This window comes from Phenylobacterium sp., from assembly GCF_030654915.1.
GTDB lineage: Bacteria > Pseudomonadota > Alphaproteobacteria > Caulobacterales > Caulobacteraceae > Phenylobacterium.
The window spans coordinates 1-47,658 of record NZ_JAURWM010000251.1 but is presented as its reverse complement, the minus strand read 5'-3'; the positions used below and the strand labels follow the sequence as shown (position 1 = coordinate 47,658).

Below are 47,658 nucleotides of genomic sequence, written 5' to 3'. Positions count from 1 at the left end.
CTATGCGGCGCTGGAGCGGATGGACCATACGCTGCTGGAGGCGGCCGCCGACCTCGGCTCGCCGCCGTGGAAGAGCTTCTGGCAGGTCACCTGGCCGCTCTCGATCCCGGGCGTGGTGGCCGGCTGCCTGTTGTGCTTCATCCCGATGGTCGGCGAGTTCGTGATCCCCGACCTGCTCGGCGGGTCCTCGACCCTGATGCTCGGCAAAACCATCTGGACTGAGTTCTTCGCCAACCGCGACTGGCCGGCCGCCTCGGCCGTGGCCATCGTCCTGCTCGTAACCCTGGTCGTGCCGATCGTCCTCTACCAGCGCCAACAGGCCAAGCTGATGGAGGCTGGCCGATGAAGCGGGGCCTGACGACCTTCAACATCGCCAGCCTGGTGATCGGCTTCGGCTTCCTCTACCTGCCGATCATCCTGCTGGTGATCTACTCGTTCAACGCCAGCCGGCTGGTGACGGTCTGGGGCGGTTTCTCCACGAAGTGGTACGTCTCGCTGTTCCGCAACGAACAGCTTCTGGACGCCATCTGGGTCACCTTCCGGATTGGCTTTATCTCGGCGACCATAGCCACGGTGCTCGGGACCTTCGCGGCCGTCGCCTTGGTGCGGGCCGGCCGTTTCAGAGGCCGCACGCTCTTTTCCGGGATGATCTTCGCGCCGCTGGTGATGCCTGAGGTGATCCTTGGCCTGTCGCTGCTGTTGCTGTTCGTCTCGCTGGGCTTGCCGCGCGGGTTCTGGACCGTGACGGTCAGCCACGCCACGGTCACCATGTGCTACGCCGCCGTGGTCATCCAGGCACGGCTCTCGGCCTTTGACCGCCAATTGGAGGAAGCCGCCCAAGACCTGGGCTGCCCGCCGATCAAGGCGTTCTTCGCGATCACCCTGCCCAATATCGCGCCGGCCGTGGCCGCCGCCTGGATGCTCGCCTTCACCCTGTCGCTGGACGACCTGGTGATCGCCAGCTTCACCTCGGGGCCGGGCTCAACCACCTTGCCGATGCGCATCTACAGCCAAGTGCGCCTGGGGGTCAGCCCGGAGATCAACGCCGTCTCGACCCTGCTGATCGGCCTGGTCGCCACCGGCGTGATCGCCGTCTACCTGTTCCAGATGCGCAAGCGGCGCGAGGCCTAGAGCCCCGCCACGCGATCGAACCAGGGCCGCGCCTTCTCCAGTTGGCCGGCCAGGCGGAAGAGGCCCGCCTCCGCGCCCATTCGCCCGACGAACTGCAGGCCGATCGGCAGGCCGCCCTGGCTCCAGGCCAAAGGCACGCTCATCGCCGGCTGCCCCGTGTTGTTGAAGGCCTGGGTATTGGGCATGAAGGCGAACAGCCGCTGCGTGTACTCGCGGACGTCCTCGGTCAGGTGGCCGACCGGGATCGCCGGGCTGCCCAGGGTCGACATCAACACCACATCATAGCGCTCGAACAGGCCAGCCACCGCCCGACCATAAGCGTGGATCGCCGCCAGCCCGCGCACATAGGTCGAGCCGGAAACCTGCTTGCCGCGCTGATACATGAGCCAGGTCAGCAGTTCGACATCGCCCTCCCCCACCGGGCGGCCCCGGCGCTCACCCTCGAAGTCCAGGGTCGCGGCGATGCTCGCACCGATCACATCGCCGGCGCCCTGCTGCATGGCCGCCAGATCGCCAGGAATGACCACCTCCTCAACGCTGTGGCCCAGTCCCTCGCACAGCCTGGCCGCGTCCAGCACAGCGGCGACACATTCGGGATCCAAGCCCGGCGAGGCCAGGGCGGCGGTCGTGTAGCCGATGCTCAGCTTGCCCGGGTCACGATCGACCTCGCTGAAGAACGGCTGATCGGGCTTGGCGATGAAATAGGGATCGCCAGGCTGCGGGGTGCAGACAATGTCCAGCAGGACAGCGCTGTCGCGGACAGAACGGGTGACGGCGTGTTGGATCGAAGCCCCGCCCCACCCCTCGCCGGTCGGGGCGAACGAGACGCGGCCGCGCGAAGGCTTCATCCCAAACAGCCCGCAGGCCGAGGCTGGGGTGCGGATCGAACCGCCGCCGTCGCTGGCGTGTGCGGCGGGCACGATGCCTGCCGCGACCGCGGCCGCCGCCCCGCCCGATGAGCCGCCCGGCGTGCGCGTGATATCCCAAGGATTGCGGCACGGCCCGAGCAGGGTCGATTCCGTCACCGGCATCAAGCCGAACTCCGGCGTATTGGTCTTGCCGAAGATCACCAGCCCGGCCTCCTTGTAGGCGGTGGTGATGGCGCTGTCGGCGGGCGCCAGCTGGTCGCGAAACACCGCCGACCCGGATGTCGTCGGGGTCCCGGCCAGTTGAGCGCCAAGGTCCTTGAGCAGGAAGGGCACCCCAGCCAACGGCCCGCCCCAGATGTGACGGTCTGCTGTCTTGCGGCCCATTTCGGTCAGATCGAGGGTCACGGCGTTGATCTGAGGATCAACCTGCGCCATCCGGGCAACCGCCGCCTCGAGCAGTTCCGGAGGCGTCACTTCGCCCTTGGACACCAGCCCGGCCAGGCCCACGGCGTCGTGCTTGCGATAATCCTCGAAATCCATGGCGCGTCCCTCCTGCTATTTGATCCCACGTGACCACAGGTGGGCGCGCCGTCCAACCGTCGAAGGCAAACGCGATGGCCCACGTCGTCGACAACGTGGGCCAAAGGCCGGACCTGGTCGCGCCGAGCATCGACCAGATTTCGGAATCCGCTACGCCATGCCAGCGTGTTCGACAGCCGCGCCGGTCATGGTGTGAGTCCGCTGGATCGGCAGGCCATCGGCCTTGAACTCCTTGGTGAGCTCTTCCTTCCGAGCCCGCATCTCGGCGCCCAGCGCCTCCATGTCCAGACCGGCTTCCCGCGCCTGGGCGAACATGCCCTCCGAGCGCATTTCCTCTTCCTTGACGTGGTGCTTGATCTCCTCGGACAGCACCTTGACCTTGGCGTCGTAGAACGCATCGTCCGGCGCCCCGTCCATCAGTTCAGCGATCAGCATCTTGGCCCCGTCGTGCTCGACATAGGCCTCGTCCAGCGTGTCGTCCTCGATCTTCCCGCGGCATGCGGGGTAGAAGATCTCTTCTTCGATCTTGGTGTGAACCGTCAGTTCAGTACAGATTTGCCGGACCAACGCGGCCTTCTTGGTCGAGTTGGTGGCCTTCTCGTAGTCTTCGAACAGGCCCTCCACCTTGCGGTGATCGGCCTTGAGCAGGGCGATAGCGTCGGGCGCGGAACTAGCCATTGAAATCTATCCTCGCGAAGGGGGCGCAGCATCGCGCCAGGGAAGAACACGCCGTTCAACCCATTCCGCCAGGTCCGGTTCCTAAGTCGGACGGCCGACCTCCGCCGGCTCAGTCCTCGATGATTTTGCTGTGCGCCCGCGTGTCGCGCATCCGCAGGTAGGTGATCAGCGAGACACCGATCATGGCCGTGACGTACCAGTAGAAGCCGCTCTCCATCCCCTGCGTCTTGAACCACAGCGCCACGTACTCGGCGGTGCCGCCGAAGATCGTATTGGCCAGCGCATAGGGCAGAGCCACGCCCAGCGCGCGGATGTGGGTGGGGAACAGCTCGGCCTTCACCACAGCATTAATCGAGGTGTAGCCAGTGACGATCACCAACGCTCCCAGCACGATCGCGAAGGCGACGTAGGGATCGTCGGTCTTCGCCAGGGTGGTGAAGATCAGATAGGTGAAGGCCACGCCGAGAACGCCGAACCCGATCATCAGCGGCTTGCGGCCGATCTTGTCCGACAGCGCCCCAGCCGCTGGTTGCAGCAGCATGTAGAAGAACAGCGCCGCCGCGGTGATCCAGGTGGCCGTCTCGCGGCTGAAGCCCGAGGTGTTGACCAGGAATTTCTGCATGTAGGTCGAGTAGGCGTAGAAGGCGAGCGTGCCGCCGGCCGTCAGGGCGATGACCACCAGCGCCTCGCGCGGGTGGTTACGGAACAGCTCCATCCCGCTCGACTTGGGGGCCTTGGCCTCCTGCGCGTTCTTGAACGACTCCGTCTCCGCCAGGCCGCGCCGCAGGTAAAAGACCACGATGGCCAGCGCCCCGCCGATCACGAACGGGATGCGCCAGCCCCAGGCTTCAAGCTCAGGCTCGGGCATCACCGCCTGCAGAATCAGCAGCACGGTTAGAGCCAGGAGTTGGCCGGAAATCAGCGTCACGTACTGGAAGCTGGAGAAGAAGCCCCGCCGATCCTTGCCGGCCATCTCGCTAAGATAGGTGGCGCTGGCGCCGTACTCCCCGCCCACGCTCAGCCCCTGCATCAGGCGTGCGAACACCAGGAGGGCCGGCGCGACCCAGCCGATGGTCGCATAGCCCGGCGTCACCGCGATCAGCAACGAGCCGGCGCACATCAGGGCCACCGACAGCGTCAGCCCCGCCTTGCGCCCCTTGCGGTCGGCATAGACGCCCATCAACCAGGCGCCGATGGGGCGCATCAGGAACCCAACCGCGAAGACCGCCGCGGCGTTTAGGAGTTGCGCGGTCGAGTCGCCCTTCGGGAAGAAGATCGGCGCGAAATAGAGGGTGAAGGCTGAATAGACGTACCAGTCGTACCATTCGACCAGATTGCCGGTGGAGCCCCCGATGATGGAGCGAAGGCGCTGCCGACGCTCTGCTGTGGTGTCGGCCATGGTCTTGTCTCCCCCTGTTCGCGGCGAAGGTGGTGACCTGCGCCGGGTCCGGAGTCAAAGGCTCAGACCGGCAAGACCGTGTGGAAGGACGTGCTGTGGGCCGGCGGCCAGGCCATGCCGATGACCTATGGGGTGAACAGTCGCCAGTACGCCGCGATCATGGCCCGCGGCCACCACTTCATGGAGACCCCAATCGGCGACGCGGTGATCGCCTACGCCCTGCCAGCGCGATCGTGGCGGTGGTGGCGGGGAGTGGTGCCGGCTACAGGAATCGAACCCGTGACCTTCGGTTTACAAAACCGCTGCTCTACCAGCTGAGCTAAGCCGGCCCATTGGAATACATAGGCTTTTCGCCGTCTGGTGGGCGGCAAATCACGGGCCGGCCGATCTTCTGCGAACGACGGCCCGATTTGCTCTTCCTTAGCCGCTCCCGCATGCCCGCTGCAACCGCTTCGGCGACGCCGAACATCCCGGAGAGTCGAAAGCTCGGCCTGAGGCGGCTCTCGCTTTACGGCGATCTGGCCTAAAGAGATCATGTTGGGTCCCTCTGCCGGGTGGCGCGTGACTCCTTCTGTTTGCCGAGGCGAGATTGAACCACAAGCCGATCGAGATCTTCATCGACGCCGACGCCTGCCCGGTGAAGGACGAAACCTACAAGGTCGCCCAGCGCTACGGCCTGAAGACCTGGGTGGTGTCCAACGCCTTCATGCAGATCCCGCCATCGCCGATGATCGCTCGGGTGATTGTCGACGCCGGTCCTGACGTCGCCGACGACTGGATCGCCGAGCATGTCGCCCCCGGCGACGTGACCGTCACTAACGACATTCCGCTGGCCGAACGGGTCCTGCAGGCCGGAGGCCACGCGCTCACACCCACCGGCAAGCCGTTCACCGAGAACTCAATCGGCGCCGCCATCGCCCAGCGAGCCCTGATGGAACAACTCCGCTCCACCGGCGACATCCTGGGCGGTCCAAAGCCGTTCGATCGCAACGACCGCTCGCGCTACCTCCAGGCCCTCGACGAAATTATCCAGAAGGAACGCCGCAGGCGCGCCTTGCAACGCGGCTGAGCAAGACTAGCTTGCGGTCAAGTTTGTCGAAGGGATTATAAGATGCGCCACGCAGTGATGTTGTCCGTCGTCGGGGCCTGCGCCTTGCTGGCTGGTTGCGGCCAGGGCGGCGAGAAGACCGCCCAGGCGCCGGCTGCTCCGGCCGTCCCTGAGCCCACCGACGCCGAGAAGCAGGCATTGCTGGCCGCCCTGCCCGCCCCGTACAACACCGCCGACCTGGCCAACGGGAAGCAGAAGTTCGGCATGTGCCGCTCCTGCCACACGATCGTTCCGGGCGGCGCCAACATGACCGGCCCGAACCTGCACGGGGTCTTCGGCCGCAAGGCTGGCGAGGTCGCGAGCTACAAGTATTCCGACGCCGTCACAAACGCCGGCTTCGTCTGGGACGCCGCGCACCTCGACAAGTGGCTGGCCGAGCCGCGGACCTTCCTGCCCGGCACCAAGATGTCCTTCGCGGGCCTGAAGGATCCCAAGGACCGCATCGACCTGATCGCCTTCTTGAAGGTCGAGACCGGCTACAAGGCGCCCTAAGCGAAATCTCGCAACGAGCAACCTTGACGAGAATATAGTTCGGCCGCACCATCAGCGCGTCGAAGCTGCTTTTTGCATCTGTCAGCCGAGATCCCGCGCCAGCCCGCGACACCCCCTTGTCGACGGCGGCGCCACCCCGACAACTCGCCTCCCCCTCGGGGGAGGCATTTTCGTTTTGGAGGCTAGGTGCGGCGCGCGGCCGAACGGCCATGCCCAGTCTCGTGGGGCATGGCCGGCCGGCGCGGCTATTCGGCGGCGTTGGCCGCGCGGGTCTGTTCGGTTTCTTCGAAGGCCTCGATGCGGCGAGCCGTAGCCTGCGGCGACTTCGTGAAACGGGCCAGCAGATTGTAGAACACCGGCACGATGAACAGCGTCAGGACGGTCGAGAAAATCGCCCCGAAGAAGATCACCACGCCGATGGTCTTGCGGCTCTCGCCGCCCGCCCCGCCCCACATGATCAGCGGAACGGCGCCGGCGGCGGCGGCGATCGAGGTCATGATGATCGGACGCAGCCGCAGGGTCGCGCTCTCGATCACCGCCTCACGGACGGTGAGGCCTTCATCGCGCAGCTGATTGGCGAACTCAACGATCAGGATGCCGTTCTTGGCCGCGATCCCGACCAGGATGATCAGCCCGATCTGACTGTAGGTGTTGATCGTCGAGCCTGAAATCAGCAGCCCGAACAGCCCGCCGAGCGCGGCGACCGGCACGGTCAGCATGATCACCGCCGGGTGGATCCAGCTTTCGAACTGAGCCGCCAGCACCAGGAACACCAGCAGCAGCGCCATGCCGAACGCCAGGCCCACGGCGCCGCCGGCCTCGAGATAGTCACGGGCGACGCCGCCCCACTTTGTCTGGGTGCCGGAAGGGAGCTTCGCGATCTCGGCCTCAAAGAACTTCACCGCATCGCCCACGGCATAGCCTGGGTTCAGTTGGGCCGAGAGGGTTACCGACCGCAGTCGGTCGACGCGCGCGCGGTCGGGCGTGTCGCCCCGAACCTCGGTTGTCACCACGGTCGATAGCGGGATGAGCTGGCCCGACTGAGCGCGAACATACAGATTGCCGATATCCTGCTCGGACTGGCGCTGCTCACGGTCGGTCTGGAGCAGCACGTCGTATTCTTGGCCGCTCTTGATGTAGGTCGTGACCCGCCGGGTGCCGAAGTTGCTCTCCAGCGCGCGGCCGACAGCTTGCGCTGAAACCCCGAGCGAAGCCGCCTTTTCCCGATCGATGCTCACCAGCACCCTGGGACTGGTGGGCTCATAGTCCAGACGCGCCCTGGCCAGACCAGGATTAGCTTCTGCAGCGGCCAGCAACGGCGCGATCCAAGCCGCTACCTGATCGTAATCGTCGCCCATCGCGATCACTTCAACGCCGCCGCCACCGCCGCCGCCGCGCGAGAAGGCCGGCCGCACCGAGGCGATCGCCCGGACCGAAGTGATCGATGACAGCTCGCGATTGAGTTGCGCAGCGAGTTCGTTTGACGTTACGCCGGCGTCGGGCGCCAGGTTCGCGTTACCGAAGCCGCCATTGAACTGGGTGCCGTTGAATCTGGGAACGCCCAGGATGTAACGGGTGATCACCCCGTCCTTCAAAAGGCTTTGCAGGCGCGCCTCGATCTGGTCCGCCGCCTTTCTGGTGTAATCGTACCCCGCGCCTTCCGGTCCGGAGATGTTCAGGTCGATCCGGCCACGGTCTTCCTCGGGCACCAGTTCGCGTGGAAGCACGCTGAACAGGCCGACCGCGCCGAGCGCAAGCACCGCGACCAAGACGGCAGTGGCGATAGAAGCCGAGCGCCGCCCCAAGAGGCTATCAAGAGAGGCGTGATAGGAAGCCTTCAGCTTATCCATCGCGCCATCGACATAGCGAGCCAGGAAGCCCTGCCCGTGGGCCGGTCGCAGCAGTTTCGACGCCAACATGGGCGCCAAGCTGAGCGCCAGCAGCGCCGAGAAGGCCACGGCCGCGGCGATGGCCACCGCCAGTTCGACGAACAGCCGCCCGATATAGCCTGGCAGGAACATCAGCGGCGCGAACACCGAGATCAGCACGATGGTGGTGGCGACCACCGCGAAGAACACCTGCCGCGCCCCGCGTTGGGCGGCGACGATCGGCGGTTCACCGTCGTCGATCCGACGCTGGATATTCTCGACCACCACAATCGCGTCGTCGACGACCAGCCCGATGGCCAGCACCAAGGCGAGCAGAGTCAGCAGGTTCAGCGAGAAGCCCAGCGGGGCTAGCACGATGAAAGTCGAGAGGATGCAGATCGGCGCGACGATCGACGGGATCAGGGCCGCCCGCCAGGTGCCCAGAAAGATGAAGTTCACCAGCGCCACGAGGCACAGCGAGATCCCCATGGTAATCCAGACTTCCTGGAGCGCGTGGGCGGTGAAGATCGTGTAGTCGACCGCCACTTCCAGGGTCGTGCCCTTGGGCAGGGACTTGTTCAGTTCCGGCAGCAGATCGTTGACGCCCTTGGAGATATCCAGGTCGTTAGCCTGCGACTGGCGGGTGATGCCGATACCAACCTGATCGCGGCCATTGGAGCGGAAGCTGCGGCGATGCTCGTCCGGCCCCTCCTCGACTCTGGCGATATCCCCAAGGCGGGTGACGTGCGCCTGGGAAGAGTTGCCGGTCGCAGCCGTCGCCTGTCCGCCGGAGGCGACCACAGGAAGCTGGGCGAACTGTTCAGGCGTCGAGTAGCCGCGCGCAACCCGGATCGTGAAATCCTTGGACGGGGCCTCAAGCGAACCAGCGGGCAGTTCGAGATTCTGGCTGTTCAGCGCGTTCTCGACATCATCGACCGTCACGCCTCGGGCCGCCATGGCGTCCGGATCTAGCCAGATACGCATGGAGTAGAGCTGGCTGCCGCCCACAAACACCTGAGCAACGCCGTCGATGGTCGAGAACCGCTCCACCAGGTAGCGCTGGGCGTAGTCGGAAAGCTGCAGCCGGTTCAGCGTCGTCGAGGCGAACGAGATGAACATGATAGGCGAGCCGTCGGCCGTCGCCTTGGCGATCTGCGGCGGGTCGGCCTGCAGCGGCAGGTTGGCCGACACCCGGCTCACGGCGTCGCGAACGTCGTTGGCCGCGTTGTCGAGGTTCCGGTCGAGCCGGAACGAGATGTTGATGTTCGAACGCCCGTCGCGCGAGGACGAATTGACCCGGTCGATCCCCTGAATGCCGGAGATCTGCCGCTCGATCACCTCGGTGATCCGCTCCTCCACGACCTCGGCCGAGGCGCCGCGATAGGTTGTCGAAATCGAGACCACAGGCGGATCGACGCTGGGCAGTTCGCGAACCGTCAGCGAGGCGAAGGCGGCCAGGCCGACCACGCACAGAATGATCGCGGCGACGGCGGCGAATACCGGCCGGCGGACCGAAAGATCAGAGAGCATCATGCGCCGGGCCGCGGGCTGCGCGCTCCTGGCTGCGGGTCAGCCGCCGCCTCGCGAGCGACGGCCGGAGCCTGCACGCGAACCGGTTGCCCCGGTTGAATCTTGTTCAGTCCATCGGCCACGATCTGCTCGCCAGCTTGCAGGCCTTCGCGGATCTCAACCAAGCCGTCCTGACGCACCCCGGTCAAGACCGGACGACGCTCGGCCACGCTTTGCTCGCCGTCCTTCTTCACCACATAGACGAACGCGGTGTCGCCCTGGACGGACACCGCGGCCTCCGGCGCCGCCACGACTTGGCGCTGGCCACGGGCGATCCCGATGCGCATCATCATGCCGGGCTTCAGCTTGCCGCCAGGGTTGGGGAACTCGGCTCGCGCGGTGAAGGCGCGGGTGCGTTCATCGATCCGGGTGTCCAGCTTCTGGATGCGGCCCTGGATCGACAAGCCCGGATAGGCGTCGATTTGGGCGACCAACGGCTGGCCCTCGCGGACCGAGGCGAGATAGCGATCTGGCACCTCGAAATCGACTCGCACGGCGCTGATGTCGTCCAGCGTGACGATCGCCACCCCGGGATTGATCAGCATGCCAGGCGCGATGTCCGAAAGACCCATGACGCCGGCGAACGGGGCGCGGACCATGCGGTCACTCTCCCGAGCGCGCGCGGCGTCAACGTCGGCCTTGGCGGCGAGATAGGTCGCTTCGCGCTGGTCGAGCGCGGTTTTCGAGGCGTAACCCTGAGCGGCGAGTTGCTTCCAGCGGTCGTAGTCACGCTGCGCTTGAACCAGCCGCGCCTGAGCCTGGGCGCTCCCCGCGCTCTGCTCGGTGGACTTCAATTCGACCAACACCTGACCCTTGGCCACCGACTGGCCGTCGGTGAATCGCACGCGCTCGACAAGTTGAGTGGTCGCCGCCGTCAAGGTCACCGACTGGCGTCCCTTGGCCACGCCGATCACGTCGATCACGTCGGTAAAGGTCTTGGCCTGCGCCGCGACGAGATTGACCGGAGCCGGGCCGCCCATGCCGCCGCCGCCGCCCCCGCCTTTCGGAGCTCCACCGCCCTTTTGCGCGGCCATGGCCGCGGGCGGTCCGCCCGGTCCCTGCTTCTTGCCGAAGGTCAGCTTCCATCCGCCCGCGACCACCATGAGGACGAGGATCAGAATAGCGGCGGTGAGGAAGAAGTGACGTCGTATCAAGCTACGGAAACTCCGCGGGACTCTAAATGGAAATTGGCTGAGTATGAATCAAAGCGGGTCTTATGGCCGCCACATAGGCGCCGTCCAGTGACAGAACGATGGCTTTGCGTGTCTGCCTTGAAATAGACCGCGATCGCTTTCCGCCTAGACACATGCTGGGCGCCCATAGTGGGTATTGCTTCGTAAGCGCAAAGAAAACGGGCGCCGAAGAACCGGCGCCCGCCCTGATAAATCCTCAGTTAAGTCTCTAGGCGTCGTAACCAGGCAGGGCCCGGTCCAACTGGCGCAGAGCGCCGGCCCAGGCGAGCTTTCCGCCCAGTCCACGCGCCAACTGCATCTTCACCTCATCTTGCGCGGCCTGGGGCGCCATCAGCACATTTTCTCGCCCCGCCGACAAAGCCATCACCTGCTGCTTGCAAGCCCGCTCCAGATAGAACATCCGGATCCAGCAGTCGGCGGCGCTTTCGCCCACCGCCAGCGTGCCGTGATTGCGGAGCAACATCACGTGCTTGTCACCGATGTCGGCCACCAGACGCTCACGCTCGTCCAGGTTCAGGGCGATGCCCTCATAGTCGTGATAGGCCAGCATCGTTCCGATGATCAGCGCATGCTGCGACAGCGGCAGCAGTCCGTCCTTCTGGGCGGCCACGGCCACCCCCTGGTCGGTGTGCAGGTGCATGACGTAGTGCGCGTCTTCCCGCGCGGCGTGGATCGCCGAATGGATCGTGAAGCCCGCCGGATTGATGAAGTAAGGCGTCTCCTGGAGGATGTTGCCGTCCAGGTCGATCTTGACCAGGGCCGAGGCGGTCATCTCTCCGAAGTACATGCCGTAGGGGTTGATCAGGAACTGATGTTCCGGCCCTGGAATGCGCGCGGAGATGTGGGTGTAAATGGCGTCATCCCAGCCATAGAGCGCCACCAGTCGATAGAGGGCGGCGAGATCGACCCGCGCCTGCCACTCCTCAGCGCTGACCTTGCCCTTGAGCGAGCTCACGCCTGCGAGCGAACCATCGGCCATATCGGCCTCCCTAGTCTTCTGCCTGATCGTTGTTCACCAGCGTCGCGCCGCTGGACGCCAGCGTCAAGCACGGGTTCCAGCGCAGGCTCGCCCTGCCAAGGCGTTCCCGGCGGCATTGACTTCAAGTCGATCGTCAGCAGAACTTAAATAACAATGTTATCAAAGCCGCTTTTGTGTGACGCTCACTGATACGCGCACTCGCCGAAGGGGGCTCAGCGAACCTTGATTTAAGACCCGTCGTCGCACGTCCCATCACGGAGGTCGAAATGCCCCACACCGCCATCAAGATGCTGGCTGTAGCGGCCTGCCTTTCCATCGCCAGCGGCGCGCACGCCGCGACCGTCTACAAGACCACCCTGGCGGGGGCGAACGAGAACCCGGCGAACGCCAGCCCCGGAACCGGCCAGGCGACCCTGACTTTCGACACCGCGGCCCACACCATGACCCTTTCGGTCACCTTTCAGGGCCTTACCGCGCCGACCACGGCGGCGCACATCCACTGCTGCGCCGCGCCGCCGAACAATGTCGGGGTGGCGACCATGATCCCCAGCTTCGTCGGGTTCCCCGCCGGGGTCGTCAGCGGCAGCTATATGAACGTCTTCGATCTGACCCAGCTCAGCAGCTACAACGCGCCGTTCGTCGCTGGCAGCGGCGGGACGGCCGCCAGCGCCGAAGCGGCCCTGCTGGCCGGGCTGAACGCAGGCCAAGCCTATTTCAACCTGCACACCACCGCGTTTCCCGGCGGTGAGATACGCGGCCATTTCGCCGTGGTGCCTGAACCGGGAACCTGGGCGCTGATGATCACCGGCTTCGGTTTCGTCGGCGCGGCGGCTCGCCGACGGCGAGCGTCCTTGCTCGGAAGGGCGGCCGTCTAGGTCTCGGTCCGCACCCGGGCCACGGCGTCCAGCCAGCGCGCATAGGCCGCCTCGCGGCTATGTGTGCTCGGCGAGGGCTCGAACCGCTCCGTCGTGGGCCGCGCGCGGACCGCCTCCTCGGCGTTGGCGTAGAGCCCCGCGCCAATCCCGGCGAACAGGGCCGCGCCGAGCGCCGTCGTCTCCAGATAGGTGGCCCGGCCCACCGCCACGCCGGTCAGATCGGCCAGTCGCTGGCTGAACCAGACGCTGCGCGACATGCCCCCATCGATCCGCAGTTCCACGCCGCGACCAAAAGCGCCGGGCGCATCGGCGCGCATCGCCTCAATCAGATCGCGCGTCTGCAAGGCGCAGGCGTCGAATGCGGCATGGGCGATCTCGGCCAGGCCGGTGTCGCGCGTCATGCCGAAGATCGCGCCGCGCGCATTGGCGTCCCACCAGGGCGCGCCCAGGCCGGTGAAGGCCGGCACCAGCACCACCCCGTGATCGTCCTTGGCGCTCTGGGCCAGTTTCTCGACGCCCGCGCCGCCGCCCTCGACGTTGAGCCCCTCGTTCACCCACTGCAGCGCCGCCCCGGCGATGAAGATCGAGCCCTCCAACGCATAGGTCGCGCGGCCATTCAGGCGCGCGGCGACTGTCGTCAGCAACCTCGAGCGTGACGGCGCCAGGTGCTCGCCAGTGTTGACCAGTAGGAAGCAGCCCGTGCCATACGTCGCCTTCATTTCGCCGGCCCGAATGCAGCCCTGCCCCATCAACGCGGCCTGCTGGTCCCCGGCGACACCGCAGATCGGGATCCCCCGGCCCAGCAGATCAGGCTCGGTCACGCCAAACGCATCAGCGCAGTCCAGAACCCGGGGCATCAGCACGCCGGGGACGTTCAACATCTCCAGCATCTCCGCCGACCAGGCCTGGGCCGTCAGGTCGAACAGCAGGGTCCGCGAGGCGTTGGTGGCGTCGGTGACATGCGAGGCGCCGCCGGTCAGTTTCCAGATCACCCAACAGTCCATGGTGCCGACCAGCAATTCGCCGGCCTCGGCCCGCGCCCTGGCGCCCGGCACATTGTCGAGGATCCATGCGATCTTGGTGCCGGAGAAATACGGATCGAGCAGCAAGCCGGTGATGTCGGTGACCCTGCCCTCCTTGCCCGCCGCCCGCAGGCGCTCGCAAGTGGCGGCCGTGCGGCGATCCTGCCAGACGATGGCCCGGTAGATCGGCTCGCCGCTCGCCTTGTCCCAGATCACCACCGTCTCGCGCTGGTTGGTGATGCCGATGGTGACGATGTCCTCGATCGAGCGGCCCGACTTGGCGATCGCCTCGCGCATCACCGCGACCGAGGTTTCGAAGATCTGCTCGGCGTCGTGCTCGACCCACCCGTCCTGTGGATAGAACTGTTCCAGCGGGCGTCCGGCGTCGGCCAGCGGCGCGCCTTTGGCGTCGAACAGGATCGCCCGGGTCGAGGTCGTGCCCTGATCCAGAGCTAAAATCAGCGGTTCAGACATCTCGCGCCCTTTATCCCGCAAGCGTTCGCGATGGTTTGCGCCGCGTGCTCAACAGCTAGTAACCATGTTTTCATCCGACAGGCGTAGATTCGAAGCTAGGCGTCTGACCGCCGGGACCCTGCTTTAAGCGTGACCGCCAAGACCGATGCACTGCTGAATCTGGCGCGGAGCCGTGCGCCAGCCGATCGTGAGCGCCTTTTGCTCGCCGTCGTCGATCTGTGCGGCGCCGACGACAACGCCCAGATGGCCTCCGCGTCGATCCAGGCGCAGTTGCATTCTATCTTCATGAACCTGGTGGTCGAGGCCGAGTGGGACATCCGCCGCCGCCTCTCTGAAAAGCTCTCGGCCGCCGTATGGGCCCCCTCGGCCCTGATCAACGTCCTGGCCCTCGACGACATCGAGATCGCCCGCCCGATCATCGCCAGCAGCCCGGTGTTGAAGGATCAAGACCTTGTCCGTCTGGTGCTGGAAGCCACCATCGAGCACCAGATCGAGGTGGCGCGCCGCCCCATGATCGGCAAGCCTGTGGTCGCCGCCATCCTTCAGCAGAACGAACCGGCGGTCCTGACCGCCCTGGCCGGCAACGACACCGCCGAGGTCGGCCCCGAGGAACTCACGGTTCTGGTCCGGGCTTCGGAGCGCATCGCGGCGCTGCGGTCCGTGCTGGCCCGCCATCCCGACCTCTCGGACGGCCTGGCCCGCGAACTCTATGTCTGGGTCGGCCAGGCCCTGCGGCAATCGCTGATAGGCAGGTTCAATCTGGACGCCGAAGCACTCGACGCCGCGCTGGGCCTGTCGGTGCAGGAGGCGCTCGGCGGCGTTCCTGTCGATGCTGAAGGCCGCCCTCCCGCGGCCCGGGCCGGCGAACGCGATGAAATGGAGCAGCGGCTGGTCGCCAAGCTCAACATGTCGGGCCAACTCAGCCCCGGTTACCTGCTGCGCGCCTTGAAGGACCGCAACCTCTCGCTGTTCATCATGGGGCTGGCGACGCTGGGCCGTTTCGAGCCTGAACAGGTGGAGCGCGCCGTGAACTCCGATCATCCAGAATTGCTGGCGCTCGCCTGCGCCTCGGTCGGCATCGACCGCAGCGTGTTCCCAACGCTGCTGGCGCTGGTGCGCGATCTGAACGCCGGAAAGCCCGGCGGCGGTTCCGAAGGCGCCCGCCGCGCGCACGGCGCTTTTGGTCCTTTCGACCCCGACGTCGCCGGCGCGGCCTTCCGCTATGCGCTGATCGGTTGACGGAACGCGCGTTTCACGGACTTCTCCCGGCCTATGTTCAAGCCTGAGCCATTTGTGACCCGACTCGCCTTCGTGGCCAGCGACCGCCCGGAAGCCCTGGAGGCCAAGGACGCGCTGATCGCTCGCTATGGCCAAGCCAGCCTGGATACAGCCCAGGTCATCGTCGCCCTGGGCGGCGACGGCTTCATGCTCGAGACGCTGCACGAAAACCTGGGCGGCGAGCGGCCAATCTACGGCATGAACCGCGGCTCGGTCGGCTTCCTGATGAACGAGTACTGCGAGGACGGGCTGCTGGAGCGGATCAACGCCGCCGAGCGCGCCGTGATTCATCCGCTGTCGATGTTCGCCATCGACGTCCATGGCCAGGAACATCGGGCGATCGCGATGAACGAGGTCTCGCTACTGCGCCAGACCCGGCAAACAGCCAAGCTGCGCATCTCTATCGACGGCAAGGTCCGGCTTGGCGAGTTATCCTGCGACGGCGCCCTGGTCGCGACGCCGGCCGGCTCGACCGCCTACAACCTGTCGGCCCACGGTCCGATCATCCCGCTGGACGCCAAGGTGCTGGCCCTGACCCCGATCAGCGCCTTCCGCCCCCGTCGTTGGCGCGGCGCCCTGCTCGCTCACACCGCCCGCGTGACCTTCGAGATTCTGGAGGCTGACAAGCGGCCGGTCAGCGCCGTCGCCGACAATTTCGAGGTACGCGACGTGGTGGAGGTCCACATCGCCGAAAATCGCGATGTAGCCCTGCACATGCTGTTCGACGCCGGCCGCAGCCTTGAGGAACGCGTGCTAGCGGAGCAATTTTCCGTTTAAATACAGCAAATTATGGGCTCCATTCGTTGTTAACGGATGGGTTCTAGTCTGATCTACGACTGTTCCAGGAGAGCGTTGTGAGCCAGCAGAACCCGGTCACCCAGCCGCCCGGCCTCCGTTTGAAGCTCGGCGGTCGGTTTGGCGCCATTGACCCAAGCGCGATCGCCAAGGCCGAAGCCGCGCTCAAGAGCCTGTCCGGCAACTTCGCCCAGTGGTTGAACGACGAAGTCGTCAAGCTGGACGCCGCCCGCCAGCGCGTCCGCGACGAAGGGGTCACCGCCGAGACCATGGAAACGCTCTATCTGCGCGCTCACGACCTGAAGGGACTCGGAACCACCTACGAGTTTCCGCTGATCACCCGGATCGGCGCCTCGCTGTGTCGGCTGATCGACGACAAGGACAAGCGTCTGAGCGTCTCCATGCCGCTGGTCGACGCCCACATCGACGGCATCAAGGCCGCCGTGCGCGACGACATCAAGACCGACGAGCACCCCGTCGGCCGCGTGCTGATCGAAGAGCTGGAACGCAAGGTCGCCGCGGCGGCCTGAGTAACTACATCACCCGCTCGAGCGGCTCCTCGACCACGCCATAGCCGGCGTCGGACGGCAGCACGAGCACCTTGCCCCCCTCCCGGTCGCGGATCTGCGGCTCGACGGTGACGAGCGGTCGGGCGTTCGCCTGATCGATGCAATCCTGGGCGCTGGACGCTTCCGCTAGAAGTTGAACGTTCATGCGGGTGGGGAAGATCACCTTGCGCTCGCCAGCCTCGGCCAGCCGCAACACCTCCTTGGGCTCGATCCACTCGGCGTCGACCGTCTCGCGCCCATCGCAGGCGGCGAGTTGATCGTCCGGCGCATCGGCCACGTAGAACCAGGTGTCGAACCGCTTGGGCGTCAACGGCGGGGTGATCCACCGGGCGAAGACCGTCAGGGCGTTGAGGTCGATGCGCACGCCAAGGTCGCGCAACACGTCGAGGAACGCCACGGTTCCGGCGTCCACCGCCTTGCGAACATCAAGCGGGCAAGCCTCTCCGCCGATCGCCGACCCGTCCAGGCGCTGACCAAGCAGAATGCCGGCCTCCTCGAAGACCTCGCGGATCGCGGCGATCCGCAGTCCCCGCTGATCGGCGTCGAACCCCGACCAGCCCAGCGCGTGCTCGGCCCAGGCAGGATCGTGATCGCCCGCATGGCTCTTGCCACCCGGAAACACCAGCGCGCCCGACGCAAAGTCGATCTGGTGATGACGCTTGACCATCAGCACCTCGAACGCCGGGGCGTCTCGCAGCAGCAGGATGGTGGCGGCGGGCTTGATGTCTTGCGAAGGGCTCATGTCGCCAGCTTGCGAGCGTCGGCCAGGCGGCGCAAGCATGACGCAAGGACACCCTAGGCGCGCGCGCTGGCCCGCACCGACGTCCGCGCGGCCTCGGAGATCTTGTCCATCTTGTCGAGGAGGTAGTCGATGTCCTCGCGGCCGGGCACGATCGGCTGAGTCAGGAACCGTTGCAGCATCCGCTCCTGGAACCGCTCCCGGTCTCGGGTCCCGCCGTCGAACTCCATCGAATGGTAGGTATCCACCCCAGCGCGGAACGCGCCGTAGAGCCGGGCTGGCAAGCCGGCCCGGTCATAGATCGCCTTCAGACCCAGCGGCCCGGCGTCGTGGATCATCAGCCAGGTGCGGTGGTGCGGGACGCTGGCCAACTCCGACAGCCCCCACTCCAGGAACGTCATATGGCCGTGGGCGAGAACGCGTAGGAGCAGCGAGGCGGTCAGCCGGTCATGGGCTTGTAGGTGCTGGACGAAGGTCTTCACATCGGCGGTGCGGCCGGCTTGATCCACTAGGTCGACGGTCGCGCGTTCACGGGCGCCGATAGTCACGGCCAGCGCCAGTTCGGCTGAGATCTCGTGGTGATTTAGCAGGTGATGGCGCACCTCATCTCCAACCAGGCTCACGAGCTTCTCGGTCACCGAGAGCGGGAGGGCGTTGCGATAGGCCACCGCGGCCAGCACGCGCTCCGAGTTTTCGAACCGCGCCACGATGGCCTGCAGGGTCTGCTCGGCGAAGTCGGCGTTGTCATTGGCGCAGACCGCCTCGACCCCAGGCTCGCCGCCATGGTCGGCGAACGCCTTGGTCAAGGTCTGGGACACCCGCGGCCGCTTGGCGATCGCCATCTGCTGCACCGGCCCGCCTATCCGCAGGATCTCGGCGAGGTCGGCGTCGGTAAAGGCCGGCGAGGCCTCCAGCATTGGCAGGGCGATGCTGTCGATGTCCTTCGCCAAGCGCAGGGCCACATCGCGTGGGACCAGCGGAGAACTCTTCAGCGTCACGGCCAGCGCCCGGCGAACCAGCTCGGCGGCGTCCCGCGCCATCACCCGCAGGATATCCTGCGCGCTCGAGCGCTCCTCGTCGGTCAGCGTTGTGGTCTCGAAAGCGCGGCAGATCTTGTGGGCGGCGGCGGCGCGTTCGTCGGGCGTCGCACCCTTGACCAAGGTACGGATATCCTCGTCGGTCAGCGCCGAGCGCGTGATCGCCATTCCAGACTAGCCCCCAATCGGAACCGAGGGTCCCGAGCCTATATCCTCCACGGTTAAGCTTAATGAACGATTGCCGCCAAACCTGTGGATTTCGCAGCGGACGTAACCACTCGCCAACCCTACCGCGATAGAGTCCCCGTCTGCCGCCGAGGGACCTGTTCATGTTGGTTGAGACCCGTAAAGCCGAGACCCGTGGCGGGATGTCGGTCGGCCAGCAAGCCCTTGATACGCAAACAGCTTTACTGCCCTACGCCCTGGCCGTGTTCACGGTCACCCTGCCGGCCTATGTCTGGGCCGGCTCGCATGCCCCCAACGCCGGCTGGATGACCGCCACCTTCGCGATCTTCGCGCTCGCCTGGGGTTTCTTCTACGCGGTCGTCAACTGGCTCAAGCGCCCTGACGTGAGGGCCGACATCGCCAAGCGCGGTCAGGCTCACCTGGCCGGCGGGCTTGTCTGGGCCGCGGCGGTGGCGCAGATCGCGGCCTTCGCCGATGGCGCGGGGCCGGCGCGCGATCCGCTGATGATGGTCGCGGTGGCCGGCGCCATTCTGATCATCTTCTTCGCCTCCCCCTGGCTGCCCAGCCTGTTGATCGTCGGCAGCGCCGCGGCCGCCGGGCCCCTTTTCTTCCTCTTCCGCCACCCCGACAGCGCGGCGAGCGCCAATCTGGCCTGGGGGGCGATCGCCCTGGCCCTGGCGCTAGCCCTGATCGTCAACCGTATTCTGCGTCGGCAGTTCACCCTGGCCGCCGAGCGCGAGACCCTGATCGCCGAACGCGCCGGCCAGATGGAGGAGGCGCGCCGCCTGGCCCAATCCAAGTCCGACCTGGTGGCCACGCTGAGCCACGAGATCCGCAACGGCCTCACCGGAGTCGCCCACGTCCTGGCCGCCGCTGTCGGCGCCAATGGCCGCTCGGCGCCTTCACGCGAACAGTTGTCAGCCGCTCTCGACGCCGCCAACGACCTGATCGCTGTCCTCAACACCACGCTAGATTCGGAAACCGCGGAAGCTGGGCGGCTCGAGGTCGACACTCACCCCTTCGACGCCGTCGCCCTGATGCGCGATCTGCTTCTGCTGAACCGGCCGAACGCGGGGGCGAAGGGCCTTGAGCTCACCCTGCACATCGCGCCAGACCTCAACGCCCAGGACGTCGGGGCCACGGTCGCCGACGCCCATCGGGTGCGCCAGATTCTCGCCAACCTGCTTGGCAACGCCCTGAAGTTCACGGTTCGCGGCCGGGTCGAAGCGCGCCTCGAACTCAGCCCCTCGGGCCGGCTAGCCATCGAGATCGCCGACACCGGCCCTGGCCTCACGGCTGATGAACTGGAAAGCGCTTTCGAACCCTTCAACCGCATCGCCCGCACCAGCGCCGGCACCTCGGGCGCGGGCCTTGGTCTGTCGCTGTCGCGCCAGCTCGCCCGGTTGATGGGCGGCGAACTATTGGCCCACAGCGCGCTCGGCGTCGGGTCCTGCTTCCGGCTGGAACTCCCCTATGACCCCGCCGCCCAGCCGCGGCGTGAACAGGAACTCTCGGTCGATCCGGCCGCCGCCACGCCAGAAATGCATCGCCGCCTGCGGGTGCTGATCGCCGAGGACGACGCCCTGAACGCCGCCATGCTGCGCGCCGTGGTCGAGCAACTCGGCCACCAGGTCGTCCACGCCGTCGATGGCCGCCGCGCGGTCGAGCTGGCCAAGGTCTGCGAATTCGATCTGCTGATGATCGATGGCCGCATGCCGAACATGGACGGCCCCGCCGCCATCGCGGCCATCCGCGCCCTCGACATCGACATCGCCCGGGTCCCGATCATCTGCGTCATCGGCGGAGACGCGGCCGAAGCCAAGGAATGCGTGGACGCCGGGGCTGATGCGGTGCTGCGCAAACCGGTCAGCGTCGCGGCCGTCGCCCGCGCCGTGGCCGACGCCATCGCGGTCGAGCGCGGCGAGCAGCCCGTCCGCTCCGTCGCCTGAGCAGCCTTGAGGCCTTAGCCCGCGACCTGCAAGGTGGCTCCCAACCATAAGGGAGGACGTCGCGTGTTGCTGCAGGGTCTGAAAGTCGTCGAGTTCGCCTCCTACATCGCCGCGCCCGGCGCGGCCGGCATAATGGCCGACTGGGGCGCCGAGGTGATCAAGGTCGAGCGCCCAGAGGGCGACCCGATGCGGCACGTGTTCGGCGACGCCAAAAGCGCGCTCTCCGGCAACCCCACATTCGGCCTGGACAATCGCGGCAAGCGGGCCGTGGTGCTGGACACCTCCAAACCCGAGGGACGCGAGGCGCTCACCCGGCTGGCCAACGACGCTGATATCTTCCTCACCAATGTCCGCCCCGCCTCGTTGAAGCGCGCGGGCCTGGATGACGAGACCCTGAGGGCGGCCAATCCCCGGCTGATCTACGCGGTGGTGACCGGCTATGGCCTGGAAGGTCCCGACGCCGCCAAGCCCGGTTTCGACGTCACCGCCTTCTGGTCCCGGGCCGGGGTCGCCCACATGCACGCGCCCAAGGGAACCGACCCATTCATCCTGCGCACCGGGGTTGGCGACCACACGACTTCGCTGGCCACCGTCGCCGCGATCCTGGCGGCGGTCTATGAGCGGGAGAAGACCGGCGTCGGGCGGCTGGTGCAGACCTCGCTGCTGGCGACCGGAGTCTACACCGTGGGCTCCGACATGGCTGTGCAGCTCGCGTTCGGCAAGCTCGCCTCCAACCGGCCGCGCAGCGCGCCGTTCGACCCGGTGGCCAACTTCTACAAAAGCCGAGACGGCCATTGGTTCGTGATCAACCCACGCGGGGCCAGCAAGGACTGGCAGCTCCTCTCGGCCGCCTGCGGCCGCCCGGACCTTCCCGAGGACGAGCGTTTCCTGACCAGCCGGCTGCGCAAGGACAACAGCCCGACACTGGTCGCCGAGTTCGACAAGGCCTTCGGAGACTTGGACTTCGACGAGATCGCGCGGCGGCTCGATGAGGTCGATCTGGTTTGGGCGCCGGTGCAGACCCCCGCCCAGGTCGCCGCCGACCCGCAGGTGGCGGCGGCCGGCGCTCTGATCGAGGTCGAGGACGGACAGGGCGGCACCTATCGCTCCCCCGCCGCTCCGGCCCGCTTCCCAGGCGCCGACGCCACGGTCCGCCCCGCCGCGCCAAGCCTTGGCCAACACACGCGCGAGATCCTGGCCGAGGTCGGCTACTCCACCGCCGAGATCGAGGCGATGCTTGCGGCCGGATCGGCCGCCTAGTTCGACTTCTCGCGGGCTTCGGCCAGCACGCGCAACATCTCGCTGGTGAACATCGAGCCGGTCATCCGAACGCCCGAACTGGAGTCGTCGTCGGACTGCGAGCCACGCAAGATGATGTCGACCATGGCGTCCTGCCCCTGCTGCAGCGTCCGCTGGCGGGCCGAGGCGTACTGGATGAAGCCATCTATCGGACGGCTGCGCTCAGCGGTCGTCGCATGGCCGGCCCCACCCGTCTTGGTCAGATTCGCATAGACCTCGGCCACGGTGGCCGCCCGGCCATCGCGATAGAAAATGGACCGGTTGGCGCCGGCGGCGTCGGGAAAAATGCTGGCCGCGCTGGCGCCCGGCCGGGTGCGCATCGCCTCTATCAGCTTGGCCGAACCCTGCGGCCCCAGGAAGTGCGCGGCGTAGAGTTCGCCTGCCGTCGGCGCGCGCCCTACCCGGCCCTTCAGGTAGGAGGCATGGTCGGAGGTCAGTTCGCCGGCCATCAACGATGCCGCATGCGGGTCGAGCCGCAGATCCATGACCGCCTTGCGGGCCTCGGCGCCGCTAACCCGGTAGCGGCCGTCCGCGCCCTTGGTGATCAGGTCGGAGTAGCGAGCGTAGCCGTACTTCGCCCCATGCTGCTTCAGGGTCGAGAGCCAAGTCTGCTCCACGAACTGGAAGAGCCCAGCGGCCGACGAAGTCGGGGCCTTGGCCTTGGGATTATATCCGCTCTCGCGGGCCGCCGTACCCATGAGAAAACTGAAGTCCACGCCAGTGGCGTTGGACGCGCGCTGGATCGCGGCTTCGACAACACCTCTGATTCCATGCACGGCCATGGGCAAGGTGTGCCCGCACATGGTTAACGCGACGCTAACCATGCTCCGCGAGAGGCTGGACTGTATCCACATGACAAGCTTGGCGGCCGCTCGCGCCGACGCCCCAAGGCTGGCGCCGAGGCGGCGCCGCCATGTGCGGACCGCACCTGCTCGGCTTCAACAGCATTAGATTTTGACCAATAAGTCAAAATAGCGACACATATACCCGCCCTGGTGGCCGCTTGAGCCAAGAATGGTGTGCTCGCAACCACAACCAGCGAGAATTATCGGGTTGGTCAATTTTCACCGCTTGCAGGTCTCAAAAACTCGGCTCAACACTTGCGCAACAAGAAAAGCCTTGGGGATTTTTTTATCGTGTCCGTCAAAAATATTCTGGCTGGTTCCAGCGCGCTTGCCTTGATCTTCATAGCCGTGGGTGCGCAAGCGCAGTCCACGACCCCAGACGCCCCCCGAACGATCGACGAAATTGTCGTCACCGCTCAAAAACGAACCCAGAGTCTGCAGGACGTCCCCATCGTGGTGACGGCCGTCAACGCCCAGCAATTGCAGGACGCCGGCGTGCGGGACATCAAGGACCTGACCGTGGTCACCCCCGGCCTGACCGTCACCACGACGGGCAGCAACACCTCGACGACGGCGCGGATCCGCGGCATCGGCACGGTCGGTGACAACGTCGGTCTGGAATCCTCGGTCGGCGTGGTCATCGACGGCGTCTACCGCCCCCGCAACGGCGTGGCGTTCGGCGATCTCGGCGATCTCGAGCGCATCGAGGTCCTGAAGGGCCCGCAAGGCACGCTGTTCGGCAAGAACACCTCGGCCGGCGTCATCAACATCCTGACCAAGCGTCCGGAGTTCCAGGTCGGCGCCAATAGCGAAGTGACGCTCGGCAACTACGGCGCCGTCGGCGCGGCCCTGTCGCTCACCGGCCCGATCATGGGCGAGAAACTGGCGGGACGGCTGTTCCTGGCCGGACGCAAACGTGACGGCTACTACGACGTGGTCGGCGGCGTCCCGACCAACACCCAGAACTTCTACACCGCGCGCGGCCAGATCCTGTACCGGCTGACCGACGACGCCGAGGTCAACTTCATCGCCGACTATACCGATCGCAATGAGCGCTGCTGCGGCGCCGTGCAGATCAAAAACGCGACCGGCCCGACGGCGGTCCTGAACTCCATTGTCCCCGGCGCGATCATGAACCCGCCGAACCCCGAGGCCTTCACCGCCTTCGGCACGCACGACGACCTCAAGCACGTTGTGGACAAGGGCGTCTCGGCGACCCTCGATTGGACCACCCCGTGGTTGGGCGGCGCTCGCTTCACCTCGATCACCGCCCTGCGCGACTGGAGGAGCCAAGGCGGCGGCGACACCGACGGCACCCTGGTCGACGTGCTCTACGGCCCGCCCGTGGACAGCAGCAATCCAGCCTACGTCCAGTTCCGCCAGTTCAGCCAAGAATTCCGTTTGGCTGGCGACACCGACCGCCTCAACTGGTTGGTCGGCGCCTTCTTCACCAACGAGAAGCTGACCCAGCACGTGCGCCTGGTCTACGGGACCCAGTTCGAGCAGTACGCCAACGGCCTGTTCGGCGGCGCTCTACCGCTGTTCACCGGCCGGCCAGCCAACGGCTCGACCTTCGTCGCGGGCCAAGGCCAGAACGACACCTACAAGCAGGAGGAAAAAGGCGCGGCGATCTTCACCAACAACAGCTTCAAGATCACCGACAAGCTGACCCTGACCGGCGGCGCGCGCTACACCTGGGAGAAGAAGGACCTCGACACCGTCTGGAACAACACCGACGGCGGCATCGGTTGCCTAACGGCCCTGTCGCGGGTTCCGACGCTCGGCGCGCCTGGCGCCCTGATCTGCGGCACCTTCCAGAACCCAGCCTTCTCGCAACTGGGCTCCAACGACCAGCGCCTGCGGGAAGAGAAGCTCACCGGCACGGTGAAGATCGACTACCGCTTCACTCCGCAGATCCTCGCCTATGCGTCCTACGCGCGGGGCTACAAGGCCGGCGGCTTCAACCTCGACCGGATCGCCCAACCGACCCAATCGGGCGGCAGGCCAGCCGCGCCGATCCTCGACACCAGCTTCAAGCCCGAGATCGTGGATTCCTACGAGATCGGCATGAAGAACACGCTGTTTGACCGCACAGTCCTGCTGAACGGCACTATTTTCTATCAGGAATTCACGGACTTCCAGCTCAACAGCTTCAACGGCCTGGTCTTCAACGTCACCTCGGTTCCGACCGTTATCTCCAAGGGCGTCGACGCCGACTTCGTGTGGTTCACGCCGATCGAGGGCCTCAGCCTCAACAGCGGCGTCACCTACGCCGAGACCTACTATCCGAAGAGCACGGCCAGCGTCCTGGGCAGCCCGCCCCCGCCGCCAGCCGTTCCGACCGGTAACCAACGCCTGCCCGGTTCGCGCCTCTCGCTGGCGCCGCTCTGGTCGGCGTCGCTCGCGGCGACCTACGAGCATGAGATCACTGACAACTTGGTCGGCCGGATCGCGGTCAACGCCAAGTATCAGTCGTCCTACAACACCGGCTCGAACCTCGACCCGGTGAAGAACCAGCCTGGCTTCACCCTGGTCAACGCCCGGGTGGGCATCGGTCCGGACGACAAGAGCTGGCAGGTCGAGGCTTGGGCACAGAATATCTTCGACGAGTACTATACCCAGGTCGGCTTCGACGCCGTCGCTCAGACCGGCTCCTACAACGCCTTCCTCGGCATGCCGCGCACCTACGGCATGACCCTGCGGCTCGCCTACTAGGCATCGACAACGGCCATCGCTCCGGCGATGGCCGCCCTCGGCTCAACGCCCTCGATCCACGCGGATCGAGGGCGTTTTCGTTTCCGCGCGACCATCGCAACCTCACCACCGGATGGTCACCGCTCGGACATGGTTCGGCTCTTCCACGGTCAAGCTTCAGCCACGATCCCGGCGCGACCCTTTGTTTCGGTGACGAAAAAAGAAAGGGAGGTCGCCATGGTCATTCGCCAATTCCTGCCTGTTTTCGAGGGCGCGCAACGTCGCCCACGTTCGCCGGCCGTCAAGACCGCCATCATCCTGTCGATCGCGGTCCACGGCGGACTAGCCGCCTACCTCGCGGTGCAGACCTGGGCGCCGCCGGAGCCGGTCGTCGTCCCTGAAGGTCCCATCATCAACGTGCAGACCTTCACGCCGCGCCTGGAGATCGAGCCGCTGCCGACCTCCAAGCCAAGGGTGTCGCCCAGAGTGACGGCCCCCATCGACCGCACCATTCCGATGCCGACGCCGATTCCGATCGCGCCATCTCCGGTTCCCGCTCCACCGCCCGCAGGACCGGTCGAGGGCGTCGGCACGGCGCAGCCGGCCCCGCCGGTCGCCGTCCCGGTGATCCGCGCGCCCAACTGGCTGGCCAGGCCCGGCGCGCGAGAATACGCCCGGTTCTACCCGGACAGCGCTCTACGCCGCGAGGTAGGCGGTCAGGCCACCCTGGCCTGCACGGTCAGCGCGGCGGGCACGCTCAACGGCTGCAGCGTGGTCGGCGAGACGCCGGAGGGCGAAGGCTTCGGCAAGGCGGCCCTGCGGCTCGCGCCCTACTTCAAGATGAGCCCGCAGACCCAGGACGGCCAACCCGTAGATGGGGGCAACGTCCGCATCCCGATCCGCTTCAACGTGGGCGGTTAGGCGGCAGGGGCCTGCTCAGTAGCTCTTGGGCAGGCCCAGCACGCGCTCGGCGATGTAATTCATCACCATCTCACGGCTGATCGGCGCGATCCGGGCGATCATCGCCTCGCGGAAGTAGCGCTCGACATCGAATTCCTTGGCGTAGCCCATGCCGCCATGCGCCAGCACCGAGGCCTCGCAGGCGTTGAACCCGGCCTCTCCGCCCAGATACTTGGCGGCGTTGGCCTCGGCCCCGCACTCGCGGCCTGCGTCGTAGAGGGCCGCGGCCTTGAACGCCATCAGGTTCGCCGCCTCAAGTTCGGCCCAGGCCTTGGCCAGCGGATGGGCGACGCCTTGATTCTGGCCGATCGGCCGCCCGAACACCACGCGCTCCTTGGCGTAGGTCGTGGCCCTGGCGAGCGCCGCGCGGCCCAGCCCCACGGCCTCGGCCCCGAACAGCACCCGCTCGGGGTTCAGCCCCTCAAGAAGATAGTAGAAGCCACGCCCCTCCTCGCCGATCAGGTCGCCCTCAGGGATCTCCAGATTGTCGATGAACACCGCGTTCGACTCGACGGCCTTGCGGCCCATCTTCGGGATCACCGTCGCCGAGATCCGGCTCCGGTCGAAGTCGGTGTAGAACAGGCTGAGGCCCTCGGTGGACTTCTTGACCTGATCCTTGGGCGTGGTGCGGGCGATGATCAGCATCTTGGTCGCCCGCTGGGCCATGGTCGTCCACACCTTGCGGCCGGAGATCACATAGCCATCCTTGGTGCGCACCGCCTTGGTCGTCAGGCTGGTGGTGTCGAGCCCGGAGTCCGGCTCGGTGATGCCGATGCAGATCTTGTCTTCGCCGGAGATCAACCGGGGGATCGCCCGCTGCTTCAAGGCTTCAGACCCGAACTTGGCGATCGGCATGGGACCGAAGATGTTCAGGTGGACGGCGCTGGCGCCGGAGAAGCCCGCCCCCGACTGCGCCACGGCCTGCATCACCAGGGCCGCCTCGGTCAGGCCAAGTCCCGCGCCGCCGAGGCTGGTCGGCATCGCCGCGCCAAGCCAACCGCCGGCCGCCATGGCCGCGACGAAGGCTTCGGGAAACTCGCCGGTCTCATCGGTCCTGCGCCAGTACTCGGCGTCAAAACCGGCGCAAAGGCGGGTGACGCTCTCGACGATCGCCTGTTGTTCGTCGCTCAGCCAGAAGCCGCTCATGACGCCTATCCCTTACTTTCCGGCAGCGTTGAACCTCGCCGGGTTCAGCCGCTCGGCATAGGGGCCAGCCTCCCCCTCCGTCACGCAAGCTACGATCAGCTTGGCGACCAGGGGCGCGAGCAGCCAACCGTTGCGCCTAGCCCCGACCGCCAGCAGCACCCCATGGTGCCGCCCGCGCCCGACCATCGGCAGGCCGTCGGGCGTCGCCGCGCGGATCCCGGTCTCAGCCATGAATTCCGTCTCGGCCAATGCGGGGAACAGTCGCGCCCCCGCCGTCTGCAGGGGCGCGACCTGCGCAGGATCAACCGAGCGGTCTTCCACGCCGGCCTGCATGGTCGCGCCGATGGTCAGGTCGCCGGGCGCGCCGGTCACATAGGCCCCCTGCCCCCGCACGACCACGCCGTTATAGGCCCGGCCTCGCGCTCGCAAGATGTGCCCCTTGATCGGCGATAGATTGTCCAGTTCCGGCGCGACGACGGCCAAGTCGCGGCCATTGCCGGTGGCGATCACCAGCCGCTCGCCATCCTCGAAACCCGTGGCGGCGGCTTGGCGAAAGACCACCCCGGCGCTCTCGGCGGCGCGGCGCAGGGCGACCAGGGTTTGCGCGGCCTCGATTCGCCAGTCCTCACGGACCAGCAAGCCCCGCGTCCAGCGCGGCGCCAGGCCCGGCGCCAGGCCGTCCAGGGCGCGGCGTTCCAGTTCAGTGGGATGCAGCCCCAGGCCCTTCAGACCCGCTTCCATCGCGCCAAGATAGTCGGCCTCGCCCACCGCCACGGCGCCGGACCGATCCACGCTGACACCGATCCGCGCCTCCAGCGCCGGCCAGAGGTTCCGCGCGGCGCTCAGCAGATCGAAATGCGGGCCGGCGCCCGCATCAAGCACCGCCTCGAAGGCCGGCGCCAGCATGCCGGCGGCCACGCCTGAAGCATTGTCGGCGACAGGCGCCGGATCGAAGAGCGTGACCTGTGCGCCAGCGTCGGCCAGGGCCAGCGCTGTCGTCAACCCAAGCGCGCCGGCTCCGGCCACGGTGATCTTAGCGCCTCTGCTCATGGGCCTAACGACCGGTCTTCGCGCCCAAAATCAAGCTCGGAACCGCAAAACACGTGAAGGGTTTGATCCTCGTCGAACTCAAGCGGCGGGATGGAGGAACCGCGTGGCCGAAGCCCTGGACCCGGTCATCCCGCCCAGCCTGGACAATCTCACCCAGTTCGTATTGCGAGAAGCTTGTGAGCGCGGCCTGACCTTGGTGACCGCCGAAAGCTGCACCGGCGGCCTGTTGGCGTCACTATTGACCGATATTCCCGGTCGCTCGCACGCGTTCGAACGCGGCTTTGTCACCTACACCGACCGGGCCAAACGAGAATTGCTGGCGGTCCCGGCGGAGATCTTGGCGACGGATGGCGCGGTCTCGGCGCGATCTGCCTGTGCAATGGCCGAGGGTGCGCTGGAGAACTCGCGAGGGGACGTCGCCGTGGCGATCACCGGCTTTACCGACGCGGGCCCCAATGGCGAGCCCGCCGGCCTCGTCCATTTCGCAAGCCACCGTCGCGGCAGCGAGGTTCGCCACCAGGTCCGCCGCTTTGGCGATGTGGGCCGTGGAGGTGTCAGGCTGGCCTGCCTGCGCGTCGCGCTGGAAATGTTGCGAGACGAAATCCTCGTCCCACCTCCAGCCCCCCTCAGGTCACCGCGGCCCCGGAGCGATAGCGCTTAAGGCCCAGGTGGAAGAGTATCGCCGCAAGGGCGGCATAGGCGCCCGCCGCCGCCAGCACGATCGCGATGCTGCGAAGGCTCGGCTCGCGCAGCATCTCCACCGGGGCCATCACCACGAACCCGGCCGGCAGAATGCTGTAGGCGATAACCTTGACCGCGCCTTGATAGATCGACCCCGGATAGCTGGAGAACAATAGGGTGAAGTCGGTCAGATCGCGGGCGAAGCTGCGCGCGCCAGACGCCCAGAAGGCCAGGCACGCGAACGAGATAGCCGCCGACAGATAGACGGTCAGGCCCGCGAAAAGCGCCAGGATGAGCAAAGGCAGGGCCGAAAGGCTCACCTGCGCGAACAGGCTCAGCACCACGACTCCGCCGGCCAGGTCGCCCCAGGCGGTGGCCAGGCTCTCGCGCGCCAGCAACCGCCAGATCAGCCCCTTGGGCTGAGTCAGCAGCGCGTCCAGTTCACCCCGCAGGATCGAGATCGCCATGTCACGATAACCGCCGAACACCACGCCGCAAACGCCGACTATGGTCATCGTCAGGCCCAACAGCAGCGCCATGTCGGCGAAACCCCAGCCGCCGACGCTCTTGAATCCGGCGAAGAATAACACCCACAGCGTCAGGAACACGGCGTTGTTGATGGCCATGCCGGCCACCTGCAGCGCGAAGTTGGCGCGATCGGCGAAGCTCATGCGCACCGCCGCGCCGGCCTGCAGGGCATAGAGCCGCAAAAAGGCGATCATACCCCGCCCTCCCGTAACACCTTGGCCAGCCCCGCGCGCCACAGCCGCAGGCAGGCGAGCGCCAGCACGGCGATCCACAAGGCCTGCCACGCCAGCCCCATCAGGAACCCGTCTCGCGACGTGGCGATCGCCTGGATGCTGGGCCAGTAGAGGTGGGCGGCGAAGGGCGAGGCCTTGGCAACCGCCTCCAGCACGGGCGGATAGAGCGTCACCGGCGCATAGAGGCCGCCCAGCAAGAACATCAGCTTCTGGATCACAAGTTGGAACGGCAGGGTCCGCCGCGCCCAGAACGCCATCAGTCCAGCCAGGGCGTAGAGCAGTATGCCAACGATCACCCCGAGCACGCCCAGCGGGACGATGTAGGCGAACGCCTCAAGAGGCGGCGGCTCGCGGCCCGAGATCGCCAGCAAGGCGAGCGCCGTCAGCCCGAGCGCGCCTAGCCGCACCATGGCCGCGCCCAGGCTCTGGCTGAAGGTCTGGGCGAGATAGGACTTGGGCCGTAGCAGGTGGGGCTCCAGTCCGCCCGAGCGGATGTCATCCTCCAGCTTCAGATGCACAGCGGGCAAGGCGAGCGTGATCCACTCGGTGACACCGATATAGAGCGCCAGGCCGCCGGGCGGCAGTTCGCCAGCCAGGGTGCCGGGCAGGCGTTCGGCGACCACCTTGTCCCACAGCGCCGAGAGCACGATCAGCAGGATCACATAGAAGATGCAGCGCCCGACCAGCACCGGCCAGGCGGCCAGGGTCTGACCGGCGCCCAGCCGGAAAGCCGACCACAGCGCGCTAGCCGCGCGCCGCGCCTCAACGGGCCGCGAGAGCAGAAGCGTAGATGTCATGGATCACCTCCTCCATGGGAGGATCTTCAATGGTGATGTCCTCGACCCCGCCCTTCGCCAAGGCCGCGGCGATGACCTGTTCGACCCGCACCAGCCGAGTGTCGACGTCCAGGACGACCGCGTGCGCATCCGACGCCCGACGGGTGACGCCCGGCAGATCGACAAGGATCTGCGGACCGCTGGACAGCAGGGTGACGACCTTGCGCCCCAGGAACCGCTTGCGCAGTTGATCGGTCGGCTGGTCCACCACCACCCGGCCGGCATTGACGACGATCACCCGGTCACAGACCAGCTCGATGTCGCGCGTGTCGTGCGAGGTCAGCAGCACCGTCTGGCCATGGTCGCGCGCGTGGTCGCGGATGAAGTCGCGGATCGCGGCCTTTGCGGTGACGTCCAGCCCGATCGTCGGCTCGTCCAGGAACAGCAGGCCCGGCCCGTGCAGCAGGCTGGCGGTGATCTCACAGCGCATCCGCTGGCCCAGCGACATCCGGTGCACCGGCTGATCGAGCAGTTCGGCCAGGGCGAAACGCTCGACCATCTCGCCCAGACGCTTCTCGAACACCGGCTTGTCCTGGTCGTAGATGTGGCGAAGCTGGTTGAAGCTGTCTCGCGCCGGCAGTTCTCCCCAGAGCTGGGAGCGTTGGCCGAAGACCACGCCGATCCTGTAGGCTAGGGCCTTGCGTTCGCGCCAAGGCGTCAGCCCCAGGACGCTGGCCTGCCCCGATGTCGGTTCGAGGATGCCGGACAGGATCTTCAGGGTCGTGGACTTGCCCGCGCCATTGGGGCCGATGACCGCCACGCGCTCGCCGCGTTCGACCTGGAACGACACGCCGTCGACCGCGTCGATGCTCACCTGTTGGGGAGAAAAGCCGCCAAGCAGGCCGCGCCCACGCTTAGCGTAGCTGTAGCGTTTCCGAAGGTTCGCGATGGTGATGACGGCTGACATGGGAGGCTTCGATCTTCGAGAGGACGCGGACGGCGGCGGGCAGGCATGCAAACGGGTAAAGGCACGGGAGGCCGTGCCCATTAGCGTTGCGCATCTGTCCGGACAGTCCGGTCATCGAGATCAAATCCAATTCAGCCACGAAACCAGTTCGCGGAACGGCGGTAGCTGTAACCGAGACGCCTGAGCCACACAACCACCGGACGAACAAAAGCTGCTAGATGTCGGCGGCGCGCCGACTTCACAGGAGTGACCATGGCCGTTCCCACCACCAAGGCCGAGTTGCTCGCGGCGATCGAAACCACCTACGCCAAGCTGATCAAAGAGCTTCAAACGATCCCTGCCCCCCTCACCGCGGCGCCGACGCTAGAGGGCCATTCAAAGGGGGAGCAGATGAGTGTTCGAGATCTGGTCGCCTACCTCATCGGTTGGAACGAACTGGTGCTGAAGTGGCATGAGCGTTCGGCTGCGGGCGAGCTTCTGGAATTTCCCGAGGCCGGATACGGCTGGAATGAACTGGGTCGGCTGGCGCGAAAATTCTACGAAGACTACGCTTCGCTTTCCTATGCCGAACTGCTGGAGAGACTGGCGCTGGCCAAGCTCAGGATCGTCCGGCTGATCGAGGACCATAGCGATCATGATCTCTACGGCGCCCCCTGGTATCGGAGCTACACCATGGGTCGAATGATCCAGTTCAACACGTCATCGCCCTACGCCAACGCCCAGGGTCGTCTCCGGAAGTGGGTGAAGGCCCAAGAGGCTGCGAACCGCTAAGCCCCCCTCAGCGGCGGCCGAACAGCGCCTCCAACCCCTGGATCACATCCTCCATCAGGGTGGAATCGGCCGCTACGCTGTCGGCCAAGGTCAGCGAGGCCGCGCCATGACCGCAGGCCCAGACGGCCAGCGCCACCTTGTGGACGGTGTCGGCGTCACGATGCTGCTGGCTGCGAGCCTGGCCGATGGCCGCCTCCAGCACCGCGAAGGCGCTTTCACGCGCGGCGATCACCTCGCGATCGGCCATCATGACGGAATCGAACATCAGGTCGTAGAGCGCCGGCTGCGAGCGCGCGAATTCGAAATAGGCCAGGGCGCAGGTCCGGATCGGCGTGTCCTCTGGAGCCGTGGCGGCCGCATCCTTGAGGATGGCCTCGAGATCGCGGAACCCGACGGCGGCCAACCCGGCCATCAAGGCGGCTTTGGACGCATAGTGGTGATAGACCGATCCCGCCGCGATACCGGCGCGCGCGGCCAGTCCGCGCAGGTTCAGCTCAGAGCGGCCGCCGCTTTCCAGCAGGGCGCGGGCCTCGTCGAGCAACTGGGCGCGCAGGTTGCCCACGTGATAGGGACGGCGACTCCGCGCGGAATCTGTCTCGGCCCAGGACATCAGCACCTCCCTTTTCGGCGGCCGCGGCATCAAGGCTGCGACTCATGGCGGGCTCTATTCACGTGACCCAACGGAATGTTCCCAATCTTGGCGGGACTTGTCGAGGCCGCGCGGGCCCTTTGGCGCCTCAAACTGACCATTGATCACTTACGGGTCGCCCGCTAGCCTTTACGCAACGAGAAGCGGTCGAGGGAACTAGGGCATGGGCGCGGACTATAAGGTCGCCATTCTGGGCGCGGGTTTCGCCGGCCTCTGCATGGGATTGCGCCTGCAGGCGCAAGGGCAGACTTCCTTCGTGATCCTGGAGAAGGCCGACCGGGTCGGCGGCACCTGGCGCGAGAACGTCTATCCCGGCTCCGGCTGCGACATCCCCAGCCACCTCTACTCCTACTCCTTCGAGCCCAATCCAGACTGGCCGGAGATCTATTCGGCGCAGCCCGACATCCTCGCCTACATCGAAGGCGTGGTCGAAAAGCATCAGCTTTCCAGTCACATCCGCTTCAATGCTGAAGTCGTCGGCGCGGCCTGGGACGAGGCAGGCGGCTTCTGGCGCATCGCCACGGCTAGCGGCGGCTACGTGACCGCCGAGACCTTCGTCACCGCCTGGGGCCAGCTCAACCGGCCCAAGCTGCCGCCCATCGAAGGCCGGGACGATTTCGCCGGTCAGGCCTTCCACTCCGCCCATTGGGACACCTCCGTCGACCTCGCCGGCAAGCGGGTCGCGGTGATCGGCAACGGCGCCAGCGCCATCCAGTTCGTACCGGCCGTAGCCAAGACCGCCGCAACCCTCACCCTCTTCCAGCGCTCGCCCAACTGGCTCGTGCCGCGCATGAACCGACCCTACACCGAGGCCGAAAAGGCGCAGTTCAAGGCCCAGCCCGCGGCCATGGAAAAGGTCCGCGGCGAAATCTTCGAGATGGCCGAGGCCAGATTGGCCGCCAAGCGGGCCGGAACCCTGCCGGTCGAAGAAGTGCCCATCCCGCTGGCCCACCTGCACGCCCAGGTCGCCGATCCGGCGCTGCGCGCCAAGCTGACCCCGGACTACGAGATCGGCTGCAAGCGGGTGCTGATCTCCAACGACTTCTACCCCGCCCTCACCCGCCCGAACGTCGAGTTGGTCACCGAGGCGATCGCCCGGATGACGCCTCAAGGCGTGGTGGACGCCACCGGCCGCCTGCACGAGGTCGATGTAGTGATCTACGCCACCGGGTTCGAAACCAAATCGTTCGCTGGCGAGACCGCGATCACCGGCCTGGGCGGCGTCAGCCTGGCGCAGGCCTGGCAGGACGGCCCGGAGGCCTATCTGGGCCTGGCGGTCAGCGGCTTCCCCAACCTCTTCATGCTGTATGGTCCCAACACCAATCTCGGCCACAACTCGATCATCTACATGATCGAGGCCCAGGTGGAGTACGTGCTGCAGGCCCTGGCCGCCGGTCGGCCGCTGTCGGTCAAGGCCGAGGTCATGGCCCGCTACAACGAAGAGATCCAGCAGCGGCTTGCCCACACGCCCTGGGCTGGAACCTGCACCAGCTGGTACAAGACCGCCGACGGCAAGATCCTCAACAACTGGCCTGACACGGCGCGTGCCTACGCCGAGGCCGTGGCGGTGTTCGACCCCGCCGCCTACGACGTAGTGAAGGTCCCCGAGCCGGCGGAGTAGCGGGACCTGGGGCCTGGACCTAGGCCACGCGCATCGAAGGCTGGTTCTCCAGCACCTGCTGGAGGGCTTCGAACAGGCGCCCGACCTCGATGGGCTTGGGCACAAACCCGTCCATGCCGGCGTCGAGGTACTCGGCCACCTGGTGGGCCATGGCGTTGGCGGTCAGGGCGATGATCGGGGTGCGGGCTCGCCCCTCGGCGGCCTCACGGGTGCGAATGATCCCCGTCGCTGTGGGGCCGTCCATTTCCGGCATCTGCACGTCCATCAAGATCACGTCCCAGGGCTCGCGCGCCCAGGCCTCCACGGCCTGGACCCCGTTCTCCACGACGACCGGATCAATCCCGATCTGGTGCAGAAGGGTCTTCAGCACCAGTTGGTTGACAGTGTTGTCCTCGGCCGCCAGCACCCGCAGCGGCGGCCCCTCGGCGATCTCGGCAGGACTACTGGCGTCGATGGCCGGCGGGGTCGGAAGCACGATGCTCGCACCGATCCATGGCAGAGGCAGGGTTACGACAAAAGTGGATCCGCGGTTCAATTCGCTCACCGCCGTGATGGTTCCTCCCATCAGGCTGGCCAGTTCACGGCAGATCGCCAGTCCCAAACCAGTCCCGCCATAGCGCCGGGTGGTCGAGGCGTCGGCCTGTTCGAACTTCTGGAACAGACTGGTCAGCCGCGCCGGCGGAATGCCGATCCCGGTGTCGGAGACGCTCAGCCGCAGCCCGGCGTCGTTGCGCGCCACGCTCACGCGAACCTCGCCCTGCTCGGTGAATTTCAGAGCGTTGGACACCAGGTTATAGAGGATCTGCCGAACGCGGGTTGAATCCCCGCGGTAGACCCCCTGGGCCCCGGGCTCGATCAGCAGATCGAAGGACAGCCCCTTCTTGTTGGCTATGGCGGTGAAGGCCGCGTGCGCGCCCCGCGCTAGTCCGGCCACGTCGAACTGGGTTTCCTCCAGCTCCAGTTTCCCCGCCTCGATTTTCGACAGGTCCAACACATCGTTGAGGATCGCTAGCAGCGTTTCGCCAGACTGGCGGATCACATCGAGCCGGTCGCGCTGAATCTCCGACAACCCATTGTCGACGGTCATGGCCTGGGCCATGCCCAGCACTCCATTCAGCGGCGTGCGAATCTCGTGGCTCATCGTCGCCAAGAAGGTCGATTTGGCGCGGTTGGCGGTCTCGGCGTCTTCCTTGGCCTGCAGCAGCGCGCGCTCGGCGGCCTTGCGTTCCGTTACGTTCTGCAAGGCGCCGATCAAACGGGTTGGGCGGCCTTGTTCATCGGTGATCAGCCGGCAAGTGCCCGAGGTCCAAATCTCGCGGTCGTCGCTCCGCAGCACGCGGTACTCAGGATGATAGGGCGCACCTTCCTCCACATGTCGCCGCCATGCCTCGATCACCCCCGGCCGGTCGCGAGGATCGGCGGTCGAGTAGATATCGCGATAGAGCTCCTCATAGGTCTTGGGCTCGGTGAAGAACGTGTCTTCGGCTCCAACCTTGATCAGCTCCCGCCGCACATAGTCGATCTCGTAGACATGTATGTCGGCGATCTCCAAGGCCAGCGTCAGGCGTTGTTCCGAACGCTCCGTGGCTTCCAGCGCCTCGACCATCTCGGTGATGTCGTAGCTGGCCATGATCAGGCCCCCGACCTGCCCATCGGCATTATTCCAGGGCGCGACCTCGACGTCGTACCAGCGCCGAGCCTCTTCATCCTGCGGACCTGCGACCCTATCGACCTTGATCGTCTCCCCGTTCAGCACCCGCTGATAGGCCGGCCGCCACGGCTCGAACATCTTCGGGGCCAAATCATAAAGCGTGCGGCCGTAGACCTCCTTGTTCTCCAGTTCCAGCGAACGGATCCAGCGCGGGCTGGCGCCCAGCACCCGCATCTCCCGGTCGGTGAGCACCACGGCCACGGGCATTGAGCTGATGATCGAGCCCAGGGTCCCCTGGATGGCGTCGCGTTCGCGCAGGCTTTGCTCGCGCGCCTTGGCGGTCTGGGCGCGATCCCAATCGTCGGCGATGATGTCGGCCAGGTCTTGCAGGCGGGTGGCCAGGCCAGCGTCGTAGGGCCGCGGCTCGCGACCAGCCACCGCCAGGATCCCCGGGCTGGAACCGTCGGCGAGCTTGATCGGCGCGGCCACATAGAAACGCAGATGGGGCGGGCCGGTCACCGAAGGATTGTTTCGGAACTCAGGGTCGGCCGGCGCGTCCTCCACCCAGAGGACCTCGCCCTTGGCGCAAACCTGGACCGCGACGGGCGCTACGTCCTGGACAACGCGGCGGCCAGGATCGCGGCTCCGCCACACCTGCTGGCCGCTGATGAGCACGACCTGGGCGTCAAGGGCGTCAAACAGCGTCTTGGCGATCCGCGTGGCGCGGTCGCAGACAGCGGGGGAAATGCCCAAGTCAAACGGACAAGACTCGTCCGTGCCTCCCGTCATGCTTGATCCCCCCTTGTTATCTTATCGGTATCAGCCCGGAGAGGTTGGGCGACTTTAGGTTAAGGCCCCATGTAGAGGGTTGTGGGCTTTGAAGCCTCAACCCCGCGCGGTCGCCGCGGGCCACGACCAGTCGGCGAACTCGCGCGGATGGACGAATTCCGGGCGGAACCAGGGCCGTTCACGGGCGTCGAAGATCCCGGTCAGCCATTCAACCACGCGCGCCACGCGCGCCGACTTCATCGCTTCGCGGTGGTGGCAGAGCCAAAGCGTCGCCGAGGCCAATGGCGGAATGTCCAGCATCACCAGATGTGGCGCGAAGGCGACGATGGCGGTCGGGATGGCCCCGATACCGGCTCCGCGCTCAACAGCGTGCAGCATGGCGGTCGAAGAGTTCACCACCATCGAGGGGGCCGAAAGCTCCAGGAAGGCCGAGGTCTTCTTCGCCCAACTGCCGCGATCATTGACCTGAGCGGAGTGATAAACGAACCGATGGCCCACCGCTTCCTCGATCCGCGTGGGGGTCCCATACGTGTCGAGGTAGTCCCGTGATGCGAACAGGGCGTAGTGGAGCGTGGCCAGCGGCGTAGCGGCCAGCTCGAGCGCCCCGCCGGCGTCGGTGAGTTGAACCGACAGGTCCACATGAGGATCGACTGGGTTCTCGGGATAGAAGCCGCAATCCAGGCCCAGCCGAATCCCAGGGTTTTCCCGGATGAAGTCGGCGACCTCCAACCCCAGAAGATAACCGCCGATGCCCTCGGGCACGGCGATGGTGACCTCGCCGGTATCGGGGGCGGCGCTGTCGAAGGCCAGGCGCTCGATATCGACGGAGGCCCTCTGCATGGTCAGCGCCCGATCGTAGACCAGATCACCGGCCCGGGTCAGCGTCACCCCGCGCAGTCCCCTGTCGAAGAGCCGCGCGCCCAACCTGGCTTCCAGGTCGTCAATCCGACGGGTGATCGTCGGCTGTGTGGTGCGCAGCCGCCGAGCCGCGGCGCCAAAGCTGCCCGTCTGGGCCGCCGCCACGAAGGTCTTCAGATCATCCCAGTCGGCTAGGCCGCCGTCCCGATTGTCCATCTGACACCCAGAAGAGCGTGGCGCCCCCATACGGAGTTAGCGGCTGCACGCTCGAACCCTAACGCTCTACCAATTCTCACCTTCGCACAAGGAAGCGGTGGGATGACCGTAATTTGCGACTTCGCCGAACGTTGCCGCCAGGGATGGGGCGAGCTTGGCATGACGCTGGCCAGCCGCGACGAGCTGGTCGAGGGTCGAGCCTTGGCCGCCCGGACCGTCAGCCCCCATATCGCCACCGTCCAGACCCTGGCCCGCGTCCAGGACCTGACACGCGCATCCTGCTTCACCACTCTGGCGCCGGACGGCTCGATCGCCGGTGTCATCGCGATCATCCCCCTATCGCCCGCCGCCCAGCCATGCCTGGCCGCGGGCGTGTTCGACGGGGTCAACCCACCCGACGATCTCGTCGCGCGGCCCGGCGAGCCCGTCATCGCCCTCTATGGCTGGGGGATGGCCGGGGCCACCTGGCGCGGCCGCGCCACGGTGATGGCCGGAGCGGTCAAGCTGCATCGTGAGATGTTTCCGACCCTCCCGCTTTACGGCCGCGCCGCCACCCCCGGCGGAGAACGGACATTGCTCCGGCGGATCGGCGCCTGTCCGGTTCCCGGACCCGGCGGCCTCGTCGTCGCCCAGCCTTGGGCTTTGGCCCAGAGGGCCGCCTGACATGAACGCCAATGTCCGCATGCCGATGGAGGCCCGCGCCGCCGCAGAGGTGGACGAGGGGCAGTTGGAGGTCGCGGTTTGCCGCACCCTGCCCGACATCATGCAGGCGATGGCCGTGCGCACGCTGGTCTATCTCGGCGAACAGGCCTGCCCCTATGACGAGGAGTATGACGGCAACGACTTCGCGGGCGCCACCCACCTGATCCTGCGCCGCGACGGCGAGCCGATCGGGACCCTCCGCATTCGATGGTTCGCCGACTTCGCCAAGGTCGAGCGCGTCGCCGTACGGCGGGAGTATCGCCGCGGCCGCGCGACCCTGATGCTGATCCTGGCCGCCAAGCGCTTGGCCGAAAAGAAGAACTACCGAAAGATCCTCGGCTACGGTCAAGTCAGATTGATCCCCTTCTGGCAGCAGTACTTCAACGCCCAGATCCGCGAGAACCGCGACGGCTTTGTCGTTTCCGACCACGACTATGTCGAGATGATCGTCGAAGGCACGCCGCCGACTGACGCCCTGACCCTCGACAGCGATCCGCTGGTGTTGCTGCGCCCCGAAGGGGCGTGGGAGGAGGCCGGCGTTCTCGATGTATCGGCGAAGCGTCCCGCCTCCAATCTGGGCGGCCTGTCACGATGAGACCACGCCCGCCAGTCGCTCTTGTATGTCTGGACCTGCAACGGGCCCGCATCACCCACGCGAGTTCGCCCGCCAGCGTCGCCCGCACAGCGGAGACCTGCCGTCAGGTGCTGAGACGAGCCAGGTATGCGCGCTGGCCTATCCTTCACGTCCATCGCCGCGAACCCGACCCCGAGGGCGCCAGGCCTATTCCTGGACTGGAGCCGCTGCCCAGCGAACCGATCTATGTCCGTTCGGGGCCATCAGCCTTCTCACACCCGACCTTCGCCCAGGCTGCGCTGGCGCTCGGCGGCCCCTTGGCGCTGATCGGCTTCTCACTCTGCGACAGCGTGCTGGCCACGGCCTTCGCCGGGGTCGACCGCGGATTGCCCATCGAGATCCTGCAGGACGCGGTGGCCGTTGACGCTCAGGACGAGCGCACCCAGCGCCTGGCCATGAACGCCCCCATCATGTCGCTGTCGCCACTGTGCCGGATCATCGCTTCAGAAGAGTTGTTTCAGGAGGACGTCGCGGCCCTGGCCGCGGCGAACATGCCATGACCCACTTTCCCCGTGCTCCATTCCTTGGCTGGTCTCGCAGTTTCCAGCGCGACATCGACAACATGGGTCGGCTGGACGACCCTGACGCTGCGGAACTGATGCGCATGGCCAGCCTGCTCGGCCCGCGCGACCTAGCCGCGCTCTCCCACATTATCCGCCGCGCCGGCGAGATCTGCGAGAGCGACGGGGAAGAGACCGCTCTCGCCGTCCTCGACCAGATCGGAGCGATTCTCGAAAACCGCTCACCCGACGCCTGAGCGTCCCACAGATACGATTGTTTATCGCTACAGCTCGCGCCAAACGGGAAGAATTAACCTTGGCCTGCGACCCAACGTCCGTTTCACGATAAAGGTGTAGCGGTAGGCCTTTCGCCTATGCGAGATAGCGCCAAAAGCAGAGTTGCCGCATCGTCACTAAGGACGTTTCAGTGAACGAGATTTCCGAAGACCAAGGACCTGACCCCATCGACGTGGCCGTTGGCCATCGCATTCGCGTTCGTCGCAAGTGGCTCGGCATTTCCCAATCGACCCTGGCGGACCACCTTGGGGTGAGCTTCCAGCAAGTCCAGAAGTACGAGCGTGGGGCCAACCGCGTTTCGGCCTCCATGCTGGTGAAGATCGCGCAAAAGCTCGACACCTCGGTCGGCGAACTGGTCGGCGAAACCGCCGCCCCGCTCGGCGATGAGAGCCTGTTCGAGAAACTGGCCGTGCCGGGCGCAGTCCAACTTCTGGAAGCTTTCGCCAGCGTCCAGCAACCGGCCATGCGCACGGCGATTCTGAACCTCACCCGTTCGCTCATCGAAGAGTCCTCCGACGAGCGCACGCTGAGCGTCAAGCGCGCGCGCTAATCGCTCCGCCTCGCCGCAAAGGCGAGGTGGTGCAGAACGATCCCGGCGGTCACCGCCACGTTCAGTGAGTCGAAGCCGTCCGCCATCGGAATGCGGACGGTCTTCGCCCTGGCCAGCATATCTTCAGCCAGACCCGGCCCTTCCGCCCCCAGCACCACGGCGCTCCGCCGCGCGCGGGTCGCCTGCGCCAAGGTCCCTTGTCCACGCGGACTGAGGGCGATGGCTTCGAAGCCGTGGCCTTCCAGCAGTCCCAACAGATCCGCGCCCGGCGCCATGCGCGCGAACGGCGTGGTCAGCACCGCCCCGACCGAGACCCGGATCGCCTTGCGGTAAAGCGGATCGCAGCAGTCCGAATCGAGAACCACCGCATCGGCCCCAAACGCCGCGGCGTTGCGGAACAATCCGCCCATGTTGTCGTGGTTGGCGATCCCCGACAGGACCAGCACCAGCGCCTCCCGCGGCAAGCTCGCCAACAGGGCCTCCGGCTCCGGCTCGGCCACACGCTGGCCGACCGCGAGGATCCCGCGATGGATCGGAAAGCCGACCACCGCGTCCATCACATCCTGACCGGCGGCGTAGATCGGCACGTCTCCAGGCAAGCTGTCGATGATCTCCGAGAGCCCGGCGATACGCTTTTCGGCGATCAGCAGCGACACCGGCCGGTGCAGGCGCGAACGCGCCAACACCCGCAGCACCACCTCGCCCTCGGCGATGAACAGGCCTTGCCGCCCGACCAGGTCGCGTTCCCTAACATCACGATAGGGCGCAATGCGTGGATCGGCGGGGTCGTCGATCCGAGCGACTACCAGATCTTCACCCGCTGCTCAGGAGCCAGATAGAGGCCCTGCCCCGGCTTCACCTCGAAGGCCGGATACCAAGGATCCTGGTTGCGCACCGTCTGCGCCCGATACTCACCCGGCGAATGGACGCCCGAGAGCACGTTGCGGCGCAAGGTGGCTTCGCGGAACTCTGAGCGGTAGTTCTGCGCCCAACCCAGATAGAACCGCTGATCGGCCGTGAAGCCGTCGATCACAGGCGCGGCCTGCCCCTTCAGGGAGAGGTGATAGGCGTCATAGGCGCTGGCCAGACCCGCCAGGTCGGCGATGTTCTCGCCCAGCACTTGGTCGCCATTCAGATGCAGGCCCGGCAGCGGCTCATAGGCGCTGTACTGCTTGGCCAGCGCCTGACTGCGGGCTTTGAACTGCGCCATGTCGGCCGCCGTCCACCAGTTCTTCAAATTGCCTTTGGCGTCGAACAGCGCGCCGGTGTCGTCAAAGCCGTGGACGACCTCGTGGCCGATGACCCCGCCGATCGCGCCATAGTTCACCGCCGCGTCGGCGTTCGGATCAAAGAAGGTCGGCTCCAGGATCGCAGCCGGGAACACGATCATGTTCTGCATCGGCAGGTTCAAGGCGTTGACCGTTTGCGGCGTCATCCACCACTCGTCGCGGTCCACCGGGCCGGCCAGCTTGGCGACGTTGCGGCGATACTCGAAGGCCTCGCTCCGCTCCCAATTGCCATAGGCGTCGCCGCGGACGATCCGCAGGCCCGAATAGTCGCGCCACTTGTCGGGATAGCCGACCCCGACCCGGAAGTTGGCCAGCTTCTCCTTGGCCTTGGACTTGGTCTCGCCGCTCATCCAGTCCAGCCGGTCGATCCGAGCGTCGAAGGCGACCAGGATGTTCTTCACCATCTCCTGCATCTGCGCCTTGGCCTCGGGCGTGAAGTGGCGCTCGACATAGAGCTTGCCGACGGCCTCGCTGAGGGCGGAGCTGGTGTTGTCGACCCCGCGCTTCCAGCGGTCGCGCTGCTGCGGCGTCCCGGCCAGGGCGGTGCTGTTGAAGGCGAAGTGCTCGTCGACGAGAGCCTTGGAAAGATAGGGCGCGCCGCGCTCGATGGCGTGGAAGGCCAGATAGTCCTTCCAGGTCGGGACCGGCTGCGAGCCCACCAGGCTGGCGATGTCGGTGATCGCCGAAGGCTGCCACGGGCCGAAGGTCGGCTGCTGCGCCATGCCGGCCGCCTGGAGGTAGGCCGTCCAGTCGATGCCCGGCGCGTTCTTGGCCAGGTCCGCCTGGGTCCAAACCGTGTTGGCCTTGGACATGTCCCCGGTGGCGTCGACGCTCCAATGGGCGCGGGCGATGGCGCTTTCCAGCGCCAGGATACGAGCGGCGCGAGCCTGAGCGTCGTCATAGCCCGCCAGGGTCAGCATCTTGGCGATGTGAGCCTGATACTTGTCGCGCAGGTCCTGGAACCTGGGGCTTTCGTCCAGATAGTACTCACGGTCCGGCATGCCGAGCCCGCCCTGCATCAGATACGGCCGATACTTGCTGGTGTCGTTCATGTCCTGCGCGACCCACAGGCCAAACAGGCGATCGGTGGTGTAGTCGGTGGCGTTGAGTGCGTCGACATCGGCCCGTAGGCTCGCGCCCAGCTCGCGCGACAGGTCGGCGCGAGTGTGGATCGCCTTGATGCGGTCCAGCTCCGGCGCCAGCGGCTTCAGGCCGGCGGCTTCGATCGCCGCCTCGTCCATGAAGCTTGCATAATAGTCGCCGATCTTGCGGGCGTCGGAGCCGGCCGGCGTGTCTGACTTGGCCGAATCCTCGACGATGGCGCGCGTGCGCTCGGCGGCCACGTCGGCCAGGATGCCGAAGGTGTTGTAGCTGCCGCGGTCGGCGGGGATCTCCGTCGTCTTCATCCAGCCGTCGTTGGCGTAGCCGTAGAAGTCGTCGCCCGGCGCCACGGCACGGTCCATGCCGGCGGTGTCGAACCCGAAGGTTCCGTATTTCGGGCCCTTCTTGGCCACTTCGGCGACGGCGGTCGGCGCCTGAGCCTGCGGCGGGGTCGCGGCCGTGGCGGAGGCCGACAGGAGGACAGGCGCGCACGCGCCTAGCAGCAGGGACTTCCAGGTGATCATCAAGGGCTCCATGCGCGGCGCGACGCGCGCGCGGTCAGCGTTTGAAACCTTTCTTACACCGCCGATGCGCGCCTGCGCGCTGCGGCGGATTAAACTTCCGTCATGGTTGGTCGGCCCGGCTAGATCGCCGCCGCTGTCGAGTTCCGGACGATCAACTCGGGGACGATCTCGCGCGGCGTCGGAGACGCTTCGCTGAGGCCGTCAGAGGTCAGCATTTCACCGGCGATGCGGCCCATCTGGCGAAGCGGCAACCTGACCGAGGTCATGGTCGGCCACAGCCGCGAGGCGATCGGCGCGTCGTCGAAGCCGACAATGGAAATATCGCCGCCAACCGAAAGCCCCTGCTCGCGCGCCGCCAGATAGGCGCCGGCCGCCATCTCGTCGTTCAGGCAGAAAATGGCGGTCGGTCGGGGTTCCAACGCCAGGAGCTCGCGTGCGGCCACGACGCCGGACTCGTAGGTATATGCGCCGCGTCGCACGAGGGCTTGGTCTAGGACCAAGCCATGTTCGGCTAGGCCCTCCTCGAAGCCCCTCATCCGCACGCTTGACGACCGCCGCCCTTCCTGGCCGGAGATCAGACCGATGCGGCGATGTCCAAGCCCCGCCAGATGATGAGCGGCCTGGGCCGCCCCCTTGCCATCGTGGCTGACCACCATGCGATCCGGTTGGTCCAGCGGCGTCGAGGATATCCGCACATAACGGCGGTCCAACGCCTTCAGCAGGCTGACAAGCCGTTCTTCCTCTGAGACCGGCGAGGGCAGCACCACGCCGAACAGCTTCTGGCGCTCGATGAAGGCGCGCATGTCCTCGACCAGGGTCGGGCTCGTCCGGTCCACCCGGCGCACGACCAATTCAAAGCCGGTCCCCGCCATCGCCTCGAGCAGCCCCTGCTGGTGGTCGATCGTGTGCTGGGCGTTGGGGTTGTCATAGATCAGGCCGACCAGGAACGAGCGGCGGAAGGCCAGGCCCCGCGCCTGGGGATCAGGGACATAGCCGGTGTCCCGGATGATGGCCTGGACCGCGCTGCGGGTGTCTTCCTTGACGAACTGGCTCTCGTTGATAACCCGCGACACCGTCTTTTTCGAGACGCCCGCCAGGCGCGCGATGTCGTTGATCGTGGGACGGCCGGATGCCCCCTCTCTCGCAACCCTCTCACGCGCAGTCACGATTTCGGCTTCCCGCTGAACTCAAGTCCAGTTCATAGCGTGCGCCTGATCCTCCCGCCAAGCCGCCTAGGCTGCGCGGGCCCTTCTTAGACGGCCGAGTATCGCCTGGGCGGCCTCGCCGGCCTGGGTTCGAATGTCGGGCACCGAGGTGATCTCCCAGAACGCTCCGCGCGTCAGCGGCCCCACCGCGTAGAGGCCAGGTTCCGGGACGCCGCCGATCCCGATCAGCCGTGAGCCCCGGTCGACCTCCGCGCCGAGCCGGCAAGGATCGGGGCGGATATGACCGCGCGCCAGAAGTTCCCTCAACAGCGGCTCGCGGGCGTGATCGAGGTCGCCCAGCAGCCCCGCGCAGTTGACGACCGCGTCCACGCTGAGGCGCCGGGCGATCGTGCCGCCGCGCGGACGCCAGATGACCTCGATATTTTCCCGGCTTGGAACAAGGCTGGTGATCTCACCGGCCCGCACCACCAGTTCGCGCGAGCGCATCAACAGGCCCACTCGCCGCGCCACGCTGGGCGCCAGCCGGTGGCGGTGCACGTCCCACCAGGGGCGCAGATGGCGCAGGAACGACTGGCGCTGCGCCTGGGTCCACCCCTCCCAGATTCCCCTGACCCCCGGGCGCAGGGCATCGATAGTCTCGCGCCACTGGCCATCGCCCGAAGCTAGTCGAACCGCCGCGAGGATCTCGCCTGGCGAACCGGCGGCCAGGAGTTCTGGAATATTGGCCGCCACCGGAGCATGGGCGCGGGGTATCAGGCCGCGCCGGGAGATCGCCCAGAATCGCCGCCCCGGCCGCCATAGCGTGACGGCCGCGTCGACCATCGTCAGCCCGGTTCCGGTCAGCAGAACATCGTCCGCGGCCTCGTCCAGCGGCGCGGCGGGGTCCCAGGGATCGCCGACATATCGCGGCGAGGAGAGCAGCGCCTCGCTGGCCGCCGCGGGCGGCGCGGGCCGCAAGACGCCGAGCGCCAGCACCACCGCCTGCGCCGCGATCTCCCGGCCGAGCGCCAACCTGACCCGCCACCCCTCCCCGGCTCGTTGAATATCGACAGCCTCGTCCTGTTCGAGCAACAACCGCCCGGGGGTGGTGTTCTCCAACGCCTCGCGCAGCAGATCCTGGAGGTAGTCGCCGTAGACGCCGCGCGAGACGAAGCCGCCATGCGCACTCCACCCTTCATGGCTCGCGAGCCAGCGGGTGAAGTGCTCCGGGTCGTCGGGATAGGCGCTCATATTGGCGACCCGGACATTCAGCAGATGGTCGGGATTGCCGGTGGAGTAGGCCGCCCCCCGGCCAAACGCCCGCGCCCGTTCGATCAATCGCACCGTCGGCCCCTCAGGGTCGGCGATCAGGTGCAAGGCCGTGAGCAGGCCCGAAAAACCCGCCCCGATCACCGCTACAGTCGGCCGCTGGCTCATGACTTCCACTCCGTCGATCCTCGGGCTTAATTCCTATCATTTTTGTGGGGTTTTAAACGAGAGAAAAACTTCACCTGAACGCAGATCAGTTGGAGACGGCCAGTGAAAGGCGCGCTAAACTTGACGCCAGCGTCATCTTTGGCTGGAGACCGGGAACGCTAAAGAACCGGAGGAGATACCTATGAGCGACGGCAACATCGATCTGTCCAAGGACGCCCGCGCGCAAGCCTATGCGACGCCGCTGGACAAGCTCGACCCGGCCCAACCGGCCCTCTTCCAGTCCAATGAGATGTGGTGGAACTTCGAGCGTCTTCGCAAGGAAGACCCGGTTCACTACGTCGCCGAGAGCGAGCACGGCCCCTACTGGTCGATCACCAAGTACAACGACATCATGACGGTGGACACGAACCACCAGGTGTTCTCCTCGGAAGGCGGCATTACGATCGCCACCCAGGAAGGCGATGAGGGCCCGCTGCCCATGTTCATCGCCATGGATCCGCCCAAGCACGACGTTCAACGCAAGACGGTCAGCCCCGCCGTCTCGCCGATGAACCTGCAGATCCTCGAGCCGCTGATCCGCGAGCGCGCCGCCAAGATCCTCGACAGCCTGCCGATCGGCGAGGAGTTCGACTGGGTCGACAAGGTCTCCATGGAACTGACCGCCATGACCCTGGCGACCCTGTTCGACATGCCGCAGGAAGATCGCCGCAAGCTGACCTACTGGTCGGACGTGGTCACCGCGGTCCCCGGCCACGGCTTGATCGACACCCTCGAGCAGAAGATGCAGATCTTCATCGAGTATCACGCCTACTTCACCAACCTGTGGAACGAGCGGGTCAACGCCGAACCCAAGGGCGATCTGATCTCGATGCTGGCTCACGGCGCCGAGACCCGGAACATGGCCCCGCGGGAGTATTTCGGGAACATCGTACTGCTGACCGTCGGTGGCAACGACACCACCCGCAACACCATCACCGGCTCGGTGCTGGCGCTGA

At 66.4% G+C, this 47,658-nt stretch carries 43 protein-coding genes, 1 tRNA gene and 1 pseudogene; 21 read left to right on the top strand and 24 right to left on the bottom strand.

The window, feature by feature from the left end; translation table 11 throughout:
* Positions 1-346, top strand: a 346-nt coding sequence (locus tag Q7T84_RS13055; RefSeq protein ID WP_304809560.1) for an ABC transporter permease, incomplete at its 5' end; no start/stop codon positions are given.
* A complete protein-coding gene (locus Q7T84_RS13050; protein ID WP_304809557.1) occupies positions 343-1,131 on the top strand; it encodes an ABC transporter permease in 789 nt (262 codons plus the stop codon). The genes Q7T84_RS13055 and Q7T84_RS13050, both read left to right, overlap by 4 nt.
* On the opposite strand, the gene Q7T84_RS13045 is transcribed toward Q7T84_RS13050, so the two are convergent.
* The 4 genes from Q7T84_RS13045 to Q7T84_RS13030 all read right to left on the bottom strand — a co-directional run bounded on the left by Q7T84_RS13045 (position 1,128) and on the right by Q7T84_RS13030 (position 4,946).
* Positions 1,128-2,540 (bottom strand): amidase, encoded by a 1,413-nt coding sequence (locus Q7T84_RS13045; RefSeq protein ID WP_304809555.1) that lies wholly within the window; start codon positions 2,538-2,540, stop codon positions 1,128-1,130. The two genes, Q7T84_RS13050 and Q7T84_RS13045, sit on opposite strands and share 4 nt — an antisense overlap.
* A 150-nt stretch (positions 2,541-2,690) precedes the next feature.
* On the bottom strand, positions 2,691-3,218 hold the full coding sequence (locus Q7T84_RS13040; protein WP_304809553.1) for a hemerythrin domain-containing protein: 528 nt from the start codon (positions 3,216-3,218) through the stop codon (positions 2,691-2,693).
* 109 nt (positions 3,219-3,327) lie between these two features.
* Positions 3,328-4,617 (bottom strand): MFS transporter, encoded by a 1,290-nt coding sequence (locus Q7T84_RS13035; protein ID WP_304809551.1) that lies wholly within the window; start codon positions 4,615-4,617, stop codon positions 3,328-3,330.
* A gap of 253 nt (positions 4,618-4,870) precedes the next feature.
* Positions 4,871-4,946: transfer RNA gene (locus Q7T84_RS13030), tRNA-Thr, on the bottom strand.
* A 260-nt stretch (positions 4,947-5,206) separates the two neighbouring features.
* Between Q7T84_RS13030 and Q7T84_RS13025 the strand changes: the two genes are divergently transcribed.
* The gene (locus Q7T84_RS13025) at positions 5,207-5,686 is read left to right on the top strand and encodes a YaiI/YqxD family protein (RefSeq protein ID WP_304809549.1); all 480 of its coding nucleotides are present in this window, start codon (positions 5,207-5,209) and stop codon (positions 5,684-5,686) included.
* Positions 5,687-5,743: 57 nt separating this feature from the next.
* Positions 5,744-6,217, top strand: a complete 474-nt coding sequence (locus tag Q7T84_RS13020; RefSeq protein WP_370653659.1) for a cytochrome c family protein — start codon at positions 5,744-5,746, stop codon at positions 6,215-6,217.
* A 245-nt stretch (positions 6,218-6,462) separates the two neighbouring features.
* Here the strand turns inward: Q7T84_RS13020 and Q7T84_RS13015 are convergent, their stop codons facing one another.
* The 3 genes from Q7T84_RS13015 to Q7T84_RS13005 all read right to left on the bottom strand — a co-directional run bounded on the left by Q7T84_RS13015 (position 6,463) and on the right by Q7T84_RS13005 (position 11,826).
* Positions 6,463-9,615 (bottom strand): efflux RND transporter permease subunit, encoded by a 3,153-nt coding sequence (locus tag Q7T84_RS13015; protein ID WP_304809566.1) that lies wholly within the window; start codon positions 9,613-9,615, stop codon positions 6,463-6,465.
* A complete protein-coding gene (locus Q7T84_RS13010) occupies positions 9,615-10,808 on the bottom strand; it encodes an efflux RND transporter periplasmic adaptor subunit (protein ID WP_304809545.1) in 1,194 nt (397 codons plus the stop codon). Before Q7T84_RS13010 ends, Q7T84_RS13015 begins: the two co-directional genes overlap by 1 nt.
* Before the next feature lie 247 nt (positions 10,809-11,055).
* Positions 11,056-11,826 carry a class II aldolase/adducin family protein gene (locus Q7T84_RS13005; RefSeq protein WP_304809543.1) on the bottom strand — a complete coding sequence of 257 codons (771 nt, stop codon included), beginning with the start codon at positions 11,824-11,826 and terminating at the stop codon, positions 11,056-11,058.
* Positions 11,827-12,092: 266 nt separating this feature from the next.
* On the opposite strand from Q7T84_RS13005, the gene Q7T84_RS13000 reads away from it, so the two are divergent.
* Positions 12,093-12,701: a CHRD domain-containing protein gene (locus Q7T84_RS13000; protein ID WP_304809541.1), complete on the top strand. Its 609-nt coding sequence runs from the start codon at positions 12,093-12,095 to the stop codon at positions 12,699-12,701.
* Here Q7T84_RS13000 and glpK read toward each other — a convergent pair.
* The gene (gene glpK / locus Q7T84_RS12995) at positions 12,698-14,197 is read right to left on the bottom strand and encodes a glycerol kinase GlpK (protein ID WP_304809539.1); all 1,500 of its coding nucleotides are present in this window, start codon (positions 14,195-14,197) and stop codon (positions 12,698-12,700) included. The genes Q7T84_RS13000 and glpK overlap by 4 nt on opposite strands.
* A 129-nt stretch (positions 14,198-14,326) precedes the next feature.
* Between glpK and Q7T84_RS12990 the strand changes: the two genes are divergently transcribed.
* The 3 genes from Q7T84_RS12990 (at position 14,327) to Q7T84_RS12980 (ending at position 16,800) form a co-directional block, all read left to right on the top strand.
* Entirely contained in the window at positions 14,327-15,436 is a 1,110-nt protein-coding gene (locus tag Q7T84_RS12990) for a DUF2336 domain-containing protein (protein ID WP_304809537.1), read from the top strand.
* Between the two features lie 33 nt (positions 15,437-15,469).
* Complete coding sequence (locus tag Q7T84_RS12985; RefSeq protein ID WP_304809535.1) at positions 15,470-16,252, top strand: NAD kinase; 783 nt, start codon at positions 15,470-15,472, stop codon at positions 16,250-16,252.
* Positions 16,253-16,329: 77 nt separating this feature from the next.
* Positions 16,330-16,800: an Hpt domain-containing protein gene (locus tag Q7T84_RS12980; RefSeq protein WP_304809533.1), complete on the top strand. Its 471-nt coding sequence runs from the start codon at positions 16,330-16,332 to the stop codon at positions 16,798-16,800.
* Positions 16,801-16,804: 4 nt separating this feature from the next.
* On the opposite strand, the gene Q7T84_RS12975 is transcribed toward Q7T84_RS12980, so the two are convergent.
* Entirely contained in the window at positions 16,805-17,581 is a 777-nt protein-coding gene (locus tag Q7T84_RS12975) for an NUDIX hydrolase (protein WP_304809531.1), read from the bottom strand.
* A gap of 53 nt (positions 17,582-17,634) precedes the next feature.
* A complete protein-coding gene (locus tag Q7T84_RS12970) occupies positions 17,635-18,783 on the bottom strand; it encodes a DUF2336 domain-containing protein (protein ID WP_304809529.1) in 1,149 nt (382 codons plus the stop codon).
* Positions 18,784-18,944: 161 nt separating this feature from the next.
* On the opposite strand from Q7T84_RS12970, the gene Q7T84_RS12965 reads away from it, so the two are divergent.
* Positions 18,945-20,750 (top strand): hybrid sensor histidine kinase/response regulator, encoded by a 1,806-nt coding sequence (locus tag Q7T84_RS12965; RefSeq protein ID WP_304809527.1) that lies wholly within the window; start codon positions 18,945-18,947, stop codon positions 20,748-20,750.
* A gap of 63 nt (positions 20,751-20,813) precedes the next feature.
* Complete coding sequence (locus tag Q7T84_RS12960; protein WP_304809525.1) at positions 20,814-22,010, top strand: CaiB/BaiF CoA-transferase family protein; 1,197 nt, start codon at positions 20,814-20,816, stop codon at positions 22,008-22,010.
* Here the strand turns inward: Q7T84_RS12960 and Q7T84_RS12955 are convergent.
* Both Q7T84_RS12955 and Q7T84_RS12950 read right to left on the bottom strand, forming a co-directional pair.
* Positions 22,007-22,831: a transglycosylase SLT domain-containing protein gene (locus Q7T84_RS12955; RefSeq protein WP_304809522.1), complete on the bottom strand. Its 825-nt coding sequence runs from the start codon at positions 22,829-22,831 to the stop codon at positions 22,007-22,009. The genes Q7T84_RS12960 and Q7T84_RS12955 overlap by 4 nt on opposite strands.
* 282 nt (positions 22,832-23,113) lie before the next feature.
* On the bottom strand, positions 23,114-23,314 hold the full coding sequence (locus tag Q7T84_RS12950) for a hypothetical protein (protein WP_304809568.1): 201 nt from the start codon (positions 23,312-23,314) through the stop codon (positions 23,114-23,116).
* On the opposite strand from Q7T84_RS12950, the gene Q7T84_RS12945 reads away from it, so the two are divergent.
* On the top strand, positions 23,243-25,609 hold the full coding sequence (locus Q7T84_RS12945; protein ID WP_304809564.1) for a TonB-dependent receptor: 2,367 nt from the start codon (positions 23,243-23,245) through the stop codon (positions 25,607-25,609). The two genes, Q7T84_RS12950 and Q7T84_RS12945, sit on opposite strands and share 72 nt — an antisense overlap.
* Positions 25,610-25,825: 216 nt before the next feature.
* Positions 25,826-26,509 carry a TonB family protein gene (locus Q7T84_RS12940; protein WP_304809520.1) on the top strand — a complete coding sequence of 228 codons (684 nt, stop codon included), beginning with the start codon at positions 25,826-25,828 and terminating at the stop codon, positions 26,507-26,509.
* 15 nt (positions 26,510-26,524) lie between these two features.
* On the opposite strand, the gene Q7T84_RS12935 is transcribed toward Q7T84_RS12940, so the two are convergent.
* Both Q7T84_RS12935 and Q7T84_RS12930 read right to left on the bottom strand, forming a co-directional pair.
* Positions 26,525-27,694: an acyl-CoA dehydrogenase family protein gene (locus Q7T84_RS12935; protein ID WP_304809518.1), complete on the bottom strand. Its 1,170-nt coding sequence runs from the start codon at positions 27,692-27,694 to the stop codon at positions 26,525-26,527.
* A gap of 12 nt (positions 27,695-27,706) precedes the next feature.
* Positions 27,707-28,744, bottom strand: a complete 1,038-nt coding sequence (locus tag Q7T84_RS12930) for an FAD-binding oxidoreductase (RefSeq protein WP_304809515.1) — start codon at positions 28,742-28,744, stop codon at positions 27,707-27,709.
* Between the two features lie 103 nt (positions 28,745-28,847).
* Here Q7T84_RS12930 and Q7T84_RS12925 point away from each other — a divergent pair, with 103 nt between their 5' ends.
* On the top strand, positions 28,848-29,405 hold the full coding sequence (locus Q7T84_RS12925; RefSeq protein WP_304809513.1) for a CinA family protein: 558 nt from the start codon (positions 28,848-28,850) through the stop codon (positions 29,403-29,405).
* Here Q7T84_RS12925 and Q7T84_RS12920 read toward each other — a convergent pair.
* From Q7T84_RS12920 to Q7T84_RS12910, 3 genes are read right to left on the bottom strand one after another with little or no spacing between them, the layout of a single operon-like run.
* Positions 29,371-30,147 (bottom strand): ABC-2 family transporter protein, encoded by a 777-nt coding sequence (locus tag Q7T84_RS12920; RefSeq protein ID WP_304809511.1) that lies wholly within the window; start codon positions 30,145-30,147, stop codon positions 29,371-29,373. The genes Q7T84_RS12925 and Q7T84_RS12920 overlap by 35 nt on opposite strands.
* Positions 30,144-30,983: an ABC-2 family transporter protein gene (locus Q7T84_RS12915; protein WP_304809509.1), complete on the bottom strand. Its 840-nt coding sequence runs from the start codon at positions 30,981-30,983 to the stop codon at positions 30,144-30,146. The genes Q7T84_RS12920 and Q7T84_RS12915 overlap by 4 nt, the downstream gene beginning before the upstream one ends.
* Positions 30,949-31,929, bottom strand: a complete 981-nt coding sequence (locus Q7T84_RS12910) for an ATP-binding cassette domain-containing protein (RefSeq protein WP_304809507.1) — start codon at positions 31,927-31,929, stop codon at positions 30,949-30,951. Before Q7T84_RS12910 ends, Q7T84_RS12915 begins: the two co-directional genes overlap by 35 nt.
* 252 nt (positions 31,930-32,181) lie before the next feature.
* On the opposite strand from Q7T84_RS12910, the gene Q7T84_RS12905 reads away from it, so the two are divergent.
* On the top strand, positions 32,182-32,700 hold the full coding sequence (locus Q7T84_RS12905) for a ClbS/DfsB family four-helix bundle protein (RefSeq protein WP_304809505.1): 519 nt from the start codon (positions 32,182-32,184) through the stop codon (positions 32,698-32,700).
* Positions 32,701-32,707: 7 nt separating this feature from the next.
* On the opposite strand, the gene Q7T84_RS12900 is transcribed toward Q7T84_RS12905, so the two are convergent.
* Positions 32,708-33,310 carry a TetR/AcrR family transcriptional regulator gene (locus Q7T84_RS12900; RefSeq protein WP_304809503.1) on the bottom strand — a complete coding sequence of 201 codons (603 nt, stop codon included), beginning with the start codon at positions 33,308-33,310 and terminating at the stop codon, positions 32,708-32,710.
* A gap of 202 nt (positions 33,311-33,512) precedes the next feature.
* Between Q7T84_RS12900 and Q7T84_RS12895 the strand changes: the two genes are divergently transcribed.
* Complete coding sequence (locus Q7T84_RS12895; protein WP_304809501.1) at positions 33,513-34,970, top strand: NAD(P)/FAD-dependent oxidoreductase; 1,458 nt, start codon at positions 33,513-33,515, stop codon at positions 34,968-34,970.
* Positions 34,971-34,989: 19 nt separating this feature from the next.
* Here the strand turns inward: Q7T84_RS12895 and Q7T84_RS12890 are convergent, their stop codons facing one another.
* Both Q7T84_RS12890 and Q7T84_RS12885 read right to left on the bottom strand, forming a co-directional pair.
* The gene (locus Q7T84_RS12890) at positions 34,990-37,374 is read right to left on the bottom strand and encodes an ATP-binding protein (RefSeq protein WP_304809499.1); all 2,385 of its coding nucleotides are present in this window, start codon (positions 37,372-37,374) and stop codon (positions 34,990-34,992) included.
* Between the two features lie 132 nt (positions 37,375-37,506).
* Positions 37,507-38,484 (bottom strand): LysR family transcriptional regulator, encoded by a 978-nt coding sequence (locus Q7T84_RS12885; protein WP_304809497.1) that lies wholly within the window; start codon positions 38,482-38,484, stop codon positions 37,507-37,509.
* 102 nt (positions 38,485-38,586) lie between these two features.
* Between Q7T84_RS12885 and Q7T84_RS12880 the strand changes: the two genes are divergently transcribed.
* From Q7T84_RS12880 to Q7T84_RS12860, 5 genes are all read left to right on the top strand, one after another.
* Positions 38,587-39,147, top strand: coding sequence for a hypothetical protein (locus Q7T84_RS12880; RefSeq protein ID WP_304809495.1), 561 nt, complete (start codon positions 38,587-38,589; stop codon positions 39,145-39,147).
* A 1-nt stretch (position 39,148) separates the two neighbouring features.
* Positions 39,149-39,781 carry a GNAT family N-acetyltransferase gene (locus tag Q7T84_RS12875; RefSeq protein ID WP_304809493.1) on the top strand — a complete coding sequence of 211 codons (633 nt, stop codon included), beginning with the start codon at positions 39,149-39,151 and terminating at the stop codon, positions 39,779-39,781.
* Positions 39,778-40,320, top strand: a complete 543-nt coding sequence (locus tag Q7T84_RS12870) for an isochorismatase family protein (RefSeq protein ID WP_304809491.1) — start codon at positions 39,778-39,780, stop codon at positions 40,318-40,320. The genes Q7T84_RS12875 and Q7T84_RS12870 overlap by 4 nt, the downstream gene beginning before the upstream one ends.
* Positions 40,317-40,577 carry a hypothetical protein gene (locus tag Q7T84_RS12865; protein WP_304809489.1) on the top strand — a complete coding sequence of 87 codons (261 nt, stop codon included), beginning with the start codon at positions 40,317-40,319 and terminating at the stop codon, positions 40,575-40,577. Before Q7T84_RS12870 ends, Q7T84_RS12865 begins: the two co-directional genes overlap by 4 nt.
* A gap of 170 nt (positions 40,578-40,747) precedes the next feature.
* Positions 40,748-41,167, top strand: coding sequence for a helix-turn-helix domain-containing protein (locus Q7T84_RS12860; protein WP_304809483.1), 420 nt, complete (start codon positions 40,748-40,750; stop codon positions 41,165-41,167).
* Here the strand turns inward: Q7T84_RS12860 and Q7T84_RS12855 are convergent.
* The 4 genes from Q7T84_RS12855 to Q7T84_RS12840 form a co-directional block, all read right to left on the bottom strand.
* Positions 41,164-41,976, bottom strand: coding sequence for an RNA methyltransferase (locus Q7T84_RS12855; RefSeq protein ID WP_304809562.1), 813 nt, complete (start codon positions 41,974-41,976; stop codon positions 41,164-41,166). The genes Q7T84_RS12860 and Q7T84_RS12855 overlap by 4 nt on opposite strands.
* On the bottom strand, positions 41,970-44,081 hold the full coding sequence (locus tag Q7T84_RS12850; protein WP_304809481.1) for a M13 family metallopeptidase: 2,112 nt from the start codon (positions 44,079-44,081) through the stop codon (positions 41,970-41,972). Before Q7T84_RS12850 ends, Q7T84_RS12855 begins: the two co-directional genes overlap by 7 nt.
* Positions 44,082-44,200: 119 nt before the next feature.
* Positions 44,201-45,247 (bottom strand): LacI family DNA-binding transcriptional regulator, encoded by a 1,047-nt coding sequence (locus tag Q7T84_RS12845; protein ID WP_304809479.1) that lies wholly within the window; start codon positions 45,245-45,247, stop codon positions 44,201-44,203.
* 66 nt (positions 45,248-45,313) lie between these two features.
* A complete protein-coding gene (locus tag Q7T84_RS12840; protein ID WP_304809477.1) occupies positions 45,314-46,663 on the bottom strand; it encodes an FAD/NAD(P)-binding protein in 1,350 nt (449 codons plus the stop codon).
* Positions 46,664-46,844: 181 nt separating this feature from the next.
* Between Q7T84_RS12840 and Q7T84_RS12835 the strand changes: the two are divergent.
* Positions 46,845-47,658, top strand: a pseudogene (locus Q7T84_RS12835) (cytochrome P450); the annotation flags it as partial.

Excerpts from the sequence above, each read along its gene's own strand:
- Q7T84_RS13050 (WP_304809557.1), top strand. The coding sequence starts at position 343 with ATGAAGCGGGGCCTGACGACCTTCAACATCGCCAGCCTGGTGATCGGC.
- Q7T84_RS13045 (WP_304809555.1), bottom strand. The coding sequence starts at position 2,540 with ATGGATTTCGAGGATTATCGCAAGCACGACGCCGTGGGCCTGGCCGGG.
- Q7T84_RS13040 (WP_304809553.1), bottom strand. The coding sequence starts at position 3,218 with ATGGCTAGTTCCGCGCCCGACGCTATCGCCCTGCTCAAGGCCGATCAC.
- Q7T84_RS13035 (WP_304809551.1), bottom strand. The coding sequence starts at position 4,617 with ATGGCCGACACCACAGCAGAGCGTCGGCAGCGCCTTCGCTCCATCATC.
- Q7T84_RS13020 (WP_370653659.1), top strand. The coding sequence starts at position 5,744 with ATGTTGTCCGTCGTCGGGGCCTGCGCCTTGCTGGCTGGTTGCGGCCAG.
- Q7T84_RS13015 (WP_304809566.1), bottom strand. The coding sequence starts at position 9,615 with ATGCTCTCTGATCTTTCGGTCCGCCGGCCGGTATTCGCCGCCGTCGCC.
- Q7T84_RS13005 (WP_304809543.1), bottom strand. The coding sequence starts at position 11,826 with ATGGCCGATGGTTCGCTCGCAGGCGTGAGCTCGCTCAAGGGCAAGGTC.
- Q7T84_RS13000 (WP_304809541.1), top strand. The coding sequence starts at position 12,093 with ATGCCCCACACCGCCATCAAGATGCTGGCTGTAGCGGCCTGCCTTTCC.
- glpK (WP_304809539.1), bottom strand. The coding sequence starts at position 14,197 with ATGTCTGAACCGCTGATTTTAGCTCTGGATCAGGGCACGACCTCGACC.
- Q7T84_RS12985 (WP_304809535.1), top strand. The coding sequence starts at position 15,470 with ATGTTCAAGCCTGAGCCATTTGTGACCCGACTCGCCTTCGTGGCCAGC.
- Q7T84_RS12975 (WP_304809531.1), bottom strand. The coding sequence starts at position 17,581 with ATGAGCCCTTCGCAAGACATCAAGCCCGCCGCCACCATCCTGCTGCTG.
- Q7T84_RS12970 (WP_304809529.1), bottom strand. The coding sequence starts at position 18,783 with ATGGCGATCACGCGCTCGGCGCTGACCGACGAGGATATCCGTACCTTG.
- Q7T84_RS12965 (WP_304809527.1), top strand. The coding sequence starts at position 18,945 with ATGTTGGTTGAGACCCGTAAAGCCGAGACCCGTGGCGGGATGTCGGTC.
- Q7T84_RS12955 (WP_304809522.1), bottom strand. The coding sequence starts at position 22,831 with ATGGCCGTGCATGGAATCAGAGGTGTTGTCGAAGCCGCGATCCAGCGC.
- Q7T84_RS12940 (WP_304809520.1), top strand. The coding sequence starts at position 25,826 with ATGGTCATTCGCCAATTCCTGCCTGTTTTCGAGGGCGCGCAACGTCGC.
- Q7T84_RS12935 (WP_304809518.1), bottom strand. The coding sequence starts at position 27,694 with ATGAGCGGCTTCTGGCTGAGCGACGAACAACAGGCGATCGTCGAGAGC.
- Q7T84_RS12930 (WP_304809515.1), bottom strand. The coding sequence starts at position 28,744 with ATGAGCAGAGGCGCTAAGATCACCGTGGCCGGAGCCGGCGCGCTTGGG.
- Q7T84_RS12920 (WP_304809511.1), bottom strand. The coding sequence starts at position 30,147 with ATGATCGCCTTTTTGCGGCTCTATGCCCTGCAGGCCGGCGCGGCGGTG.
- Q7T84_RS12915 (WP_304809509.1), bottom strand. The coding sequence starts at position 30,983 with ATGACATCTACGCTTCTGCTCTCGCGGCCCGTTGAGGCGCGGCGCGCG.
- Q7T84_RS12910 (WP_304809507.1), bottom strand. The coding sequence starts at position 31,929 with ATGTCAGCCGTCATCACCATCGCGAACCTTCGGAAACGCTACAGCTAC.
- Q7T84_RS12905 (WP_304809505.1), top strand. The coding sequence starts at position 32,182 with ATGGCCGTTCCCACCACCAAGGCCGAGTTGCTCGCGGCGATCGAAACC.
- Q7T84_RS12900 (WP_304809503.1), bottom strand. The coding sequence starts at position 33,310 with ATGTCCTGGGCCGAGACAGATTCCGCGCGGAGTCGCCGTCCCTATCAC.
- Q7T84_RS12895 (WP_304809501.1), top strand. The coding sequence starts at position 33,513 with ATGGGCGCGGACTATAAGGTCGCCATTCTGGGCGCGGGTTTCGCCGGC.
- Q7T84_RS12885 (WP_304809497.1), bottom strand. The coding sequence starts at position 38,484 with ATGGACAATCGGGACGGCGGCCTAGCCGACTGGGATGATCTGAAGACC.
- Q7T84_RS12880 (WP_304809495.1), top strand. The coding sequence starts at position 38,587 with ATGACCGTAATTTGCGACTTCGCCGAACGTTGCCGCCAGGGATGGGGC.
- Q7T84_RS12875 (WP_304809493.1), top strand. The coding sequence starts at position 39,149 with ATGAACGCCAATGTCCGCATGCCGATGGAGGCCCGCGCCGCCGCAGAG.
- Q7T84_RS12870 (WP_304809491.1), top strand. The coding sequence starts at position 39,778 with ATGAGACCACGCCCGCCAGTCGCTCTTGTATGTCTGGACCTGCAACGG.
- Q7T84_RS12865 (WP_304809489.1), top strand. The coding sequence starts at position 40,317 with ATGACCCACTTTCCCCGTGCTCCATTCCTTGGCTGGTCTCGCAGTTTC.
- Q7T84_RS12850 (WP_304809481.1), bottom strand. The coding sequence starts at position 44,081 with ATGATCACCTGGAAGTCCCTGCTGCTAGGCGCGTGCGCGCCTGTCCTC.
- Q7T84_RS12840 (WP_304809477.1), bottom strand. The coding sequence starts at position 46,663 with ATGAGCCAGCGGCCGACTGTAGCGGTGATCGGGGCGGGTTTTTCGGGC.